Below are 57,671 nucleotides of genomic sequence, written 5' to 3' on the forward strand. Positions count from 1 at the left end.
TTGATCCCCAAGGGCAGAGTTTTTCGATGGGCCAGCCCGCGTCATACGCCCTGGCCCTGTGCTGCTAGCGCTAGTCCCTATTGATGTAAGACAGCAGGCGCAGGATCTCGGTGTAGAGCCAGACCAGGGTCACGGCCAAGCCGAGGGCCACGCCCCAGGCCATCTTGGACGGCGCACCGGCGCGGACGAGGCGGTCGGCGGCGTCGAAGTCCTGCAGGAAGCTCAGCGCTGCCAGGCCGATGCACAGCAGGGAGAAGATCCAGGACAGCGGGGAGCCGTCGCGCAGCGGGCCAGCGCCACCGGTGAACAGGCCGATGAGCATGCTGCCCAGCGCCAGCACCAGTACACCGATCAGTGCGGCGACCATGAACTTCGTGAACTTCGGGGTCACGCGGATCGCACCCGTCTTGTAGACGAAGAGCATGCCCGCGAACACGCCGATGGTGCCCAGGATCGCCTGGCTAATCATGGCGCCAGCGTTGGTGTCCCCCACCGCCATGCCGGTGAGCATGTAGCTAAAGCCACCGACGAACAGTCCCTCGAAGCCTGCGTAAAGCAGGGTGACGACCGGGGAGCCGTACTTCTTCGCGAAGGCGGAGACCAGCACGGTGATGAGGCCACCGATAGCGCCAACCACGGTGAGGATCGAGCCCATTGCCGGATTCGTGCCGAAGATAAAGTAGTTCGCCGCAGCCAGTACGACGATGACGGCCAGCGTGATGCCGGTCTTAGCCACCACGTCGTCCACGGTAATCGGGCGGTCGGCCGGGCCGGCCTGGCCGTAATTCGCGGCGTCCTGCAGCCCGTCCTGGTAGGTCGCGGTGGCAGCGGCACCACGGGCGCTGGTGGCGAACTGGCCGTAGCCGCTGCCCTGCTGTCCGTAACCGGGCTGACCATAGCCCTGGGCCTGCTGGCCCTGGCGGTTCTGGCCGGTCAGCTCAGCCATAAATGGATTAGATTTCTTCACCTGAAAGCCTCAACTTTCGATTCTTCGTCAAAACTCGTTCTTGCTGCCATGCACACACCCAAGCGGTGCGTCTACACGACCCGATCGGAGACCGGGATTCATGTCGGGCGATGTCCCGGCACTGCTGGGGGGCGCCACGACGCTGGTAGTCGGTTAAAAATTCCTACTTCACAATGTACCAACGCAGGTGACGCATTTTTAGTTCCCGACGCTGCGGATTTTCTTTCTCAACCCCCCGCATAGGTTCCTCGACAAAGGTATATTTCCACCCATGACTGCTTTGCGATTCCCCAAGCGACTGTCCCTCGGCGCACTCCCGACAGACTTTCAGGAGGCGCTGCGCGGGCTGTCCGCCAATAAGCTGCCCGCCGATGGCTCCAAGCCCGAGAAGACGATCGACGTCGAGGTTTCCTTTACCGCGGAGCACCTCGGCTGGGTCGGTTCCGGCGATGAGGAGGACGTCCACCGTGCCGTGGGCGCCGCCCGTCAGGCACAGCGTTCCTGGGCTCACGTCCCCTTCTCCGAGCGCAAGGCCATCCTCCTGCGTTTCCACGACGCCGTCCTGAAGAACCGCGAGCTGCTGATGGACATGGTGCAGCTGGAGACCGGCAAGAACCGCGCCTCCGCCTTCGACGAGGTCATGGACGTCGCGAATAATTCCCGTTACTACGCCAATAACGCGGAGAAGATCCTGAGCCCGAAGCGCCGCCGCTCCGCGGTTCCGGTGCTCGCCAAGTCCCGCCAGCACTTCCAGCCGGTGGGCGTGGTCGGCCAGATTTCGCCATGGAACTACCCACTGACCCTGGGCATCTCCGACGCCCTTCCTGCGCTCATCGCAGGCAATGCGGTGGTCGCGAAACCGGACTCCGCGACCCCGTTTACCTCCCTGCTGGTGTTCGGCCTGCTCTTCGAGGCCGGCCTGCCACGCGATCTCGTCCAGTTGGTCACCGGCTCCGGCCGGGTCGTAGGCAGCGAGATCGCCAATACCTGCGACTTCCTGATGTTCACCGGGTCTACCGCCACCGGCAAGATTCTTGGGGCTACCGCGGGCTCCCGCCTGATCGGTTTCTCCGCGGAGCTGGGTGGCAAGAACCCTCTGATCGTCGCGGCGGATGCGAAAATGGATTACACGGTCCGAGGCGTCGTCGATGCCTGCTACTCCAACTCGGGCCAGCTGTGCGTGTCCATTGAGCGGGTGTACGTTGAGCGACCTGTCTACGAGGAGTTCAGCACCAAGTTCGCCGACGCCGTGCGCGCCATGACGCTCGGCCCCGGCTTCGACTGGGAGGTGGCGATGGGTTCGCTGGCCTCCCAACAGCAGCTGGATACGGTCACCAGCTACGTGGATGACGCTGTCGCCAAGGGCGCGCGAGTTCTCGCGGGCGGCAAGGCTCGCCCGGACCTGGGCCCCTACTTCTACGAGCCCACCGTTCTCGCGGATGTCCCTGCCGACGCGAAGCTGCGCACCGAGGAGGTCTTCGGTCCAGTCGTCTTCGTCGAAGTCGTCGACGACCTGGTGGCTGCGGTCAATGCCGCCAACGACACCGTCTATGGTCTCAACGCCTCCGTCTTCGCCAGCCCCGAAACCGGGCACCGCATCGCCCCGCAGATCCGAGCAGGTTCCGTCTCCATCAACGACGGCTACACGGCCGCATGGTCGGCCATCGACAACACCAGTGGCGGCATGAAGGACTCCGGCATGGGCGGCCGCCACGGCGCGGCCGGGCTGCTGAAGTACACCGATAGCCAGAACATCACCGAACAGCGGTGGATGTCGATGCGTGGCCCGGAGAGCCTGGGCGCGAAGGCCTACGCGCGCATCATGAGCAGCGCACTGCTGGCCGGCAAGAAGCTGCGCATGCTGCCCTAATTTCGCCGCACACACGCGCGCCGACCCTCCCCGACGGGATTCTTTCCCCGGGGAGGGTTTCTTGATGGAGCACCAGCTCCCCAAGAAGCATTCGCGGCGTTATCAGCAGCGGTTCCACACCCTTACTTGACGACCGGGCGCACGCTCACGGTCTCCAGGCAGGCCTCAGGTCCCATCTCCGCGGCCAGCCGCACCGCGGCGGCGATGTCCTCCGCGCGGACATAGACACCCGGGTCATAGTTGGCGTTCCCCGCTTGGGCCTGCAGCTCGCGCTGCATATCCGAGTCCACCTTCCCGGGGTGGACGGAGCTCACCCGCACCTTCCCCCGCTCCTCCTCACGCAGGGCGTCCGTGATCGCCTTGAGCGCGAACTTCGAGGCCGCATAGGGCCCGTAGCCAGGGCCGGAATTGTGCCCCGCCCCGGAGTTGATGGCGATCACCATGCCTTGTGCCTCACGCAGCGCCGGCAGGAGCAACCGCGTGAGCTCGGCGACGGCGATGACGTTGACGTCGAGCACCTCCCGCCACATCTGAAACGGTGCCTCGGCGATGGGTGCATGCCCCGTCACGCCCGCGGAGTGCACCAGCAGGTCGAGACGCTGCGGGGCGACGTCGGAAGAAAAGACCTCCCCCAACGCCGCCGGATCGGACAGGTCCGCGGCGATCACCTGGGCGTCCGGGAAAGCCTCCCGCAGGTTTCGCGCGGAAGTCTCCGACGAGCAGCACAGAATGAGCCGGTGATCGCGGGAAAGGTCATCGGCGATCGCCCGGCCAATGCCGCGGGACGCTCCGGTAATCAGCGCCAGCGGCCAGTTGCTCCTGCCGGTCGTGGAATGGTCCTGGTCCAAAGCTGCGTTATCCATGCTCACCATGCTAATAAGCAGCCTGCGAGCTGCACCATCCCCGTCAAGCTGAGCAAAGCCACCGGAGCCGCTAAACTTGGGGTTATGAGCTTTGGAATGAACAACGCTCTCGGGCTGCGCGCGCCCAAGGGCAACATCGACCTCAAGTCATTCAACCCTCGCGAAACCCCGGGGGTGAGGGGCAAAGGCGAGAAGTTCGAGAAGCGGGTCAACAAGGCCTATAAGAAGATCGCCGAAGAGCTGCGCGCCGAGCAGGCCAAGCTCTACGCGAACGGTGCCAGCGACGAGCAGGTCGGCAGCATCCTCATCATCCTGCAGGGCGTGGACGCCTCCGGTAAGAGCGGTGCCACCAACGCCATCTTGCAGGCCGTGTCCCCGCAGGGCGTGAACGTCGCCACCTTCGCCGAACCAGTCGAGTCGATCGACGACACCGACAACCGCGACTTCCTTGCCCGCATCCGCCGCGAGTTGCCAGGTAACGGCGAGATCGCGATCTTCGACCGCTCCTACTACGAGGATGTTCTGGTCTCCCGCGTGGAGGGGCTCAGCGACGTCGAGGAAATCGACCGCCGCTACGACGCCATCCGTCGCTTCGAGAAGCAGCTCGAGGCCGACGGCACCCGCGTCATCAAAATCTTGCTGCACATCTCCCCGCAGTTCCAGACCAAAAACTTCCTCTCCCGCCTGCGCAACCCGGCGCAGCGCTGGCGCTACTCCCCCAGCGATCTCAGCGTGCAGAAGAAGTGGGATGAATACCACGAGGCCTACGCCCGGGCCATCGAGAAGACCAACGACGTCGCCCCGTGGTACATCATCCCTAGTGATAAGCAGGACTACGCCCGCCTGGTCGTGCGCTACCTGCTGCTCAACGAGCTGCGGAACATGAAGCTGGAGTGGCCAGAGGTGGACTTCAACCTCGAGAAGCAGCTGAAGAAGGTCGAGAAGGCCGCCGTCAAGGCCGAAGAAAAGGCTGCCAAGGAAGACGAGAAGGCAGCAAAGAACGACTAGTGGCGGCGGCGCATAGCCACCGGCACCAATAACGAAGCCAGGCGGGAGAAATGCTCTCCGGCCTGGCTTTTGTTTTGTGCCCCCAGTCGGACTCGAACCGACACTGCGCGGATTTTAAGTCCGCTGCCTCTGCCAATTGGGCTATAGGGGCTAGTGCCCGCGCGCACTACCGCGCGCGGATTTTAGGCACCGTTGCGGCGCATAACTTTTGCCAACATACCATCGAGGATGTCTTTCTCACTGATCGTGATCTCCTCGACGCCGAGGGCCATGAAGCGGCTGGCTACCGCGTCGATGACCACCGCGCCACCGCCAACGACGTCCGCGCGGCCGGGGTGCATGGGACCGCACTCGAGTCGCTGGTCGACGGTCTTATCCCGCAGGTCGATGGCAGTATTCCGGAACGTGCGCAGCGGCAGTCGGCTCAAGTGGATCTTCTCCGGCTGGTAGCTATCCAGCCCCTGGGTGATCGCGCTGAGGGTGGTCATGGTCCCGGCCACGCCCACCAGGCGAGTCACGCCAGTGAGGTCAACGTGCTCCTCCACCTCTCGGAGCTGCTCGGCGACGAAGTCCTCCGCCGCGGCGATTTCCTCCGCGGTCGGCGGATTGCTGTGCAGGTAGCGCTCAGTGAGCCGCACGCAGCCCATGTTCGCGGAGTAGGCCTCGACGGTCCCGGTGTCCGCGACGGCGCCGTCGGCGTCGACGTCGTGGACGACGAACTCGGTGGAGCCGCCGCCCAAGTCGATGACGCAGATGCGCTCCGAGGTTCCGGACGGCAGGTCGGCCACTGCCCCGGCGAAGCTCAGCTCGGCCTCCTGTTCGCCGCTGATGACCTCAGCCTGCCGGCCATCGACGATGCGGCCCAGGTGGCGGGCGGTGATGGCGAAAAACTCATCGCGGTTCTTCGCATCACGGGTAGCGCTCGTCGCCCCCATCATTACGTCCTCGACGTGGTGCTCCACCATGCGCTGGGCGTAGGTGGCCAGGGCGTCGTCGACGCGTTGGAGGGCCTCTGGCGCGAAGCCCCCGGTAGCGTCCACCCCCTGGCCGAGCCGGACGATGATGTTATCCCGGTTAAGCTCTGTCAGGGTGCCGTCCGCCGCCCGCTCGGAGATGAGCAGGCGGATGGAATTCGTTCCGCAGTCGATCGCGGCGAAGCGGCGTGGGGCGTCGGGCTGAGCCATGCGTCTAGCTCCTCTGGTCTCGTTCGCGCTCGGGCAGGAACATACCGGTGTTCTCCGCACCCTCCACGGTCGTGGCCTGGACGAGGGAGATGCCCAGTTCCTCGGAGGTCGGCCAATCGGCCGGGATCGCGGTGCCGGACAAGCTCGGATCGTGTTCCACGGCCAGAGCCACGGTCTCGGTCCCGAGCCGCAGGCGTTCCGGCCCCTCGGCCAGCGCATAGGCCATGAGAACGTGCAGGCACTTCACCCGATCGGGCATGCCGCCGCCCGAGAACTCGGTGCCGAGGTCCTCCATTGCGTTGCGAGTGGCCAGGTAGTGTTCGTGGGCAGCCTGATAGTCCCGCTGCAGGCCCTCATCAGTGCTGAGACGTTCCTGCATTGTCTTCATGACGCCGGCGACCTCCAAGCGGCTGGCCTCTGCGGTCAGGCGGGGGTCGGTGAGGTAGTACAGCGTCGGGAACGGGGTGCCGTCCGGCAGCCTGGGGTGGGTCTTCACGACGGCGGGCTGGCCGTCCGGGGTTCGGTAGCTGACCTCCACCGCGCCGCGCGGCTCTCGGCCGAGCTGGGCGGCCATGATATCCAGGTCTTCACGACTGACCGTCATTCATTCTCCTCTTGAAAAAGCCCGGGGCCTGGGTTTTCCCAAGCTCTTCCGCGGGGTGTGCCGTCTCCGGCGATTATGGCTGGTTGTCGGGCAGAATCGGAAGTTTCATATCGCCGCTTGGCTGCACGCCACCCTCGGGGCTGCCGCCGGAGTCCTGCTCCTCGCTCTGCCCGGCAGGAGCGCTGCCAGCATCGCCCGGCGCTGCCTCGCCAGGTTCGACCGCCACGGAATCCCACAGCTTCTTAAACCACGGGCTGTTCTCGTATTCCTGCTCCGACGGGCTCTTTCCTGCCCCGGGGGCGTCCTCCCCTGCAGCGCCGGTGATTTTCGGCGAGATGATGCGGTAGGCGGACTCGCCGGGCTCGATGACGCCGAGTCGGATGCGCGCCTGTTCCTTGAGGTAGTCCTCGTTCTCGAAACGGTTGAGTTCCGCCTGGAGCTCTGCCTTGTGGCGTTCCTGCTCTTGAATAGTGCTCTGCAGCTGGGCAAGCTCCGTGCGCTGCTCGTAGTAGTTACGCAGCGGGGTGGCCAGGGACAGGGCCATGAGACCGACCACCAGGATCACGACGATCGCGGCACCGGGGCTCATTCGGGACGGCAGGGCGACGAATCGGCGAGCCACGCGTTGAGGTGCTTGCCGCATCCGACGACGCCGGGCCTGATTGCGCTCCATAGAGCGGGCCTGTGGCAGGCGCTGGCCCGCAGAATCCGCGTTCGCCCCACCACGCTGGTCACTGCCAGCGGGGAGGGGCGAGTTATCGCGGGAGGGGTGGGTCATAACGGGCTATTCTAGTCCGCTCGTCCTAGTTCTTGAAGCGCGGGAAAGCGGAGCGGCCGGCGTAGACTGCTGCGCCCTCCAGGTAGCGCTCGATGCGGAGCAGCTGGTTGTACTTCGCCACGCGCTCGGAGCGGGCCGGGGCACCGGTCTTGATCTGGCCGCAGTTCAGAGCGACCGCCAGGTCGGCGATGGTGGTGTCCTCGGTCTCGCCGGAGCGGTGGGACATCATGGTGCGGTAGCCGTTGCGGTGTGCCAGTTCCACGGCGTCGAAGGTCTCGGAAAGGGTACCGATCTGGTTCACCTTGACCAGCAGGGCGTTGGCCGCGCCACGGTCGATGCCCTCCTGCAGGCGGGACGGGTTAGTGACGAAGAGGTCGTCGCCAACGATCTGGATCTTGTCGCCGAGCTTCTCGGTGAGGGTGACATAGCCCTCCCAGTCGTCCTCGTCCAGCGGATCCTCGATGGAGACAATCGGGTACTGCTCGACCAGGTCAGCGTAAACCTCAACCATCTCGGCGGAGCTGTGCTTACCGCCCTCGAAGTTGTACACACCGTCCTCGTAGAACTCAGAGGAGGCGACGTCCAGCGCCAGGGCGACGTCCTCGCCCAGGGTGTAGCCAGCCTTCTCGATGGCCTCGACGATGAGGTCCAGGGCCGCCTTGGTGGACTCGACGGACGGAGCGAAGCCGCCCTCGTCACCCAGGCCAGTGGACAGGCCCTTGGCCTTAATGACGGCCTTGAGGCTGTGGTAAACCTCGGCACCGACCTGCAGCGCCTCGGCGAAGGTCTCCGCGCCGATCGGTGCGATCATGAACTCCTGGACGTCCACGCCGGAGTCCGCGTGTGCGCCACCGTTCAGGATGTTCATCATCGGAACCGGCAGGACGTGGCCGTTCGGACCACCGACGTAGCGGAAGAGCTCCAGGCCAGCAGAGTCAGCGGCCGCGTGGGCTACGGCCATGGAGACGCCGAGCAGGGCGTTGGCGCCCAGACGGGACTTGTTCTCGGTGCCATCGAGCTCCAGCAGGGTCTGGTCGATGAGGCGCTGGTCGTCAGCCTCCAGGCCAGCCAGGGCGTCATCGATCTCGGTGTTGACGAAATCGACAGCCTTGGCAACGCCCTTGCCCAGGTAGCGATCTCCGCCGTCGCGCAGCTCGTGCGCCTCGTGCACGCCGGTGGACGCGCCCGAAGGCACGGCGGCACGGCCCATCGAACCGTCGTCGAGGATGACCTCGACCTCGACGGTGGGGTTACCGCGGGAGTCCATGATCTCCAGCGCGCTGACGTTAAGGATTCCGGCCATCTGTGTCTGCCTCCTAGGCACATTCGACGTTGCTTTGACCACTGGCGTGGACGGGCTGAGCCGGGCACCTTCGCACCGGCCCCGGACCCGAAAGCCAGGAACTATTCTAGCCGCCTCTATTTTGCCATGCGCCCGCCACCGGACCGCCGATCGACCCACACGGTCGCCCCCGAGCCGGGTTCTGCCACAATGGGGCCATGAATCAGATCGTAGATGCTGTGAATAAAGTGTCCCCCACCACCGAGAAGGTCATGAACGATTCGGTGACCTTCTCCCCTCGTCGCTGGAAGTCCGGCTGGCCGTTCCACCTGCGCCACGTCCCGCCCTTCCGGGATGACGCCACCGCCTCCATCACGCGTGCGGAAGTGTTTCGCTTCGCGGAGGGCGCTGTCGCCTCCGGCTACGCCCGGGAGCGGGTCATCGACTTCATCGGTGCTGCCTTCGCCTACGGGGCGGGCCAGTCCCAGGCGGTGCTGCCGCTGCAGCAGTTCCTGCGCAACAAGGCCAAGGCCGCCAGCCTGCTCAAGACGATCCCGGCCCTGGAGTCCAAGGAACCGGCAGCGCAGTACGAGGCGCTGACGAGCATCGGCCTGCCGGCGAAGTTCGCCTCCTACGTCGCCTACTTCCTGGCCGGCCCGCAGGCGGCTGGCGAGGATAAGCCGCTCGTGATCTGCTCCAATCGCGCGAAGATCGCAGGCCTGGAGAAGGATTCCGACTGGTCCGCCGCGGACTACGGCACCTACCTCGCCGCGATCCGCGAGGCTCGCGACAGCGTCGACCCGGAGCTGCCGCTCGACGCCGTCGAATGGGCTATGCGCGAGTCGGTGCGCTAAACCGCGCCCTTAGGCCAGCCCCTAACAGCGCGCTAAATGACGCTGGCGGACTGGCCCAGCGCGTAATTCGCCGCGGCGTCACGGACGTCGCGGACGTACTGATCCGACTGGTTATAGGAGCGGATCGCCTGCGTCCACCCCTCCGGGGTGCTCAGGTCACGGCCGAAGTCACACAACAGGCGGGCGGCAGCGGCGGCTGCATCATCGATGTTCTGCGGATCCGCCACCCCATCGCCGTTGGCGTCCACGCCGTAATGCTTCCAGGTCTCGGGGATGAACTGCATCGGCCCCATCGCGCGGTCGAATTCCTTATCCCCGTCAAGCTCGCCGCCGTCCGTGTCCTCGATGCGGGCGAACTTCTCCCCGTTGAGCTGGGGGCCGAAGATCTTCGGATCCGCGGTTCCCTGATCATTGAGCTTCGTGCCACGCAGGGTCCAGCCGGCATAGGAGCCGTGCTTGGTTTCCACAAAGCCCAGGCCAGCGAGGGTATTCCAGCTCAGCTTGCACTCCGGTTTGGTTTGGCGAGCGATGTTCTCTGCATTCCCGTAGGCAATCAGCGCTTGGTAGGGAATGTTCGTCTCCGACACCTGACCCCGCGCCCAGCGGGCCAGCTGGTTCGCGGTGCGCCCCGGCTGATGAATATCAATGGTCGGTGCAGGTGCCGCGGCGGCGGGCGGGACGTCGTCCGGAATGGGAAGGCGATTGGCCTTGATCGGTGAGTTTCCGGTGAAGGCAGCCACCAGAAAGCCGACCAGGGCGATGATGCTCAGCAGGGCGACCACGACGACGCCGCAGCCCATCACAGCGCACCCGGAGCGGCGACGGCGTGGGACCGAGGCCGCGGGCTCGTAGCGGTTGTGATTCACAGGACTTCCTTCCCGCTGGCGCGCTGAAAAGCGCCCTTGCGGCGTGCGTTGGGCATGGGCAAAGAATGATACCGGCGGTGGCGGGCTACGCGGGCCGGATACACCGAACCGCGGATAACTGCGCGGCGGGCAGGGACACCACCGAACCGGATCGCGTACCGGACACGATACTGAATTCAGCGAGCGCTTCGAAAGGCCGGGGGTCGACGCGGATGTGAACCCCCGGGGTCACGCCACTGCCCTCCAGGTGACGGAGCAGGTCAGGGTCAGAGTCGGAGACCCGCTCGACGCACAGCACATCGCCGACTGCCGCCTCGGAGAGGGGGAAAGATTCGGTTTCGGGGAGCTGACCCGCCGCGTTCGGGATCGGGTCACCGTGTGGGTCCCGGTCTGGGTAGCCCATCAGCTCGTCGATGCGGGCGAGGAATTTCTCGCTGACGGCGTGCTCGAGTTCTTCGGCCTCATCGTGGACCTCGTCGAGGGAATAGCCCAGCTCGCGGCAGAGGTAGGTTTCGATCAGCCGGTGACGGCGCACCATCTGAATCGCGAGCTCATGACCCAAATCCGTCAGGGAAATGGGCGCGTAGGGGCGGTGGTTGACCAGCCCCTGGGCGGCCAACCGCTTCACAGCCTCGGAAGCGGTGGAGTTCTGTTGGCCGACCTTGGCAGCAAGCTGGGTCAGCCCCACCCCGGTGCCGCTCCACTCCTGAACGTCAAAGATCGCCTTGAGATAGTCCTGCGAGCGGGAAGGGAGATCGGAAAGGCGCACGGCGAAGGCTCTAGCGTCCCATGCGGTCGAGCTGCTGGCGGAAGTTCTGAACCGCCTTGAGCAGGCGGTCCTCTGCCCCGCCTGGCTCGTCGAGTTCGAGGCCGACCATCGGGTAACGGATATCCGTCGGAATGTCTGCGTCTCGCAGGCCACGCTCGCGGGCCTCGCGGATGATCTCATCGGCTGCGGACAACGCAGAGGTATGGCGCGGTTGAGCAGGCTGGGCGGTTGCGGCCCGCTGGGCGACTGGGGCTGGCTGACCCGCCCGCTGCGGCTGTGCCTGAGCCTCCTGCGTCGGCTGCGCCTTGGCGCCCTGCGTGGCCTGGGCCCTATGAGCGGCCGGGCTGCCCTGCTTCGCCGAAGCCCCCTGGCCAGCGTTGCCGGCCTGCTCAGTGGTTTGCGCACCCAGCGGGCCACGCTGCGACTGACCAGCCTGCTGCTTCAGCTCGGCCTTCCGATCCAGGTAATCGCGGAAGGCCGGGCCATGCGCCTCGCGCTTGCGCTGCTCCTGCGCTTCCTTACCAGCACGCCACAGCTCGTTTTGCTCCTGAATACCCACCGCGCGCTCGACGTCCTCGAAGAGGTACGGTGCACGATCACGCAGCTTCGCCACGAACGAGCCAGCCACATGCCCGATGTCGAAGGCACCACGGCGGTTCGCAATCTCCGCGTGGAAGAGGACCTGCAGCAGCACGTCCGAAAGCTCCTCGCAGAGGTCCTGCTCAGCCCACTCAGGCGCCTCGCCATCACCATCGGCCTTGTCTTCGGAGCCCACGGCGGCGAGAACATCCCGCAGCTCGATGGTGCTCGCCAGCTCCTCAGTCTCCTCCCGCAAGAAGGGCACAAGGTCGGCGTGGGTCATGGACTGCTCCCACTTGCCCTGGCGCAGCGCGCGAGCCATCAGCGCCACGGCGTCCTCAATCTCGTCCATGACAGATTCAGGCACCTCGGTGCGCGCAGTGCGGCGACTACCCGCCACGGCGGCCGTGTGCTCGTCGGCGGAAAGAACCTCGCCCTCAACGAAGCCCTCGCCGCTATAGGCAGCCGAGGCCGCCGCGTCGGCGGCGTAGTCTTCATCCCCCTGCTGGGCGCTCGGCTGGTGGTACAGATGCGCAGACTGCTGATATGCGTCGTCCACGGCATCGGCGTACTGCTGATAAGACTCCAGCGCCTCCGCCGGGTCCTGCTCCCCCATCCCAGACATCGCCTGGCCAATTGCCTCTGCGGAGGGCAGCGCGGGTGTGTGCGCCGGGGCGAGCTCGCCGGAATCCCGCGGCCCGATCTCCCGATCTGGGGAGAGGTGCACCAGCAGGCTCGGAGCAGCCAATAGCTCGTCGCCCTCCTCGATCCGTTCGATGACCAGGTCGTTTCGCAGATCGGTGGTGACGAGAACGTCGGACTCGTACACCGTGTGGCCGCCGAGGTCGCCGATGACCCAGCGGATGCGGATCGGCACCTCCTCCGTATAGGAAACCTTGCCACTGAGCAGGGTCACGGCGTCGACGGGAATCATCGAGGGGAATCGAGGATCGAGGAGTACGACTGTCATGGGGCTAAAGTTTACGCTAGTGACTCGGAAGTTTTCGCACCGAGGGGCTAACGCGTCGGGGCGCTACCTCCGCTGATGTCCCGTTCCGGGATGCCAGCCAGCTGGGTGAGAGCATTCGCACACCACTGGGCCAACGGCACATCCCGCAGCGCGACCGCCCGCATCCCCGCACCCTCCTTCGGCGCCGGAATAACCACGACCTTAGTGGTCGCCCGGTACGTCGCCCCCGGGAATAGACGCTTCAATCGCACCTGGCCGGAGTCCTGCAAATCGATGGGGCTGAAGCTGATGCGAGAGCCCGTCGCCACGACCTCCGAGACCCCCAGGTCACGGCAAACCAACCGCAGTCGGGACAGCACCGCGAGGTTAGTCACCTGGGCCGGCGGCTCGCCGTAGCGGTCCCGGAACTCGGTGAGCACCTCCTCAATCTGGTCCTCATCCTGCGCTTCGGCAAGCTTGCGGTAGGCCTCCAGTCGGAGTCGCTCGGAGGCCACGTAGGTCACCGGGATGTGAGCATCCACCGGCAGGTCAATACGAATCTCCTTCTTCTCCTCCTCGCGCCCGTCCACCGGCTTGCCGTCCGCCATCGCACGGAAGGCCTCCACTGCCTCACCGACAAGCCGGACGTAGAGGTCGAAGCCCACCCCCGCAATGTGCCCCGACTGCTCGGCGCCCAACACGTTGCCGGCGCCACGCATCTCGAGGTCCTTCATCGCGACGGCCATACCCGCGCCGAGCTCGTTGTTCTGCGCGATGGTGGACAGTCGGTCGTAGGAGGTCTCGGTGAGAACCTCGCCCTTCGGATAGAGGAAGTAGGCATAGGCCCGCTCCCGGGACCGACCCACGCGCCCGCGCAGCTGGTGCAACTGGGATAGGCCCATGTGGTGGGCGTTCTCCACGATCAGGGTGTTGGCATTCGAGATGTCCAAGCCGGTCTCCACGATGGTGGTGCACACCAGGATGTCGAACTCCCGGTTCCAGAAGCCCTCCACGGTGGTTTCCAGCTGTTCCTCGCTCATCTGCCCGTGGGCGACCACGACCCGGGCTTCGGGCACAAGGCTGCGGATGTGCTCCGCCGCCTTCTCGATGGATTTCACCCGGTTGTGGATGTAGAACACCTGACCGTCACGCAGCAGCTCGCGGCGGATCGCGGCGGCGACGTGCTTGTCCTCCTGGGCACCGACGTAGGTCAGCACCGGATGACGGTCCTGCGGCGGGGTAAGGATGGTCGACATTTCGCGGATGCCAGCCATGGACATCTCCAGCGTGCGTGGGATCGGAGTAGCGGACATGGTCAGGACGTCCACGTGGGTGCGCAAGGACTTGATGTGCTCCTTGTGTTCCACGCCGAAGCGCTGTTCCTCGTCGACGATGATGAGGCCCAGGTTCTTCCAGGTCACGCCGGTCTGCAGCAGGCGGTGGGTGCCCACGACGATGTCGATGGTCCCCTCGGCCAGCCCCTTGAGGATCTCCTTGGACTGCGCAGGGGTGGTGAACCGGCTCAGCTCCGCGATGCGCGTCGGGAAGTCCTGCATCCGCTCCCGGAAGGTCTTCATGTGCTGCTGCGCGAGCAGCGTCGTCGGGACGAGGACGGCGACCTGCTTGCCGGATTGGACGGCCTTGAAGGCGGCACGCACCGCGACCTCCGTCTTGCCGTAGCCCACATCACCCACGATGACGCGGTCCATCGGCACCGGCTTTTCCATGTCGGACTTCACGGCCTCGATGGCGTTGAACTGGTCCTCGGTCTCGGTGAAGGGGAAAGCCTCCTCCATCTCCCGCTGCCACGGGCTATCCGGGGCGAAGGCGTAGCCCGGCGCGGCTTGGCGCTGGGCGTAGAGCTGCACGAGCTCCCCGGCGATTTCCCGGACGGCCTTGCGGGCTTTGCGCTTGGTGTTCTTCCAGTCCGCACCACCCATCTTGGATAGGGCCGGCTTCTCCCCACCGACGTAGCGGGACAGCAGGTCGAGCTGGTCCATGGGGACGTAAAGCTGGTCGCCTGGTCCACCCCGCTTGCTGGGTGCGTATTCGAGGACGAGGTATTCGCGACGGGAGGCGTCCGCACCCTTGCCGACGGTGCGCTCGGTCATCTTCACAAACTTGCCGATGCCGTGAGAATCGTGGACCACCAGGTCGCCGGGCTCCAGGGCCAGTGGATCCACGCGGTTGCGGCGCTTGGCTGGCTTGCGCTTACCGGTCGCCGCCGCCTCCACGCGGTTGCCGGTGACGTCCGTTTCGGTCAGGAACAGCAGGCTGGGGTGCTCTCCCCCCGCCATCGGGAAGACGAGGCCCTCGTGGGCGACCGCGTGGTAGATGCTGACCTTCTTCGGCGCCGGCTCCTGGTCCGGGGTCGCCTTGGATGCGGCCTGACGGCCGATGCCGCGCTGGCCGCGCAGGTCCACCCCCACGGCCTCTGCGGCGATGCCTGCCTCGTGGAAGCGGCGCAGCATGCGGGCAGCGACGGTGGGTGTTGGGGCGGCGAAGGCAACCCGACCGCCGGCCTCCACGCGGGTGCGGATATCGGCCATCATGTGCTCGATGGCCTCCATCTCGCCGCGGGGCTGGGGCGCGGCATCGTAGTCGAGAAGGAGGGCGTCGCCGTCGAAGCCCTCGTCGGAGTCAAGCATGCCGAGCGGGGACAGTGTCCACCACGGCCGGTCCAATGCCGTCTGGGCATGTCGGGCAGCGGCGACGGACACGTAGGCCACGCCGTCAGCGGGAGCGTTCGCCCCCATGGCCGCGGCCTCCCAGCCGGCCTCGAGGAATTGCTCGCCGGTCTCCTTCAGGTCTGCGGCGCGGCGCTCGACAGCGGCCGGGGCAAGCACGATGGTGTGCGTGCCCTCCGGCAGGAATTCCGGCAGGAGCTTCAGCTCACCGTCGTGGAGGCTCGGGATCAGTGTCTCCATGCCGGGCACGACGATCTTCTCGCTGATCTTGTGGTACACATCCGCCAGCTCAGCATGGCTGGCGTGTTCTTTAGCCAGCTGCCCGGCGCGGGTGGCCACGGAGTCGGTGATGAGCAGCTCGCGGGCTGGGTAGACGGTGACCTCGTCGAGCTCCACCCCGGGGATGGTGCGCTGATCGCCGACGCTGAAGGGGCGGATGTCGGAGACCTCGTCGCCCCAGAATTCCACGCGCACGGGCAGCTCTCCCGTGGCCGGGAAGACGTCGAGAATGCCACCGCGCACCGCGAAGTGCCCGCGCTTGGCGACCACGTCCACCGCGGAGTAACCGCGCTCCACCAGCTCGTGCTGGATCTGTTCGAAATCCACCTCCTGGTCGACGGCGAAGTGGACGGGAGTTACGGCACCGAGGCTGTCCTGGATGGGCTGCACCAACGTGCGCACTGGCGCGACAACCACCCGAATATGGGTATCGGACTCCCCCAGCTCGCCGGCGGTCTGCCGGTGTAGGCGGCGGAGCACCTTCATCCGCTGGGAGACGGTCTCCACGTTCGGGGAGATCCGCTCGTGCGGCAGGGTCTCCCAGGCGGGCATGAGCTCCACCTCGTCGCCCAGCATGGCCTTGAGCTGCTCGGTGAGATCCTCGGCCTGCCGGGCGGTCGCCGTGATCACCAACACCGGAGCGTGCTGGGCAATCGTACCGACGGCGAAGGGCCACACCGCGTCCGGGCCCTGGATCGCCAACTGCGCGGCACCGACATGGGTGACCAGGCCCTTGAGCTTCGAGTCGCGCGCGGCGGCCCGCAGCACACCCGACAGCGCGGGAGCCGCGTGCCCCTTATTCCCTGGTGCGGACGTATTTTGGCTTGCCGATGGGCGGACCGTGGTACTCATAGCGCCCCAGTGTAGCCGTGGGGGCAGACACCCCCGCGCCTAGCCTGCACCGTCCCGTTGCCGTGGCGCTTCGGTGATTTTCCACCCGCCGTGTGGCATGGGGTAGGGTGTTAAGCCGTTAGCGTCATCCTGCGGGATCTTCGACGACTAGCGTTTTCCCCCATGGTGTAATTGGCAACACTGCGGTTTTTGGTACCGTCATTCTAGGTTCGAGTCCTGGTGGGGGAGCATGACGAGCGAAGACCAACAAGCTCAGGCCCCTACTCACTCCGAGCAGGGGCTTTTTTCGACGCGCCTGTCCCACAAGCTGATCGGTAAGCCACCGAAGTCTGATCTCCCGAACGTGGAGCACAACGGCCTGCGCTTCTCCACGGCCTTTGGTTTCCAAAACATCGGCGACCAGATCATGAGCGCGAAAACGACGCTGCCGTGGTTGCTGCAGATGCTGGCCGCGCCCACCTGGATCGCGCCGCTATTGGTGCCGATCCGCGAGGCCGGCTCGATGTTGCCGCAGGCCGGGCTCCGCCCGTGGGTCCAGGCCCGCTCCCGTCGATTGCCGATCCTGCTGCTGGGCACGCTGGGTCAGGCGCTGGGCTGCATCATCGCGATGTGTGCAGCCCTGTTCACCTCCGGCACGACCGCTGGCCTGCTCATCCTCTTCGGCCTCGCGCTGCTCGCCGCCGCCCGTTCGCTGGTGTCGCTGACGAGTAAGGACATCCAGGGCCGCACGATGCCGAAGGGTTACCGGGGCCGGGTCACTGGTTTCGCAACGACGCTCGCAGGTGCGGTGACCATCGTGGTGGGACTGGTCATCGCCGCTCTGCGCGACAACCTGAGCCCCGGCACCTTTGGCGTGCTTTTTGCGGCCGGAGCGGGCGCGTGGGTGGTGAGTTTCCTGCTCTTCAGAAAGATCCAGGAGCCGCCAGTGGACGAGGGGGATCTCGCTGAGCCGCCGCACTCCGTTACCGAGATGAATCGCGCCATCTGGGACGACGTATGGGGCCTGATGCGTGACGACAAGCCCTTCCGAAACTTTGTGTTGGTCCGCTCCCTCATGCTGGCCTCCGCCCTCTCCCCCACCTTTCTTGTCACTCTGCAGGGACGGGCGGGCTCGAGCGTGACCGGCCTGGGCCTGTTCGTCGTCGCCGCAGGCCTTGCCTCGCTGACCGCCGGCCGGGTGTCCGGCGCCTTGTCAGATAAATCTTCGAAGAACACTCTTTCGGGCGGCGCGCTGTTCGCCGTCGTTCTGCTGCTGATCACCATCGGCCTGGCCCTGGTCTGGGAGGACGCCCTGTACTGGTGGCTGCCCGTCGCCTTCTTCGGCATTTCGGTGGCGCACGCGGCGATCCGGGTCTCCCGGTCGACCTATGTGGTGGACATGGCTGAGGGCGATCAGCGCACCCGCTATGTCTCGGTCTCCAACACGCTGATGGGCATCATCCTGCTGCTCATCGGTGCGCTGACCGCGCTGTTGAGCCTCATGGGAACCCTCTGGGCACTCGGCGCTTTGGCCGCGGTCGGCGCGCTGGGTTCCCTGCTTGCGGCGAAGCTGCCTGAGGTTTCCGCCCGCCAGGGTTAGACCCCGCCTACTCGGGACGCGACACAGCCCGTGGCCCTCAAAGCTTTGTCCGGCACGGCAGTTATGCTGGTGTACGACCAAGACCGTCCACACCCGATTTTCAAGGAGGGGCTGCCGCCGTGTCGCGCACTCCGAACAGGAACCAAGCCACCGACCAGCCAACGGAGACCCAGACCACGGGAGCTGGTGGGACTTCTGCGGGCCCGGATCTGGCCGTCGTCATCCTCGCTGCGGGCGCCGGCACGCGCATGAAGTCGGCCACGCCGAAGACCCTGCACGCCATCGGCGGACGTACGCTGCTGGCCCACAGCCTTCACGCCGCGGCGGGGGCGCAGCCAAGCAACATGGTGGCCGTGATCGGGCACGGCCGCGAGCAGGTCGGCCCGGCCTGCGAACAGGTGGCTAAAGACCTGGGCCGTGAGATCCACCTGGCCGTCCAGGAGGAGCAGAACGGCACCGGACACGCCGTGCAGTGCGCGATGAACGAACTGGCGGACTTCCACGGCACCGTCATCGTCACTAACGCCGACGTCCCGCTGCTGACGGGGGAGACGATCACCGCGCTCTACCGTTCCCACACTGAGGTGCCGACCGCGGTGACGGTGCTCTCCGTCGAGCAGGCTAACCCCACCGGTTATGGCCGCATCGTGCGTTCCGACTACGGCGACGTCATGCAGATCGTCGAGGAAAAGGACGCCACCGAGGAACAGCGCGCGATCACCGAGGTCAACTCCGGTGTCTTCGCCTTCGACGCCGAGATCCTGCGCGATGCGCTGAGCCGCCTGAACACGAATAACGCGCAGGGCGAGCTCTACCTCACCGATGTTCTCTCCATCGCACGGGCCGACGGCCACCCGGTGCGCGCGCACACCGCCAACGATCCCGCGGAGCTCGCGGGCGTGAACGACCGAGTCCAGCTGGCCCGCGCCGGCGAGGAGCTCAACCGCCGCGTGCTGGAGCGCACGATGCGCGGCGGGGCGACGATCGTGGACCCGCACAGCACCCGCATCGACGTGGACGTCCAGGTTGGCCAGGACGTCACGATCCTGCCGGGTACCCAGCTGCTGGGTCGCACCCGGATTGCGGATAACGCCACCCTGGGCCCGGATACGACCCTGCAGGACACCACCGTTGGCGAGGGCGCATCCGTGGTGCGCACTCACGCCCTGAGCTCCTCCATCGGCGCCCGCGCCACCGTTGGCCCGTTCACCTACCTGCGCCCGGGCACGGAACTCGGTGAGGAGGGCAAGCTGGGTGGCTTCGTCGAAACCAAGAACGCGACCATCGGGCGTGGCTCGAAGGTGCCGCACCTGACCTATGTGGGTGATGCCACCATCGGCGAGTACAGCAACATCGGGGCATCCAGCGTCTTCGTCAACTACGACGGGGTGAATAAGCACCACACCACGATCGGCTCGCACGTGCGCACCGGCTCGGACACGATGTTCATCGCGCCGGTCACCGTCGGCGATGGCGCCTATTCCGGGGCTGGCACGGTCATCAAGGAGGACGTCCCCGCCGGCGCCCTGGCCGTCTCCGGTGGTCAGCAGCGAAACATTGAGGGCTGGGTGGTCAAGCGCCGCCCCGGCACCCCGGCGGCGGAGGCCGCGCAACGCGCCGCTAGCGACGCTGCTACCCCGCAGCCCGAAGGTGAGACCCCGGAGCAGGGGCAGTAGACCTAGCCCTCGTTGGTTCTTTAAACCCAGGGCAATTATCATCAGTTCATGTAAAGCTGGTCACTGCGGCGAGCGGGTGGCGTCCTCAAAGATCCTGCGCAAGGGTCGACGGGCGGCAACGTACCGGCGAACACAAGAAAACAAATCCTCGGGAAGGCTGATCTGTGTCCACCACTCACTGGATCGACAACCAAAAGAACCTCATGCTGTTTTCGGGTCGTGCGCACCCGGAGCTGGGTGAGGCAGTAGCCCGCGAGCTTGGTGTCGAGCTGACTCCCACCACGGCGCGCAACTTCGCCAACGGCGAGATCTTCGTGCGCTTCGAGGAGTCCGTCCGTGGCTCCGACGCTTTCGTCCTGCAGTCCCACCCACAGCCGCTGAACGACTGGCTGATGGAGCAGCTGCTGATGATCGACGCCCTGAAGCGCGGCTCGGCGAAGCGGATCACGGCGATCCTCCCGTTCTACCCTTACGCCCGCCAGGACAAGAAGCACCGCGGCCGCGAGCCAATCTCCGCCCGCCTGGTCGCTGACCTGTTCAAGGCCGCCGGCGCGGATCGCCTGGTCTCCGTGGACCTGCACACCGACCAGATCCAGGGCTTCTTCGATGGTCCGGTCGACCACATGCACGCGCTGCCGATCCTGACCAAGCACATCAAGGAGAACTACAACCTGGACAACATCGTGGTTGTCTCCCCGGACGCCGGCCGCGTGAAGGAGTCCGAGAAGTGGGCCAACCAGCTGGGCGGCGCCCCGCTGGCCTTCATCCACAAGACCCGCGACATCGACGTGGCCAATAAGGTCACCTCCAACCGCGTGGTCGGCGACGTCGAGGGCCGCACCTGCGTGCTGCTGGACGACATGATCGACACCGGCGGCACCATCGCTGGCGCTGTCCAGGTGCTGAAGAACGCCGGCGCGGGCGACGTCATCATCGCCACGACCCACGGTGTCTTCTCCGGCCCGGCCCGCGAGCGCCTCAGCGAGTGCGGTGCCCGTGAGATCATCACCACCGACACCCTGCCGCAGAGCATCGAAGGCTGGGATAACCTCACGGTTCTCTCCGTGGCCCCGCTGGTGGCAAAGACGATCCACGAGATCTTCGAGAACGGCTCGGTGACCACTCTCTTCGAGTAGTCCCCTGCGCCTGCCTGCGCGCTCCACCCCCGTTTCCGCCCGCCTGTGGGCGGAACCGGGGGTGTTTTGCTGTTGCAGGGCGGGTTTAGCAGGACCCCGAGCGACCTCTCAGCTAATCTTTAGCTTCGATCACGTTCCTTATGCCGGGCGGCCCCTGCCCCTCCCGGCATGCAGTGGAGGTTTCTATGCGTCGCTCCGCCATCCCCGCCGTTCTAGTCGTCGGTCTGCTCGCCCTGAGCAGTTGCTCCAGCCTCCAGTCCGATGACGACGCCTCCGGCCCGCCGACGGTGACGGTGACCACCACGAAGCCGGGCAAGGCCCCGAAGCCGACGGGAGGCAAGGGCTCCGGGAAGTCCGCGGATCACGAGGAGGACGAGGACTCCGGCGGGGAGGCTCCTGAGCCACGCGGCAAGGGAGTCAGGGACGTGCCCGCCTCCGAGTTCCGCTACGGCTCCGATTACACGAAGATCTTCACCGTGGAGCACCTGGACATCCACTGCATCTCCAAGCCCGGGAACAACGGATTTGGGACTTTCAACTGCTCCAACGTGGAGAGTCGTCTGCCGGGACTGTACTCCTCCCCCGCTTCTGGTGTGGAGGCCCAGCCCGATAACATCATCACGCTGACGCCTGCCACGTCGGGCATGTTCTGGTTCACCCGACACTCCATGGACCCGAGTGGCGGCGGGTGGCTCCACGGCGAGCCCCGCGCGCTCAAGCCCGGGGAACGCGTCACCTTCGGCAAGGTCACCTGCACCGCAGGATCCAAGGATCTCGAGTGCCACGCAACCAAGGGGGCGGGTCGCAAGCCGAATAGCTCCGAGCCACACAGCATGCGGATCACCTCGAAGCACATCTACATCGATGGCAGCGCCGAACCCTTGGGCGGAACCTGTGCCCCAGTCCGAGGCAAGGGTGGCGAGAAGCTCACCCCACGGCTGTCTCGCGGCGATGGCGACTGCAACACGATGCGCGCCACGTTGAAGGAATACCTGAGCAAGGAATCCGGCAGCGGGCCGGCAGAGATCAGTACCGGTTTTAACTGCCACCGAAACGCTATCGCTCAGTCCGGCAAGGTTGCGGGGGCCTGCGCCGAGCGCGATGGCGGGCAATACCGCGAGTTCACCTTCGACGCCTAGGCCAGCGCGCGGCCGCAGCCATTCGGAAACCACGCCGCGACCTGCCCCGAATCCCTCCCCGGAGGGGTTTGCGCCCACCACCTTCCAGCTTGTAAGATTGGTGCCGATCTCGGCGAGGGCTGGCTCTTAAACAAGCTGGCCGTTATCGGCGCGATGAACTACCCGGCCATGCGGCTTCCTTGTATTCGAGGGGCTTCACGTGGGCGGGGTGGACACCCGCCGCGAGAAACCGCGGCTTTTTTCTTTTCCGGTTAACGATCCCGGGCGAAGAGAAAAGCAGTGGCAACCGCAATATTTACACTTCAACTTCTTAACTCTAAGGAGCACTCATGGCTGAATTGACTCGTATCGAAGGCGTTCTGCGCACCGAGTTCGGTAAGGGCGCATCCCGTCGCCTGCGTCGCGACGGCCGGATCCCACTGGTTGTCTACGGCAACGAGCTGGACCCGGTTCACGTCCACGTCGACACCCTGGACCTGCACGCACTGGTCCGCAACGAGGGTGTTAACGCCGTGTTCGAGCTGAACATCGACGGCGAGGACAACCTGGTAATGGTCAAGGCCATCGACCAGAACGTCCTGACCCTGGACATCGACCACGCTGACCTGCTGAACGTCAAGCGCGGCGAGCGCGTCGAGGTCGAGGTTCCGGTCATCCACGAGGGCCTCCCGGCACCGGGTGCAATGGTTGTTCAGGACGTCGACGTCCTGCTGCTCGAGGTGGACGTCCTCGACATTCCGGAAGAGATCGTCCTGGACATCAACGGCCTGGAGATCGGCGAGCAGATCCTGGCGAAGGACGTCAAGATGCCGTCCAACGCTGTCCTGGTTTCCGACGCCGAGGAGCTCGTCATCAACATCGTCGAGCCGGAGGAGGAAGAGCTGCCTGAGGACGACGAGGCTGCTGCCGAGGGCGAGGACGCTGCTGCCGGCGAAGAGGCCGAGGCACCGGCAGAGTCCGAGGACTAATCCCCTCCCCTGCACGCCGACCGCTGAGCGCGAGCTCACCGCCGGGGGTCGCAACTCTCACCCGCTGCGCCGGGCACGAGGTATGAACCATACCTTGCACCCCAGCGCGGCGGGTCTTTCTATGGAAGGATTCCAACTGTGTGTGGAAAGCTGAAGAACTCCTCCCCCAAGTCCCCGAAAGCTGCTGGCAGCGCGGATGCCCCGTGGCTCGTCGTTGGGCTCGGTAACCCGGGCGCCCAGTACGAGACCACGCGCCACAACATCGGCTACCTGGCGGTGGACGAGCTGCTGGATGATCTCACGCCCATGCCGGGCACGCTGAGTGCCCACAAGCGCACCAACTCGCTGATCTGCCAGACGAAGATCGACGGGCGGTCCGTCATCATCGCCCGGGCCCGCAGCTACATGAACCTCTCCGGTGGGGCGATCGGGGCGTTGGCGAAGTTCTTCAAGATCCCGGCCGAGCACGTGATCGTGATCCACGATGAGTTGGACCTCGACCCAGCGGCCGTGCGTATCAAGGTCGGCGGCGGGGAGAACGGCCACAATGGGCTGAAGTCCACCACCCAGGCGCTGGGCACCCGGGACTATGTGCGCATCCGGATGGGGATCGGCCGGCCCCCGGGGCGCATGGACCCGGCGAGTTTCGTGCTCAAACCCTTCAGCAAACAAGAGCTCGAATGGCTGCCACTATCCCTGGGGGACGCGGCGGACGCGGTGCGGCTCATCGTGAGCCGTGGGGTGGCGATCGCCCAGAATGAGATCCACGGGCGTAGCCGCTAGCAGGCAGACGTGAAAGGGCCCGCGACCACTATTCGGTCGCGGGCCCTCAGCTCGCTATGGGGCCTAGCACGGCCCCGGGAGTGCTCCTTAGTCCAGGGCGTCCAGTGCGGTGCGGGCAGGCACCACGATGTGCTGGGCGCCGGCCAGCTGCTCGATGATGCGGACCACCTGGCAGGAGTAACCGAACTCATTGTCGTACCAGACGTAGAGCACCAGGTTCTTGCCAGCAGCGATCGTCGCGCGACCGTCGACGACACCAGCGTGGGTGGAGCCGACGAAGTCGGTGGAGACGACCTCCGGGGAGTCGATGTAGTCCACCTGTGGGCGCAGCTCGGAGACGAGCGAGACGTCGCGCAGGTAGTTGTTGACCTCGTCCTTGGTGACCTCGCGGGACATGCTGAGGTTCAGCACGGCCATGGAGACATCCGGGGTGGGGACGCGGATGGCGTTACCGGTCAGCTTGCCCTCGAACTCCGGCAGGGCCTTGGAGACGGCCTTGGCAGCGCCGGTCTCGGTGAGCACCATGTTCAGGGTTGCGGCACGGCCGCGGCGCTCGCCCTTGTGGAAGTTGTCGATGAGGTTCTGGTCATTGGTGAAGGCGTGGACGGTCTCGACGTGGCCGTGGTCCACACCCCACTTGTCATTGACGACCTTCAGCACAGGGGTGATGCCGTTGGTGGTGCAGGACGCGGCGGAGAGGATGCGGTCGTCCTCGGAGTCCAGGTCGACGTCGGTGTGGTTGATGCCGAAGACGAGGTTCTTGATGTCGCCCTTGCCCGGTGCGGTGAGCAGCGCGCGGGCAACGCCCTTGGCCTGCAGGTGCTGGCCCAGGCCCTCGCGGTCGCGCCACACGCCGGTGTTGTCGACGACGATGGCGTTGTCGATGCCGTACTGGGTGTAGTCGATCTCGCCCGGCTTGTTGGCGTAGATGACCTGGATCGGGGTGCCGTTGGCCCAGATGACGTTGTTCTCCTCGTCGACCCAGATGGTGCCGTCGAAGCTGCCGTGGACGGAGTCGCGGCGCAGCAGGGAGGCACGCTTCTGCAGGTCGTCCTCGGAGTTCTTACGGACGACGATGGCGCGCAGGCGCGGGCCGGCCTTCTCGGAGCTCTGGGCGAGCAGGATGCGGGCCAGGAGGCGACCGATGCGGCCGAATCCGTAGAGGACGACGTCGGTGGTCGGGGTGTCACCGCGAGTACCGATGACGTCGGCGAACTGCTCCTTGAGGAACTCGTCGATGGCTGCAGTGTCCCCGAAGTCACCCCCCTTGTCCTCGAATGCGGTGGCCAGGGCGCCGAGGTCCGCAGCGACGGTGTTCAGGTCGAGCTCTGCGATGCGCTCGAGGATCGGCATGGTGTGCGCGATCGGCAGGTCGTTGTTGGTGATGCGACGTGCGAAGCGGTGCTGCTTCAGAATGTCGGTCTCAGCAACGTTGATGAGCTGGCGACCGAAGATGGACGTCACGACGTTCTTTTCGCGGCGGAGCTGCCCGAGCAGCGGGATCATCTTTTCCGCCAGGGCGACGCGCTCGTTCCAATCAGCTTGCTGCTTGTCGATGGACGCAGAAGCGGACATGAGACCTCCAAAAATTAAAGGGGCAAAGATTAACCACCCTAAACCCTAATTGTCTTGGGATTGAAAGTGGGATTCCACCCCTAGTGTTGCCCCCTTTTTTCTCTCGGCGGCGCCGCCATCCCCGGCCAGGTGGCCAGTTCCCCCGGGGCGTTAGGAGCGTTGGCTCTCCGCCGCCTTCTGGCGCAGCCTCAACAGCGTCAGCGCAGGCCAGAGGATATCCACAGTGGCCACGACGGCGACGCACACCCAACCGGCGACCCGCAGGATGCCCAGCATATCCGCGTAATCGGAGAGCGCTGGAACGACTGGTGTGATCACGCCCACGTTCACCACGATGAGGCCGATGAGCGTCAACAACGCGATCCCCCGCTGCAGCCTTGCCATGCACACAATGAGCTCCGAGCCGCGGCGCTGACCGGGAGCCGAAGGGTTGTAAAAGCTCAGCCAGTAGGAAGCGACGAAGGCCACCAGGGCCAGCAGCGCCGCGCAGAACGGGGTGCGGTAGACCTGCCACAGTTCCCGGCCGCTGTGCACGTCAGTGTTCCACCACACCACCACACCGGCGGCGACCACCACACCGTAAGCGAGGATAAACAACCAGCCCGCGGACTTCGGGTACACCAGCTGGTCAAAGGAGCGGGGCACGATGCCGGGCTGCTGCTGATAGTGGGCGTACTGCTGGCGGGCGGACTCGGAGGCCGATTCCGCGTCCGCGAAGTCCGCGTCCTCGTCGCCGATCTCCCACCATCGCGAGAGCCGGCGCTCCTGCCGGATGGCTCGGCGCCCCTTTGCCCAGAACCACAAGCCCGCGCAGATCTGGAGCACGGGCAGCACCACGCAACCCCACAGCACCAGGCGGTGCGCCTCCTGTGCCAGCGCGATCAGCACCGCGATGGCGAACAGCAGCAGCACCCGGGTGTTGGCCTTCTTGAAGTCGGACTTCGCCGCCAAGACAACAGGGTTGAGGCGTTTAATCCGGGGGATGCGCACCCCCAGCATCCGGTTCTCCGAGGAGAGCACCAGCATGGAGCGCAGGGTCGCCCAGATCAAGATCATCAGCACGATCCCAAGTACTGCGGGCACGACCGTATCGATCGCGATGTACTGGGGGTCAGTGCTGGACATGGTGTGAAAGTTTAGCCCACTGGCCCCGCCTCCTGCCCAGCGGCTGGAGGAATTCGGGCTGGGGGCTTGTGGGGCGCTACCCTGGGTACTCATGAACGCCCACGCTGCTGCTGAAGCCACCCGACGCCGTACCTTCGCCGTCATCGCCCACCCAGACGCCGGTAAGTCCACCCTCACCGAGGCGCTGGCGCTGCACGCCCACGTCATCCAGGAGGCCGGCGCGGTGCACGGCAAGGCGGGGCGCAAGTCCACCGTCTCCGACTGGATGGAGATGGAGAAGGACCGCGGCATCTCGATCGGTTCCTCGGCACTGCAGTTCGATTACGCACCGGAGGGGCACGAGGGCGAGCCCTACGTCATCAACCTGGTGGATACCCCGGGCCACGCGGACTTCTCGGAGGACACCTACCGCGTGCTCTCCGCCGTGGACGCCGCGGTGATGCTCGTCGACGGCGGTAAGGGTCTGGAGCCGCAGACGTTGAAGCTGTTCCGGGTGTGTAAGGCCCGTGGGCTGCCCATCGTCACGGTGATTAACAAGTGGGACCGGGTGGGCCGGGACGCCTTGGACCTGGTGGAGGAGATCGTCAGCGAAATCGACCTGCAGCCGACCCCGCTGTTCTGGCCGGTCGGTGAAGCCGGGGATTTCCGGGGACTCGCCCGTATCGACGAGGACGGCAACGCGGAGGAGTACATCCACTTCACCCGCACCGCCGGCGGTTCGACTATCGCGCCGGAGGAGCACTACACCCCGGATGAAGCCGCGGAGCGCGAGGGGGATGCGTGGGAGACCGCCGTCGAGGAGGCCGAGCTGCTGGCCGCCGACGGCGCACTGCACGATCAGGAGCTCTTCCTGCAGTGCGTGACTTCCCCGGTGATCTTCGCCTCCGCGATGCTGAACTTCGGCGTGCACCAGATCCTGGACACCCTGTGCGCGCTGGCCCCCTCCCCCGCCGGCCGAGCATCCGACGAGAAGGCGCTGGCCGCCCAGTCCGGCGCCTCGGCCGCGGTGCAGGAGTTCCGCGATACCGGGGATGACTTCTCCGGCGTGGTGTTCAAGGTGCAGGCCGGCATGGACGCCCACCACCGCGACCGCCTGGCGTTCATGAGGATCATCTCCGGCGAGTTTGAGCGCGGTATGCAGGTCACCCACGCCCAGTCGGGCCGCAGCTTCTCTTCCAAGCACGCGCTGACGATGTTCGGCCGGACCCGCGAGACGGTGGAGACCGCCTATCCGGGCGACATCATCGGCCTGGTCAACGCAGGTGCGCTGGCACCGGGCGATACGATCTACACCAGCAAGAAGGTGCAGTTCCCGCCGATGCCGCAGTTCGCCCCGGAGCACTTCCAAACGCTGCGCGCGAAGTCCCTGGGCAAGTACAAGCAGTTCCGCAAGGCTCTGGAGCAGCTGGAGTCCGAGGGCGTTGTTCAGATCTTGCGCAACGACCTGCGCGGCGACGCCGCCCCGGTGATGGCCGCGGTCGGTCCGATGCAGTTCGAAGTGATGCAGGGGCGCATGGCCGCGGAGTACAACGTGGAGACCGTCACCGAGCCGGTGCCGTATTCGGTGGCCCGCCGCACCGACGAGGCCTCTGCCCCACAGCTGGGACGCCAGCGCGGCGTGGAGATCTTCACCCGCGGCGACGGCGAGCTCATTGCCCTGTTCGGCGATAAGTGGAAGCTGGCCTTCATCGAGAAGGAATTCCCGGACCTGACCCTGGAGACGCTGGTCGCAGACTAGCCACCCCTGGTGAGGCATGGGCGCGACAGCAAGACTGCTGCCCAGCCGGAACCACGAACGGCCCCGCTGCTTTGCTGCAGCGGGGCCGTTGACGTCCTCAAAAAAAATTTAGAGCAACAGCGAGGCGCCGAAAAGAATGAGGACGGCGGCGACCAAGTAGCCGGCAGCCTTGGCCATCGTAGCCTTGCGCTCGCGCATGGCTGCCATCGCCGAGCCGAATGCACCGTTCGGGTAAGCACGCACGAGGCCCACGAACACGGCGCTCACAGCGGGCAGGCTGAGCGCCAGGCTGGCGTAGAAAATCAGCCCGACGTAGCGCAAGACTGCGGAATAATCCCCGGCCGAAAGATAGGCCAGGCCCGTAAAGAAGGGCGCTGAGGTTGCGGATTGGATCACGCCGAGCAGAAAGCCCAGGCCGAAGGTCGCGGCGGACGGGGTAGTCAGCGGTCCTACCATCCGGTTGAGCAGCTGGGACTGCTCGGCGCCTGGTTTGCTGCGCAGCGTCAGCACAAGGGTGAGAACACCGATAGCGATGAGCACGATGGCGAAGACCGGGGACTCCAGCGCGCGGGTCACCGCGTCGCCGAGCCCGTCGAACGCCAGCATGGTCACCACAGACAGAACAAGCACGCCGAGCCAGTCCCCGCCCACCACAAGCGCGGCGATGCGCCGATAGGGCGCGGCGGGCGGCAGCATCACGCCGAGGGCGACGATGACTCCGATGAGCAGCGCGTTGAGCGAATCAACCAGCGCGAAGGAAACGGCATGCAGCATGACGCCCTAGGCTACTAGCACAACGCGCCCACTACCCCATCGGCGGAATTTAGGACTTCTTGGAGTCCTTGCCCTTGGGCTCTTCATCGACCTCGAGCTTGGCGGCGTAATCCGGCACGTAGCGGAACTCCTCGCGCGGCGGGCGCTGGTAGTTGGACTCGGAGACCGGTCGCTCCGGGATCTCCGGCAGCTCGCGCTCGATGCGGTGATAAGGGATGGAATCCAGCAGGTGGGCAATGACGTTCACGCGGGAACGCTTCTTGTCCTCGCTCTCCACCGTGTGCCACGGGGCGGAGGGGATATCCGTGTGGACGAACATGGCGTCCTTGGCGCGGGAGTAATCCTCCCAACGGGTGATGGACTGCAGGTCCATCGGGGAGAGCTTCCAGCGGCGCAGCGGATCCTCGAGGCGAGAGGTGAAGCGCGCGTACTGCTCCTCGTCGGAGACAGAGAACCAGTACTTACGCAGGATGATGCCGTCCTCGACGAGCAGACGCTCGAAGATCGGGGCCTGGTGCAGGAAGCGGCGGTACTCGTCGGTGGTGCAGAAGCCCATGACGCGTTCCACGCCAGCGCGGTTGTACCAGGAGCGGTCGAAGATCACGATCTCACCGGCGGTGGGGAGCTTCTCAACGTAGCGCTGGAAGTACCACTGGCCCTTCTCGCGCTCGGTCGGCGCCGGCAGCGCCTCGACGCGGCAGGAGCGCGGGTTAAGGTACTGGGTGATGCGCTTGATAGCCGATCCCTTACCAGCGGCATCGCGCCCCTCCATGACGATGACGACACGGGCTCCGGTCTCGACGACCCACTGCTGCATCTCGACGAGCTCAGCCTGCAGGCGCTTGAGCTCCTTTTCATAAGCCTTCTTCTTCAGCTTCTTCGGATGGGGGTTGTGCGGTCCCTGAAAGGCGATGGCATTATTCATAGTTAATAGAATACTGGGAACAAGCTGACAACGCGCATTCTCGGGTGCCCGCAGTTCGTGATTTTGAACACCCTTTAGAACCCCTATGGCCGAACTTCCCTGACGGCTGTGTTCCCCGCCCTAACACTCGTAGTCACCGCCCCCGCAGCCCTATGAGCTACCCCCGTTACCGAACAGCAATCAATGAAAGTTTCCTTACTCCATAGGGCAGCTACATATTCGGCTATCATTGATGAACAGAATTTCACGTAGTTTTGCACCAGACAGGGAAAATCCCGATAAGGTTTGCCCCGCACATAAGGGCAAGAAGCTAGTCATTTAGGTGGTTCGAGTTGAGCACAGTACAGAACAGCTCACGCTCTCCCCTCGGCGGGGGCTCGGAGGGCCAGCGGCCATTGGTCGTCGATGGCGCTGCGAAGAAGCTACGCACCCTGCGGGACCGGAAGAAGGCGGATACCCGTGACGCCCTCGCCCGTGCGGCGGCCGAGCTCATGCTCGAAGAGGGCTCCGACGGCGCCAGCATCCGGGCGATCACCCGGCGCGCCCGGGTGTCCTCCCGCACCTTCCACAACTACTTCCCCAACCGTGACGCGGCGTTCTTGTACTTCATCGAGACCTACGTGCACCAGATCGCCGAGTGGATCGATCGGACCGAGCCAGGGCTAACCCCGGTGCAGCTGCTCCGCCAAATCACCCACGAGATCATGACCTCGGGCGACAACCCGCTGCCCGCGATTAACCTCGCGTCCTCCCTGGGTGAGCACATGACGGTGCAGATGGATCGCGAGGGTACGGGCGTGCTGCTCGAGCTTTTCGGCAGCCTGACCCACGCGGTGCACCGCTACTGCGATGGCGCGCTCAGCCTCGTGGAGATCCACCTGCTGATCAACTCGGTGACGGCGATGGTCAACGCGGCCACCGAGATCGCCAATAACCCTGGCTACGCCGGTGAAGAGGTGCTCGAGGACATCCTCGACACCGGCTTCGACCGCCTGGAGCGTGGTTTCGGCGCCAACTAAGCCGGGTTAAGACTCCAGCATCTCCCGCCACACGGCTGGGTCCACGTCGGCGGCAGCCGCGGGCTCGAAGTGGGGAGACTGATCCTTATCCACCAGCACTGCCCGGATACCCTCCGGGAAATTGGGCTCGCGCCGCAGGGCAGCTCCCACCGCAAACTCGTTGCGCAGCGCGGTGGCCAGATCCGTGTGGCGAGCGTGCCGCATGATCTCGGTGATCGCCACCAGGCTGGTCGGGTTGGCGTTCTTCACCGCCGCGCGAACATCTGCGAGGAACTTCTCCCCCGCCTCGTCCGGGGCGCTGGCTGCAGCGAGCGCCTGTTCGATCTCCAGCCAGGACTCCCCACCGAAGATTTCGCTGATCAGCTGCGCATTCGCGATGAGCGTAGATGGCTCACCCGCCACGCTGTCGGCGAGCGCCGTGGCCGGTTCCTGAGCATCCTCCCGCAGCGCGCGGGCCAGCCCCTTCGCCCCCACCGCATCGCCAAAGGCCTGCGGATCGGGCGCGAAGTGCGTTGCCAGCCCAGTGGCCAGCAGGTCGGCGCTATTCATCCGCCACCCGGTGGTTCCGAGGAACACGGCCAGCGCCCCGGCCTCCGGGAGCTGCTCCGCGTAGCCCTCCGGGGGCGTGAGGTTGTTCAGGCGGTGGGTCATGCCGACGTCCGGAACGAAAGCGATGGCCGCCTCCGGCATCGCAGCCAGCACCTTGGGCCCGGCGACGCGGTGGGAGCCGTGGGCGGAGATCCCGAAGCCGCCACCCATCACCACGCCCTGCCAGATGGCGACGATGGGCTTCGGGTAGGTGGCCAGGCGGCGATTCAGCCCGTACTCCTCCTCGAAGAACTCGTCACCGGACTGGTGGAAACCGGCGGCGTCGTCTTCAGCCACGGACCGGACGTCGCCCCCGGCACAGAACGCCCGCTCGCTGCTGGAACGGATGAGGATCTGCTCGACGGCGGCGTCGTCCAACCAACCGTCCACGGCCTCGCGGATCCCCGTGATCATCTCCTGATTGAGGGAGTTCAGCGCCTTCGGACGGTCGAGTTCGATGATTCCCGTCCGGCCTTCAACCACTGTGGAAATAAACTGCGTCACGATACCCACCCTTTATTGATCTTTTCTTCGCTAGATATACCTGTGGCGACGGGCCGGGGTGCCCGGCGCGCCGCCACAGAAATTGTTAGTCGACCTGGAACTCCGCCATGCGGTCCCACTCGGTCTTCCCCGGGATCAGCGTGTTGATGATCTGCGGGGTCTCCTTGAGGATCGTCGGGAAGAGCTCCGTGGCCTTCTTAAAGTGCTCGGAGTTCACGTGTGCCTCCGCAGCGTCGTCCTCGAAGGCCTCGATGAGGATGTACTCGCTCGGGTCGTCCGTGTTGCGGAACCAGTCGAACCACAGGCAACCCGGCTCCTTGCGGGTGGCCTCGGTGAACTCCGCGACGTGCTCGCGGAAGTTCTCGACGTGCTCGTCCAGGGGCTTGAATCGAACGTTAATGAGAATCATGCTCCCATGCTAGCCATGCAGCCGCGACCCTCGCCAGGTTTTTATTTTCCGCACCCGGCTAGGCGTTTTCGCGGCGCTCCGCGGCCTCCAGCCACTCCATCTCGAGCTCCTCGTGCTCGTCCTTGGCCGCCTGCAGCGTCTCGTTGAGCTCGGCGAGTTTCTCGTGGTCCATGGCCTCGGCGGCCGCGGCCATCTCCTCCTCGAGCCCCGCGATCTTCTCGGCCAGCTTCGCCATCTTCCGCTCCGCGGCGTTCATCTGCTTGCGCAGCTCGCGGTCCTCCTGCGCGCTCAGGCCGCTGGTTTCCTTCTTTTCTGTCTTCTCGACGTCGCCGCCCTGGACTCCCAGGTTCATGGAGTTTTCATCCGTGCCTAAAGCCTTGGCCTGCTCGGCGCGCAGCGTGAGGTACTGCTCGATCCCGCCGGGGAGGTTTGTCAGCTCCCCGTCGCCGAAGAGCGCCCAGGTGGAGTCGCAGAGCCTTTCGATGAGGTAGCGGTCGTGGGAGATGACCACGAGGGTGCCGGCCCAGTTGTCCAGCAGCGTCTCCAGTTCCTGGAGGGTGTCGATGTCCAGGTCGTTGGTGGGCTCGTCGAGCAGCAGCACGTTGGGTTCGCTCATGAGCACGCGGGTCAGCTGCAGGCGGCGGCGCTCGCCACCCGAGAGGTCCTTGACCGGGGTGCGCTGCCGCTTCGGGCTGAAGCCCAGCCGCTCGGCCAGCTGGGAGGCGGAGATCTCCTTGTCCCCGATCGTCACGTAGCTGGCCACGTCCGTGACGGTGTCCAGCAGTCGGCGCTCCGGGTCCAGGTCGTCGAGCTCCTGGCGGAGCCAACCGATGCGCACGGTCTTGCCCTCGATGCGCTTGCCTGAGTCCAGCGGGTAGTCGCCTGCCAGGGTGCGCAGCAGGGTGGTCTTGCCGGAGCCGTTGACGCCCACCAGACCGATGCGCTCGCCGGGCCCCAGACGCCAGGTGAGGTGTTCGATGAGGCGCCGGCCGTCCGGCGTGCTGATGCTGGCGTCCTCCAGGTCGATGACCTTTTTGCCCTGGCGGCGGACGGCGAAGCTCATCAGCTCCACGCTGTCGCGCAGCGGCGGGACGTCCGCGATGATGGCCTCGGCGGCCTCGATGCGGTAGCGCGGCTTGGAGGTGCGGGCGGGTGCCCCGCGGCGCAGCCAGGCGAGCTCGCGGCGGGCGAGGTTCTGGCGGCGCTGTTCGGCGGCGTTGGCCTGGCGGGTGCGCTCGGCGCGGGCGAATGTCCAGTCGTTGTAGCCGCCCTCGTAGACGTCCACCTTCCCGTCGTGGACCTCCCAGGTGTAGGTGGCGACTGTGTCGAGGAACCAACGGTCGTGGGTGACGACGAGCAGCGCGGTGTTGCGGGCCAGAATGTGCTCGGCCAGCCACTGCACGCCCTCGACGTCGAGGTGGTTGGTGGGCTCGTCAAGGATGAGCAGGTCGAGGTCTTGAATCAGTGCGGCGGCCAGTCCGGTGCGGCGGCGCTCACCGCCGGAGAGCTGCGACACCGGGGTGTCGAGGCCGAGTTCCACGATGCCCAGGCCGTGCAGCACGCGGCGCACCTTCGACTGGGAGGCCCACTCGTAGGTCTCCATGCCCAGCGGGTCGAGGACAGCCTGCCCGACCGTGAGTTCCTTCTTCTCCGGGTCGGTGAGGCATTCCCGGAGGACGTCCTGGGTGACCATCGCCAGGCGGAGATCGTTGTTATGGGACACCCGCCCCGCGTCGGCAGGCACTTGCTTGGAAATCACCTTCAGGAGGGTGGACTTGCCGCCACCGTTGAGGCCCACGACGCCGATGCGGTCGCCCTCGTTGACTCCGAGGCTGACCTTGTCCAGCAGGGTTTTCAGGCCATAGGACTTCTCGACGTTTTCCAGGTTGATGAGGTTCACCACGGTGGGTTTTCGCTCTCCTTTAATTTCTTTTGTGCTGTTTTTCTTGTGTTTTCCAGGCTAGCTGCGGACTACGCGCGCCCCCGGCGCGGGCGAACTAGTCACGACCGTGGCGCTGGCCTTGCCCGCCACGGATACGGCGGTGGCGACCTCCACGGCGCTGGCCTCGTCCTCGCACAGCATGGCGATGGATGGCCCGGAGCCGGAGACGATGGCAGCGAGCGCGCCGGCCTCCTTGGCCACCGCCAGCGTTTGCCGCAGGCTCGGCAGTAGGCTGATCGCGGGCGCCTGCAGGTCGTTGACCAGCAGCGGAGCGAGCTGATGGGGGTCGCCGGTCACCAGCGCGCGCATCAACTCCTCGGTGCCTTGGGCGCGGACATCCGGCCGGTTGCCGGTGCGCGCGGCCTCCCGCTGGCGGTCCAGCTGCGCGAAGACCTCCGGGGTGGACAGCCCGCGCTTATCGGTGGCAATCGCCCAGTGGTAGGGCCCCTGAGACATGATGCTGATCAGCTCGTCCCCGCGGGCGGTGCCGAGCGCGGTGCCGCCGAGCACGCAGAAGGGCACGTCGGCGCCCAGGGTGCCGGCGAGTGCCAGCAGCTCCGCCTGGCTGGGCACCACAGCCTTGCGCGGGGTCGGATATGGCAGGGGCTGGCGGCCGAAGTAAAACTCCACGGCGGCGACGAGGGCGGCTGCGGCGTCCGCGGAGCCACCGGCCATCCCGCCGGCCACGGGCACATTCTTATCGATGTGGATGCTCACCGACGGCGCGCGGGTCGCCGGGTCGGCCGCGGGGTCTTCCAGCAGGCCTGCGCGCTCGCACCACAGGTCGCGGATGAGCTCGACGGCCCGCCAGGCGAGGTTGCTGGGGTCGCGCGGCACGAGGTGGGCATCCGGTCCCGCGACCGTGAGCTCGGGTTCCTCTCCGCGCGGAACCGCGGTGAGGGTCACGGTCTCCTTAAGGCTCACGGACTGGAAGATGGTTTCCAGCTCGTGGTAGCCGTCCGGCCGGACGTCGCCGACTGCCAGGTGAAGGTTGATCTTGCCGTGCGCGGTGGCGGCCACGCTGATGCGCGGGGTGTCTCCGTGCTCGTCACCGGGGCGCTGCGTGCTCACTGCTCCCCCTCCTTGCTTACGAGGCTGGCCAGGGCAAGCGCCACGAATTCCTCGGCGCCGAGTTTCTCCCCCCGCTGCTTCGGGTCGATGCCCGCTGCACGCAAGACGTCCTCGGCCTGCTGTCCACCACCGAAGTGCCCGGAGAGGGCGGCGCGCAGGGTCTTGCGCCGCTGCAGGAAGGCCGCGTCGGCCAGGGCGAAGGTCTCCCGGCGCACGGCCTCTTCCGCGAATCCCGAGGCAGCGACGGCTTCGGCCCACGGGGCGGCCGGCTTGTCCCCCACACCCCAGCGGTCGATGCGCACCAACCCGGAGTCCACCTTCGGGGCGGGCCAGAAGACGTTCTTGCCGATCGTCGCGGCGCGGAAGGTATCGCCGTAGTAACGGGCCTTCACGCTGGGCACCCCGTAAATCTTGCTGCCCGGCTTGGCGGCCAGCCGGTCCGCGACCTCCAGCTGCACCATCACGAGCACCCGACTGATCGTGGGGAACTGCTCCAGCAGGTGAAGCAGCACCGGGACGGAGACGTTATAGGGCAGGTTCGCCACCAGCGCGGTGGGCGCCGCCAGCCCCTGCTCAGCCCAATCAGCGGCGGTGACCTGGAGGGCGTCGCGGAGGATGAGGTGGAGCTTATCGGCGACCGGAGCGGCCTGCTCGGCGACGGTGCGCGGCAGCCGTCCTGCCAACAGCGGGTCGATCTCGACGGCGGTGACCTCCCCCACCGCGCCCAGCAGCGCCAACGTCAGGGAGCCCAACCCGGGGCCAACCTCGATCACGTGGTCCTGCGGGCCGACATCCGCGGCGTGCAGGATCTTACGAACCGTATTTGGGTCGTGGACGAAGTTCTGGCCGAGCTTCTTGGTGGGGTTAACCCCCAGCTCCTCAGCGAGCTGGCGGATCTCCACCGGCCCGAGCAGCGATACTCCCCCGTCTAGCGCCGGGGCATCCTGGGCACGCACGTCATCATTCACGCCTTCGAATATAAACGACCGGCAGCGTAGCGGGCGAAAATGCTTCCCCGCTACGGCTGCCGGTGAGTGCTCGTGTTCTGCGAACGCTGGGCTTTAGCGCAGGCCCATCTTCGCGGTGCAGGCAGGCCAAGCGCCCCAGCCCTGCGCGGCCTGGACGCGCTCTGCCACGGCGATCTGCTGCTCGCGGGTGGCCATGTGGGCTGCCGGAGCGTACTCGGTGCCACCGAAGCCAGCCCAGGTGGACGGGGTGAACTGCAGGCCACCGGAGAATCCGTTGCCGGTATTGATGGACCAGTCGCCGGTCGCCTCACACTGCGCGAGCTCGTCCCACACGGAACCGTTCGCGACTGCGGGGGCATCCGGGCCAGCCGGCTTCTTCGGCTTGGTGCCGACCTTCACCACTGCCTCAACCGGGGCCTCGAGCTCCTCGCGCTCCAGAACCTTGCGGTCGGTGACCTTGCCGTTGTGGCGGGTGACCAGCAGCTTGACGCGCTCCTTGCCGTCCTTGCCCTCCTTGACGACCTTGCGCTCGCCCTCTGGCAGGTTGGCATCCTCGATCTCGCGCTCCGGTGCGCTCACAGCGCGCTCGAAGGTGTGATCCTTCTTGGAGACGCGGACGACGTCGATGTGCATGCCCTCACGCAGCGGAGTGTCTGCGGACGGGGTGACGATGTCGTCCTTGCCCAGCGGGGTGCCGCGCAGCTCGAAAATACCGCCGACGGTGCGGGCCGGCAGCTTCATGCGGCCCTGCTTGCCGCCGTCGTTGAGGGTGAAGTACTTGGACGTGGTGACGTCCAGATCCATGCCCTCAGCCGGGATCTTGGTGTTCATACCGGCGGAGAGGGAGCCGGTGGCGATCTCGTCGTACTTGCCGACCTGGCGCAGCATCTCCTCGACGGTGACGGAGGTGGTGTCGACGTTCTCGCGCTTACCGTCGATGATCAGAGCGACCTGCTTGGCGGAGCGCACCTTGATGGTGTCGTTGTTGGAGACGGACTCGGACGGTGCCGGGCTGACGAGGTCCTTGGCGTTGACCTCGACGCCGTTCTTCTCCAGGATGTCGCCGACGTTGCCGGTGACGGAGCTGGCCTCGATGATTTCGCCGTTGACGTCCAGCGTGATGTTCTTGTGCGCCGCCGCGGCGACGCCACCGCCAACAACCAGGGTCGCCAGCATGCCGCCGGTGGCCAGGCGCAGTGGCGTGGAGTTGGTGTTGTTGATGCGGTGCAGGCTGGACTTCTTCTTAGGAGACACTCGAAACCTCTCGATTTTCTTGTGATCGCTTCGCCCCCAGCGGGGCTGAACCTTTATCACAATACGATAACGATGAAGTTAAAGCCAGGAGAATCCAGAGACGTGGGCAAAATCACCCCAGGTCGGGGAATGCGCACTGTAACAGCAATAACAGGCCGTCACACGCGCAACGGCAGCACGCTTGCGCACCAGGACCGTAAGCGCCGGACGCGCCTGCGGTTCCCTGGGTCGCGTAGGAAGATAACGGGGTTTGACTCGCCCTGATCCGGGGAGCCCGACCTGAAGATAACGTGGCTTGGCTCGCCCTTAACCAGGGAGGCCGAAGACGCGGTTGGCATTCGCCCACGCCAGTTCCGCGAATTCGGCCGGCGACTGGCCGCGCGCCTCCGCGAGCACCCGGGCTGTGTATCCCACGAACCCGGGTTCGTTGCGCGCACCACGGAAGGGCTCGGGCGTCATATAGGGAGCGTCCGTCTCCACGAGGATCTGCTCGGCCGGGGCCAGGCGCGCAGCCTCCCGGAGCTCCTCATTGCGCTTGAAGGTCGCATTGCCCGCGAAGGAGAGAACGTAGCCGCGATCGATGGCCTCGCGGGCCACGTCCAGCGGAGAGGAGAAGCAGTGCAGGATCACGTCGGTGGGCTGCGGGGCATCCGCGAGGATGCGCATCAGATCCTCGTCCGCCTCGCGGTTGTGGATCATCAGCGGCTTGCGCGCGCTGACCGCAAGGTCGATGTGCCAGCGCAGCGCGGCTTCCTGTACCTCGAGCGAGGGCGTGGTGTCGTCGTGCTTGATCCAATACGCGTCCAGGCCGGTCTCCCCGATCGCCACACAACGCTCGTTGGCGGCCATCTCGATGAGGCTGGTTTTGGCTGCCTCATCCAGCTCGTCGGCGCGGGTGGGATGGATCGCGCAGGCGGCCCAGACGTTGTCGAACTGCTGCGCTGCTTCCAGCGCCAGCTCGGTCTCGGCCAGCCCATCACCGACGGTGCAGATCCGCTCAACCCCGGCCTGCCCGGCGCGGGCGACCAGCTCTGCGGTGGCAGCACGGCGATCCTGCCCTTCCTGCGCCCCCTTGGCGATGGTGGAGGCCAGGTGGGTGTGGGAATCGAAGAGAGCTCCGATGCTCTCCGGCAGGACAGGCGTGGGGCGTTTCTTCTTAGACATGGTCCCCACGCTACCGGGTGACTAGTCCTTGACGACCGGTGCCCACTCCGGGCCGGTCTCCGCCAGCTCCGGGTCCAGCTTCTGGAACAGCGGCTTCGGCTTGCTCAGCGCGGTGCCCGGGGCAAGCTCGGTGCGCTGCCAGATAGCCTTCTGCTCGGTGTAGTTACCCATGATGACCGGGTAGCTACTCCCCTCCTCCGGCAGGCCAACTCCGACCGGGGTGTAGGGGGACTCATCCTTGACTTCGACGATCTCCGGCTGGGCCGCCCAGATGCCCTCGCCACCGAGAGTCTCGAAGACCTTCTGGGCGGAGAAGGGCAGGTACGGGGTCATCAGGGTGTTGACGTCCGCGACAACCTGCAGGGCAACGTACAGGACGGTAGCCAGGCGCTCGCGCTGGGTCTCGTCCTTCGCCAGCTTCCACGGCTCCTGGGCTGCGATGTACTGGTTGGCCCGCGCTGCAATGCGCATGGCCTCGGTCATGCCTGCCTTGAACTTGGAGAGCTTCAGCGCGTCGCCGACGATGTCGAAGGCCTTCTTGGCCTCGTCCAGCAGCTCCTGATCCTCGGCGGTATACTCGCCCGGGGTCGGGATCTCGCCGAAGTTCTTGTGCGCCATGGACACCGTGCGGTTGACCAGGTTGCCCCACTCGTTAGCCAGCTCCGAGTTGATGCGGCGAACGAACTCATCCCAAGTGAAGTCTGTGTCCGTGTTCTCGGGGCCTGCGACGGCGATGAAGTAGCGCAGCGCGTCAGGACCGAACTCCTTGAGGAAGTCGCGGACGTAGATCACGACCCCCTTGGAGGAGGAGAACTTGGAGCCGGACATGGTCAGAAACTCGGAGGAGACAACCTCGGTCGGCAGGTTCAGCTCACCCAGCTCGCCCAGCTCACCGCCCTTGCTCCCCTTGCCGGCGTAACCGAGCATCTCGCCTGGCCAGATCTGGGAGTGGAAGGTGATGTTGTCCTTGCCCATGAAGTAGTAGGACACGGCCTCCGGGTCGTTCCACCACTTACGCCAGGCCTCCGGGTCGCCGGTGCGCCAAGCCCACTCGATGGATGCGGAGAGGTAGCCGACGACCGCGTCGAACCAGACGTAGAGCTTCTTGGCGTTGTTATCCTGCCAGCCCTCGATCGGGACGGGCACGCCCCAGTCGATGTCTCGGCTCATCGCGCGGGGACGGATGTCCTTCAACAGGTTCAGGGAGAACTTCAGGACGTTCGGACGCCAGTCATCGCGTCCCTTCAGCCACTCCTCCAGCGCCTCGGCCAGGGCGGGCAGGTCGAGCATGAAGTGCTCGGTGTCGACGAACTCCGGAGTCTCGCCGTTGATCTTGGAGCGCGGGTCGATCAGGTCGGCCGGGTCCAGCTGGTTGCCGCAGTTATCGCACTGGTCGCCGCGGGCGTCGGTGGCGCCACACAGCGGGCAGGTGCCCTCGATGTAGCGGTCCGGCAGGGTGCGACCAGTGGACGGGCTCACGGCACCACGGGTGGTCTGCTTGAGCATGTAGCCGTTGTCGTTGAGCCCGCGGAACAGCTCCTGGACAATCGCGTAGTGGTTGCGGGTGGTGGTGCGGGTGAAGAGGTCGTAGGACAGTCCCAGTCCCACGAGGTCCTCGACGATGATGCGGTTGTAGCGGTCCGCGAGCTCGCGGACCGTGGTGTTTTCCTTATCCGCCTGCACCAGCAGCGGGGTGCCGTGCTCATCCGTGCCGGAGACCATCAGCACGTCGTTGCCGATCATTCGCTGATAACGGGCAAAAACGTCGGACGGGACGCCGAAGCCGGCGACATGGCCGATATGACGGGGGCCGTTGGCATAGGGCCAGGCAACAGAGGTGAGTACGCGCTTTGACATGCCTTAAACCCTATTAGATCCGTGCCTGCTGCGCGAACAAAGCCCCACCTCCCGGGGCAAGTTCCGACCGGGTAGGTGGGGTTGGGTTCCGCGAAGGACCGCGTGGGGCTTAGCTGCGCCCGTCGGCGTCCTCGTCGTTGCGATTGTTGATGTAGTCGGCGACATCTTCGGCGTCGACAACCTCAACGACCTTCTCGCCGTCGTAGACGCTCATCGTCTCCAGACCGTCGAGGTCCTCGGAGGCGTAGCTCTGCGCACCTGCGGAGTCCTCGACCGCAGCTTCGGCGTCTGCCGTGGCGGCGGCGTGGGGCGCAGTGTCCGCCGTCGTGGCGGTGACGTCCTCGCGGCGGCTCTTCATGCGGCGTGCCCGCTTCACGATCTCGCGGTTTTCGCGTTCCCGGTATTCGCGGGCGACGCGCAGCACCATCCTCCGCTGATTCTTCTGATCCAGGTAGAGCGGGTCGTCGCCCAGGGCCTTCACCACGGCGAACATCAGGGCGATGATGATGAACACGAATGGGGAGGCCGCGATAATCGTGATGTTCTGCAGGTTATCCAGCGAGTCCGCATCACCCGTGGTCAGCATGATCACCGCGATGGCGCAGGTGAGAACACCCCACAGGACGGTGACGATCGGGGATGCGACGAGGCGGCCGCGCTGAGACATGCTGCCCATCACCGTGGAGGCGGAGTCCGCCGAGGTGATGAAGAAGGTGCCAAGCAGCAGCATCGCAATGATGGACACACCCGCGCCGAATGGGTACTCGTACAGCAGGTTGAACAGCATCTTGGTGGCATCACCGTCGCCCCAGATGGACTTGCCGGTCTCCTCGAGGTGGATCGCGGTGCCGCCGAAGATGGAGAACCACAGGATCGTCACGGAGGTCGGGACGAGCAGGATCACCATGATGAACTCGCGGACGGTACGGCCGCGGGAAATACGAGCCAGGAACATGCCCACGAACGGGGACCAGGAGCCCCACCATGCCCAGTAGAAAATGGTCCAGCTAGACAGCCAGTCACCGGCGTCCTCGGAGGACTGGGCGGTGCGGGAGGCCATGGCGAAGAAGTCCTGCAGGTAGTTGCCCAGCGTCGTCGGGACCATGTTCATGATGACGACGGTCGGGCCGACAATGAGGACAAACAGGGCGATGATCGATGCCAGCACCATGTTCGTATTCGAGATCCACTGAATGCCCTTGCCCACGCCGGATGCGGCGGAGATCAGGAAGGCGATGCCGAGCACGACGATGATGCCAACGATCAGGGTGTTGCCGGGGTTATCGACCCAGTCGACGATTTCCATGCCCGAGGCGATCTGGCGAGCACCAATACCCAGGGAGGCGGCGGTGCCGAAGACGGTGGCGAAAATAGCCAGGATGTCGATGAGCTTACCGAGCCAGCCCTCGGCCAGGCGGTGGCCGATCAGCGGGATGAACGCGGAGCTCAGCAGCTGCTTGCGGCCCAGACGGAACGTGCCGTAGGCGATGGCCAGGCCGACGATGGCGTACAGCGACCATGGGTGCAGACCCCAGTGGAAGAGCGTGGAGGCGAAGGCCTCGCCCACGTTGCCCTCCGGGCGGCCCGGTACGCCGGTGCGGAAGTGGGTCAGCGGCTCGGTGGTGCCGTAGAACATCAGGCCGATGCCCATGCCGGCGGCGAACATCATCGCAACCCAGGAGAATGTTGAGAACTCCGGCTGTTCATCATCCTTGCCGAGCTTGATGTGGCCGAACTTCGAGAAGGCCACGAAGAGCACGAAGAAGACGAACACGGTCGAGGCGAGGACGAACAGCCAACCCCAGTCGACGACGACGTAGTCCAGCGCCTGGCTGGCGAAGTTGGCGAAGGACTCGGAACCCACGAGCCCCCAGGCCACCACGGCGAGGACGAGCGCGGCGGCGGGGCCGGTGACGACCCAGTCGATGCCTGCGCGCTCGTCCTTGGCCGCGGCACTATCCGCGGGTTCACTCAGCCGCGCGGCGTCTTGGGCCTCTTGCGGCGAGATACTGCCTTCCTTCAGCTGGTCAAGGGTGTTCTCAGAATTGCTCATTGCCCCACTGTGCGTGGGATTTTTGCGTTTTGCTAGTTTTCGGCGCCGTTATCGAGCTCGCAACGGGCTCACAGCGGTTTTCTAGGTGGCTGCCAGAATTGTTATAGCGCTGTTCAGGGCGCTCTTCCCCACCAAGAGATAACAATCTGATAACAAATTCGCTTTGATGCGCAGGTTGTGGCCTATTTTTCCGCCCGGGCGGCCAGTACCGCCTCGTAAACATCCCGCTTTCCGAGACCGTGGGAGGCAGCCACCTCCCCGGCGGCGGCCTTCAGCCGCTGCCCCTGGGATACCAATTCCTCGACCTCGCCCACGACGTCTTCGGCCGCGACCTCCGCCGTGGCGGCGGTCGCCTCGATGACGACGGTGATCTCCCCCTTGACCCCGGCCTCCGCCCACTCGGCGAGCTGGCCGAGCGTGCCCGCCTTGACCTCCTCGAAGGTCTTGGTGAGCTCCCGGCACACAGCCGCCGAACGCTCCGGCCCCAGCACCTCGGCGGCAATCCCGAGCGTCGAGGCCAACCGGTGGGGTGATTCGAAGAAACAGACGGCCTCGTCTCCACTGCGGGCGGCGTCGAAAAACTGGCGACGCTGGCCGTCCTTCCTCGGCGCAAAACCCAGGAAGCGGAAGTGACCGACCCCGATCCCGGAGAGCGCCAGTGCCGTCGGCACAGCGGACGGACCCGGCAGGCAGGTCACCGGGACGCCGCGCCGGTGGGCTGCGACGACGGCAGGAAAACCCGGGTCCGACACGGAGGGCATGCCCGCGTCCGTGATGACCAGCACCCGCTGGCCGGTGGCCGCGGCTTCGACGAGCTCCTCGGCGCGGTGATCCTCGTTGTGGTCGAAATTGGAGAGCACCTTGCCACGGATGCTGACCCCCAGCGCGTCGGCGAGCGCCCGGCTGCGGCGGGTATCCTCCGCCGCGATCACGTCTGCGGTGGCCAGGGCGTGGAGCAACCGGATCGACGCATCCTGCGGGTTGCCCAGGGGCGTGGCCGCGAGGATGATGCCACCGTCCGGCAGCGGCGGATTGGCGCAGGCCTGTTCCCACAGGTGGCCGAAGTCCGGGGCTGGGGCGTCAATGGTGCGGGAGTGCGTCGGTGCGGAGCTCATGCCACCAGCATGGCACCGCTTAAAGCAAAATCCACATCGGATAAGCTTTCCCTGTGACAACGAAGACCTCCCCGGCGCCGGCCACCGGGCCAGCCGAGCCCCGCGTGGGCCAGCCGAAGCAGCGGATGAACCAACGCCGTTGGGCTCTCATTCAGCTTCTGCTGGCCGCCTTCGCTGCCCTCCTTCGGATGGTCAATCTGGGCTCCCCCACTGACGGCGGTACCCCGGTCTTCGACGAAAAGCACTACGTCCCCCAGGCCTGGCAGATCCTGCGCGGCTGGGACCACCTGGTGCTGGGAGGCATCGAGGATAACCCCGGCTATGGGCTGGTCGTGCACCCGCCGCTGGCCAAAGAAATCATGGCCGCCGGAATGGGGGTCTTTGGCTACACCCCCTTCGGCTGGCGGGTGTGCTCCGCGCTAGCGGGCGTGGCGGTGGTCTGCCTGATCGCGGGCATCGCCCGGCGAATATCCCGCTCGGATCTGGTCGGCTTGCTGGCCGGCGTGCTCGCCCTCTCCGATGGCATTCTGCTGCTGACCAGCCGTTCCGGAATGCTGGATCACTTCCAAACGCTCTTCCTGGTGGCCGCGGTGTACTTCCTGGTCCGCGACCACGAGGAGATGGAGCGCCGCTACCGGGCCGTGTTTCGTGAGGGCCGAATCGGGGACTTCCCGGCTGGGCCGCGGCCGGGCTTCCGCTGGTGGCGCTTCGCCGCCGGCATCGCGCTCGGTGGCACGCTGGCGATCAAGTGGTCCGGGCTCTACTACATGGCCTTCTTCGGCGTGGTCCTCGTGGCCCTGGATGCGCACCGTCGCTGGCGTTATGGCGTGCGCCGCCCGCTGCTGGGTGCGCTGCTTCGGGACGCCCCGCCGCACTTCTTCGCGGTCGTCATCATCCCGGTGTGCTGCTACCTGCTGTCCTGGCGGGCGTGGTTCGGCAGCGAGACCTCCGTGTACCGGCACGCGGTGGAATCTGGCCTCGTCGAGGACGCCACCGCGCTGGCCGAATCCCCGCTGGGATTCCTGCCGGATTCTGTCCTGAACTTCCTCTACTACCACCTGTCGGTGCTGCGCTTTCACTCGGAGCTGACCAATTCGAATGGTCACAACCACCCGTGGGAGTCGAAGCCCTGGTCCTGGCTGGCCTCCACCCGCGGGCTGATGTACTACAACCCCAGCCACGAGGACGGCACCCGCACCGTGGAGCTACTGGTTGGCACGCCGGCGATCTGGTTCCCCACCGTGCTGGTGCTGGTCTATGGTTGCTACCGCCTGGCCCGGTTCCGGGATCTGGTGTGGGTCGTGCCGGTCGTGGGTTTCGCCGCAGGATTCCTGCCGTGGCTGCTGAACACCGACCGCCAGATGTACCTCTTCTATGCGCTGAACCTCGCGCCCTTCCTCATCATCGGCCTGGCGCTGATCTGCGGCCGTGTCTTGGGGTGGCGCATGGCGCCCGGCAGCACGCACCGCCCGGTGGCATGGTTACAGGCCCACGCCGGCCTGGTACTGGTCGTGGCCTACCTGGGCTTTGCGGTGTGGAATTTCCTCTTCTTCCTGCCGCTGTACACGGCCATGCCGCTGAGCCCCGCCGAGTGGGCAGCCCGCATGTGGCTGCCTTCCTGGCACTAGGGCTTCCTGGCACTAGGGCTTCCTGGAACTAGGGCAATCGGTCGGCTAGTGGCGGCGATGATCGCCGGGATAGTAGCGAGAATGCTCCTCGGCATCCACCGCGGAAAAGTTCATCGGCTTGGCTGAGAGCACGTGCCAGGAATCACGCAGCGGCCGGATCGTATGGTGCCGGGAGAGCCAGCAGGTCACCAGCGCGATCACCGCAGCGAGGTGAATGGCGAGGTTGCCGATGAGTGCCGGATCGACCCCGGTGCCACCCGCCAGCCCCATGATGATGTCTCGGGTGGCGAAGCCCCCGCCGAAGGCCCACATCCCCAGGTAGACGGGCAGCAGCCCGCCGGCAGCGCGAGGCGCCCAGGATGCCCAAGCTAGGCCCGCGCCCAAGGCGAAGCGGCTGATGGCCGCATCAATCATGTATTTCGCGAGCTCCGGGTCCGCAGCCCCCGCCTGCGGCCCCTCCCCCGGCCGGATGGCCTCGTAGAGCTGCGCGGGATCCGCGGTACCCGCGGTCGAGCCAGCAAACAGCAGGATCGCCCAGAGGAAATAGACGACCGCAAGCACCGCCAGCGCGATGCGGGCCCCCAGCAACGGCAGCTGCCGCCGACGAATGTCGCCACCAACCTCGGGGGTTTCCTCGGCCACCTGCAGCACCTTGGCCGCGAGATCCGCACCAGCCCCCTGGGTCGGCGCGGGCGGGTTGGCCCGCAGCCGCAGGTCGCGCCCGATCGCGGTCACCTGCGCGTACCACGCCTGGCACTCCTCACACTGAGCCACGTGGGCGTCCACGATCTCTCCCGGCACCGCGGCGTCCTCGCCGTCTAGCCGCGCCGAGAGCGCTGCCCGAACTTCTGCGCATTCCACAGACCTTATGCTCCCCTAAAAGCCTCGTGCTGCCAAGCAGAGGCGGCGCTAGCCCCTTCCACCCCGCTCACCCGACGGCTCACCCGAAGCGGGAGAATGCCCGGTCCAGGCTGGCCCGCCCGGAACCGAAGACCACGATCGCCAGCAGCCCCGCGCACAGCACCAGCGGCAGCTCGATGCCGTTATCGGCGGCGAAGAGCCCCTGGGACCAGTGCACCAGGTACATCGCGGCGATCATGTGCAAGATCAGCAGGCCAGCCATCAGCGGCGCCAGTAGGCCCACGACCAGGAGGGCTCCCCCGATGAGCTCCAGCCCGGTGGCCAGCCAAGCGGAGAGCTCGGGCTGCGGGATCCCCTGGTGGGAAAACTCCGCGATCACTCCGGAGTCTCCCCCAAGCTTCTGGATGAAGAGTTTCTGCCAGCCGTGGGCGATGAAGATGGTGCCCAACACGGCGCGGATCAGCAGCAAGGCGCCGTCGCGGGCGACCTGGTGTTCCAGCATCGTTGACTATCCGCCGTGTTCTGCGCGTACGCCTTAGACCGCGCGGATGTGGGTGCGGTCGTGCGGACCGTCCCAGTAGTCCAGGTCCGCGTCCTCGCCCGGGTAGTCGTCGAAGCCGTCGTCGAAGAAGTCCCCGCCGTTGGCGTAGGCCAGGTTCTCCAGCTCCGGGTCCGCTTCGTCCGTTTCGACGACGATCGCGCCCGGCCGCAGCAGACGGTCCGGAACGCCGAGCTCGGCGTCCTCCAGGTTGCGCACACCCAGGCGAGCGCGGCGCATCCGTGCGAGACGGCGACGGCGCAGCTTGGCCTCCTCGATCGCCTGGCGGCGCAGGTTGAACAGGTACACGCCGGTGAGCGCAGCCGTCACGAGGAAAGCGATCCACAGCTTGCCACCGACGATGAGGCTGGCGATCAGGGCGATCGCGGTCAGCCCGGCGAGCACGCCGAGCACCTGCTTGCGGCGCTGCAGGCGGCGATTGTAGAGCTGCTGGGATGCGACCGGGTCGTAGACTCCACGGCCCCGGCGGGAGGCGATGAATTCCATGTCCTCCTCGGACAGCTCGAAGCTCTCCTCCTCGGCCTCGGCCAGCGGCGACTCGGCCTCGGCAGCCTCGTCCTCCTCACAGACCCCTGCGTCCACGTGCAGGTCCCCGCCGCGGAAGTAGGCGGTCGGGATGTTACGCAGCGCTGGCTGCTCCTCCAATGCGTCCTCGGTGTCCGCGTCCGCAGTGTCTGCCTGCTCCGCCTCGGCCACGCGCAGGGTCGCCGGCGTGTCCGCACCGGCGTCCTCGTGCTTCGCGTCCTCGTGAGCCATCGTGTCTGCTGCGTCGTCGGCCAGCTCCGCGTCGACCGTGACGGACTCGGTGCTCATGGCCGGCACCTCGGCCGGGACGGTGCGACGCTGGGCGTCCGCCACGTGCTCCTCGCCGTCCAGGTCCTCGGCGTCGGCGTCGACGATCTCGCCCTCCAGGGTCTCCAGGTTGGTGGTCTCGTCCGCGGCGTCCTCGGCGACGTCGGTGTGGTCCTCGTCGACCTCTGCGTCCACTGTCTCCACGCCATCGGCGATGTCGGCATGTTCGCTGGAACGCTCCTCGTCGCGGGCGTCGACGTCCTCATCGAAAAGGACGTACTCCGGTTCCGCCTCGACGAAATCGATGTCCGCGTCCACGTCCTCATCCGAGGACATGTAGTGCCCCTCAGCGGGAAGCAGACGGCGCGGACGGCGGGAACGCTTGGCACCGCCTTCGTGCAGAATTCGGGTCTCGGACATGCCCCGCGACGTGCGGCGCACCGGAGACTGCTTGCGCAGCAACAACGGCGCCATCAGCAGCAGCCATACTGCGAGGATCAACAGAAGGGAGCCGGACACTTATGCTCCTAAAAGCTAGACAGCGGTTTGGACCTCTGGGGTGTACCCAGCGGGTGAACTAGCCCTGCCGGAGGATGGCGGCAAGGCCAGCAACAATACCTTCCAAGGTATCGGCAACCTGGGTGCTTCGCTTCCTGCCACGCCGCGCGGCGAGCCAAAACGCGGAAGTTTTGCCTGAGGCCTAGTCGACCCGGAAACGTCCCTGGTTCGCGAGCCGATGGGTGATTCCGGGGCCGAGCTCCTCGACTGTCTGGGCGACCAGCAGGTGGTCCGTCCACTGCCCGTCGATGTGTAGGTTGCGCTGCAGCCGCCCCTCGACCCGGTACCCGGTGTTCTCCAGCACGCGGCGGGAGGCGGGGTTGTCCTCCATGACGGTGGCCTCCACCCGGTGCAGGCCAAGCCCCAGCATCGCCAGGTCGGTACCCAAGGCGACGGCGGCGGTAGCCACCCCACGGCCCTGCCAGCGGGAATACACCCAGTAGCCGATCCAGCAATTACCGATCGTGCCGTATTGCATGTTGCCGAGCGTGAGCTGGCCCGCAAACTCGCCGGCTACCTCGATCGCCAGCGACATCGCTACCCCCTGACGCTCCGCGAACTTGAGTCCCCGGTAGGTCCGGCGCCACATTTTCGGCGAGTGCGCCTCCTCCCAGGAGGTGGCCACGGTCGGCTCGACGGGGCGCAGGAGGTGTTCATCGGCGATGCGGAAGGCGCGCCAGGCCGCACCGTCGGAGCGGCGCAGCTCCCGCAGGCGCACCGGCAACTCCGTGGCGGAGTCAGCAACGGCGCCCGGTCGCTGGCGCGCCTGCGGCAACCACACGGTAGGCACCCGCCACCGCGCCCCGTTGCCCCTGGCCAGGCGCCTATCGAGCTCCACGTCCGCCGCTCCCCGGTGAGTTCCCCGCGGCTAGGAGCGGTTGGTCAGGAAGAGGACGTCGACGAACTGCCCCGGCGCGACGTGCGTCTCTTCCGCAGGCACGGTAATCAGGCAGTTGGCCTGGCCATAGCTGCCGAGCAGGTGGGTCGGTTCCCCGCCGCCGACCGCGCCGAGCGGGTCCACGAGAAACTCGCGGGTCTCCCGGTCGCGCATCAGCTGGCCGCGGATGAAGCCGCGGCGACGCGGCGCCGAGTCGATCGCGGCGATGGTGCGGGCCCGAACCACCCTGCGGGTGGCCTGGCGCTGGCCGCGGATGATCTGGATCAGCGGGCGGACCAGCACTTCGAAGGCCACGAGCGCTGCGGAGGGGTTGGCCGGCAGCAGGAAGGTCGGCACCTGGTCGGCGCCGAGGGTGCCGAAGCCAAGGATGGAGCCCGGGTGCATCGCAATGCGGGTGGTTTCCATCGGCCCAAGCTCGCCCAGGATCTCGCGCAGCTGGTCGCTGCCTTCCCCACCGATCGCGCCGGTGATGACGAGCACCTCGCTGCGCATCAACTGGGCTTCGAGAACCTCCTTGATGCGGCGGGGCTCGCCAGCGAGGATTCCCATGCGGTGCGCTTCAGCGCCTGCCTCCTTGGCGGCGGCAGCTAGGGCGTAGGAGTTGGCGTCGTGGATCTGCCCCAGGCCCGGGTCGCGGTCGATGTCGACGAGCTCGGGGCCGAAGGCGAGCACGCTCAGTCGCGGGCGTGGGTAGACCAGCACCTTGGAGCGGCCGATGGCTGCGAGCAAGCCCACCTGGGCCGCGCCGAGCACTGCGCCCTGCTCGACGACGACGTCGCCCGGCTGGACGTCGGAACCGAGGCGGTGGACGAACTCCCCCGAGTTCACGGTGCGTAGCGGTTCCACGTGGCGGCCGTCGACCTCCACCCAGTCAAGCGGAAGAACAGCATCGGCGAGCGTCGGGATCGGCGCCCCGGCGTGGACGCGCACGGTCTGGCGCGGCTGCAGCCGAACGGGACGGCTCGAACCTGCGGTGACCTCACCGACGACCGGGAGGGTGGGCAGCTCGCCGTCGGCGGGCTCGCGGACGTCCACGGCGCGCACCGCGTAGCCGTCGATGGCGGCCTGGTTGAAGCCGGGTACCGCCCGGTCCCCCTCGATCTGCTCCGCGCAGCGCAGACCGAGCGCCTCAGAAATGGAGATGCGCACCGGTTCCGGCGTGACCGCCGCCGCGGAGATGATCGCTAGCTGTTCCTCAACGCTGCGCATGGGGCTACTCCCCGAGTCGCTGCTCGAGCCACTGCTTCAGGGACTCCCCGTAGGTCTCATCCTCGAGAGCCATGTCCACGCACGCGCGGATGTAGCCGCCTGGGTTGCCGAGGTCGTGGCGCTTGCCCTGGTGGACGACGATGTGCACCGGGTGCCCCTCGGAGATCATCAGCTCGATGGCATCGGTGATCTGGATTTCCCCACCCTTGCCCGGCTTGGTGCGGGACAGGGCCTCGAAGACCTGCCGGTCCAGCAGGTAGCGGCCGGTGGCCGCGAAGTTCGACGGGGCGTCTTCGAGGTCCGGCTTCTCGACCATGCCGTTGACCTTCTTGACCTGCGGGTCATCGGAGTCGGCGGCGATATCGAAGACACCGTACTTGGAGACGTCCTCCTCCGGCACCTCGACTGCACACAGGACGGAGCCACCATAGCGCTGGCGCACCTCCAGCATGGTCTCCATGATCCCGTAAGGCAGGACGAGGTCATCCGGCAGCATGACGGCGAAGCACTCCTCGTCCTCAGCGAGGTGAGATTCGGCCAGGCCGATGGCATGACCAAGGCCGAGCGGCTCCGGCTGCTCGATGGCGGCCACGTCGATCAGGCCGTCGGTGGCGCGAACCTTCGCGAGCTGGTCCTCCTTACCGCGAGCTTCGAGGGTGGCCTCGAGTTCAGCATCAGTGCGGAAGTGGGCCATGATGCCCTGCTTCTTCGGGGCGGTGATGATCGCCAGGCGCTCAGCACCAGCCTGGGCGGCCTCCTTGGCGATAAGCTCGATCCCGGGAGTGTCGACCACGGGGAGCAATTCCTTGGGCACCGTCTTCGTCGCAGGCAGGAAGCGCGTCCCCAGTCCTGCGGCGGGGACCACAACTGTGCGAAGCTCATTGGAAGTCATGAGGTGCATCGTACCGCCCAGCTAGGCCAAAATGCTGGACTTACACCCGGTGCGGGCCGGAAAAGATCCGTTGAGAATTCCGCCACCGCCACCCCACCCGAATAGAGAGCAAAAAGCAGCGAAGGAGACCATGCCCCACAACCCCGAAGAAACCCGCGCTGCGAAGGCTGATCTGCGCGCCGAAATCCGATACACCCGCAAGCAGGTTCCGGCAGCGGAGCGCGCCCAGCGCGACCGCGCCATCCAACACCATCTGGTGGCAGCTCTGGAACAGCGGTTCCCCGGCTCCCGGCCGGTAGTGGCCGCGTTCAGCGCGCTGCCGGGCGAGCCCGGAGGCGCAGACCTGCCGCAAGCCCTGCGGGATGCGGGCTATGAGGTGATCCTGCCGGTCGTTAAGCACCACCCACGCCGGTTGGAATGGCGGACGTTCACTGGCGCGGCGGGCCTGGTGGCGAACTCGATGGGGATCCTGGAGCCCACGGGCGAAAACCTAGGAGAACTGGTCGATAACGCGGACGTCGCCGTCCTTCCCGCCCTCGCCCTGGGCTCTGACGGCACCCGGCTGGGCCAGGGCGGCGGATTCTACGACCGCACGCTCGCCGACTTCGTGGCGGGCGATGCCTCGCATCCGTCCGAGAATGTGGAGGTATCAAACGCCAACGCCGCCCCCACCGTGGCTCCGGCTGTGAATCCGGTCACGATCCCGGGGGTCGGCACACCGTTCCCTGCACCCCGGTTGCAAGCGATCTGGGCCGTGGTGGACGACCCGGAGCTGCGTGTTTGCGTTCCCGCAGCCCCGCACGACCTCGCGGTCGCCACCGGAATCACCCCGAACGGGGTCTATCATTTTCCCAGCTCATCGGTATAATAAATTCAGTCTTTTATACTTTTAAGAAGGGGATTTTTCATGCTGTCTGGATTCAAGGAATTCCTGATGCGCGGCAACGTGGTTGAGCTCGCAGTGGCCGTCGTTGTCGGTTCCGCGTTCACCGCTATCGTCACCGCTTTCACTGACAAGATCGTCAACCCGCTGATCGCTGCGCTGGGCGGCTCCCCGGAGTTCGGCCTGGGCTTCCACATCCGCGAGGGCAACCCGGCCACCTTCATTGACTTCGGCGCCGTCATCACCGCTGCGATCAACTTCCTGATCATCGCGGCCGTGGTCTACTTCATCCTCATCATGCCGATGAACAAGCTGGCCGAGATGAACGCTCGCCGCAAGGGCATCTCCACCGAGGAGGCAGCTGCAACCGAGACCGAGCTGCTGGCCGAGATCCGCGACCTGCTGCAGCAGCAGAACGGTGTCTCCACCAAGAAGGTCGACCCGTCCGTCGCTAACGACGACGATCCGACCGGCCGTCACGCTGAGTAAGTCCCCCTGAGCAATTCGCTCAGCCGTATTCCAGCTCTACGCTCGTCGAACTAGTTCTTCGCCCGCCCCCAGTGGGGCGGGCGTTGTTCTATCCAGAACTCTTTATCGAACCCGCCGTGCTCGGCCGGGTTCTTTTCTTTACCGACGCCCCGCCCCGCGGCCTTGGGATCTTTCACCCGCCCGGCGGCGTTCCGGGCGCTGCGGGCCTTAGCAAGGCTGGCGAGCCCGCGTGGTGCGCGGCGGGCCATTTAGACGCCGAGCTCGTCGAGCACGTGGTTGACCAGCGGGCCGAGCGTGGCCATGCCGTCGCGAATTGCGCCTCGGCTGCCGGCGATGTTCACGACCACGGTGGACCCGGAGATGCCGGCGAGGCCACGGGAGAGAGCGGCATCCTTGTTATTGGCGGCCAGCCCGGAGCTGCGGATCGCCTCCGCGATGCCCGGGATGCGGCGATCCAGCAGCTTGCGGGTGGCCTCGGGGGCGCGGTCACGGGGACCGAAGCCGGTACCGCCGATGGTGATGACGAGGTCTGCGCCGCCCACCACGCCGGTTTCGATGGCGTGGCGGATCTCGCTCTTGCGCTCGGCGACGTTGACAACCGCATCGACGATGAAGCGGTCCTCTGCGAGCAGTTCGGCAACGAGCTCGCCACTGCCGCCCTGGCCAGCGCGGTCCTCCCCGATCAGCACGACAAGCGCGTGGCGGGTGGGCACGGCCTCGGCGGCTGCGCGCTTGGCGGCGGCCTGCGCATCGAGGCTCTGGTCAAGGCTGTGGAGGAAGCTATCGTCTGGCTCCGGAATGGCGGCGTCCAGCCGGTCTAGCTGACTGTGGTCGATGTCGTCCACGATCGGGTTTCGGACACCGAGCTCGTGGGCTTCATTCCGGTTTAGCGTCAACGCTTTTACTCCTTCACGGCAGGTGGGTCGCTTTAACTTTAACGCGGGAGAGGATTTTTAAAACCCCTAATGAGGTTTTATTTTCACCCCTCCCCCGTGCGTGTCTACTCCTGGGTTTCGGGCTCGGTGCCGAGGGTGACGTCGAGCTGCTTTTCCGGTCCACGTCCCCCAGGCAGGACGGTGAGCTTCACGGTGTCCCCGACTTCGTGGGAACGGATGGCGGCGATGAGCCCCACGCCGGTGTCGATGAGTCGGTCGTCGACCTTGCGCACCACGTCCCCCTTCTTCAAACCAGCCTTTTCTGCGGGGCTGCCGGGGCTAACTTCCATGACCTCGGCTCCCACGTAGCGGCTGGCGGTGTTGATCTGCGCGCCGATCATCGGGTGGGCGGCCTTGCCGTTATCGATCAGCTGCTTGGCGATGCGCACCGCCTGGTTGGACGGGATGGCGAAGCCCAGGCCGATGGAGCCGGAGGTACCCCCTCCACCCAGGGTCGCGATGACGGTGGGGATGCCCACGAGCTCGCCCTTGAGGTTCACGAGCGCGCCGCCGGAGTTTCCGGGGTTGATGGCGGCGTCGGTCTGGATGGCGTCGATGAGGGAGCCCTCGCCGCCGTCCTCGCCGGCTGCCTGGACGGGGCGGTCCTTGGCGGAGACGATGCCGGAGGTCACGGTGGAGTTCAGGCCCAGCGGGGAGCCGATCGCGGCGACCGTCTCGCCAACATTGATGGCGTTGGAGTCCCCCATCGCCATGGGTTGCAGGTTATCGGCGCCTTCCGCCTTGATGACGGCGATATCGGTCTGCGGGTCAGCGGCGATGAACTTAGCTGGCAGCACGCGACCATCGGCGGTGATCACCTGCATCTTCGCACCACCCTTGGCGGCGGCACCGACGACGTGGTTATTGGTGAGGATCATCCCGTCGTTGGTGAAGATGGATCCGGACCCCTCCTCCCCGCCACGGGCGGTCTGCACTTGGATCTGCACCACCGAGCGGGTGACCTTATCCGCGACCTGGGCGATGGTCCCGGACTCCTCCAGTCGGCTACTGCTGGTGTCTTCGTTGCCGGTAGGCGCAGAGTCGAGGGTGTTCACGGAGCGGGTGCTGTTGGTTCCCTGCATGGAGGTCAGGGCGAAGGTCGTGCCGGAGGCGAGAACCACCGCACCCACCATGAGGGCCGCGACCGCACCGGTGGACCAGCGCTTCTTCTCCTTCGGCGGCGCGTTCAGCGGGCCCTCGCCCGGCTCGCCTGGCCCTGCCTGGGGCGGGTAGCCCGGTTCGTGCGGCAGCGCCTGCGGGCGCTGTGGAACCTGCGCGCCCTGGCTGGCCTGGGCCTGGTGAGTCTGGGTCTGATGGGTCTGGGTATAGCCGGTGTGCGACTGGCCCCACTGGGCACGCTGACTGTCCTGAGCCTCGCCCGCCCAGCCCCCGGGGCCATACTGCGCCCCAGCCTCGCCGCGGCGGGTGTTGCCATTGTGCCCGAATGGCCCAAAGTCCGACGCCTGCGGATAATGCTCTCCCCCGCCACCGCTGGCGCCATTGCCGCCGACACCGTTACCGCTATTCAGATTCTCACCATTTTTATCCATAGGAACCATCCTCCACTTCCCTTCTAAAAAATACTGGGACGCAGCCCTATTTTTCGCTGGGAGTTCCACGGCGGGCGGGCAACACAACCCGCATCAGCGCGCCACCGTCGTCAGATTCATCAGCGATGATCGCCCCGCCGTGATTCACCACAGCCTGCTTCACGATGGAAAGCCCCAGGCCAGAACCCGGCATCGAGCGAGAACTGATCGAGCGGTAGAAGCGATCGAAGACCTTTGCCCGGTCATTGGTTGGGATACCCGGCCCCGAGTCTGCGACTCGAATTTCCACAGCCTCCTCGTATCCCTCACCGCCCTGCGCCCCGGCAGGAAGACCCGAGGCCGCCGGCGGGATGGGTTGCATCCACACTCGCACGGTGCCGCCCTGCGGAGACCACTTAGCTGCGTTGTCCAGCAGGTTTAGCAGCGCCCGCTTCAGGCTGAGCGGATCCCCCTGGGCGACCCAGGGTTCGGCGCGGATCTCAAAAATGACGTCCGGGCGGCGCCGCTGCACCTTCGCCACACCAACGCGAATGCAGTCGTTGAGGTCGACCTCCTGGTCGCTGAGGACGGGACCATCCTCACGGGCGAGGTCCACCAGGTCCTTAATCAGCGCACTCATCTCGTCCAACTGGCTGAGCACATCACGTTCGATCTCCCGGCGGTCCGCCTCGGAAATACCCGGGGAGTCCTCGCGCGTCGCGAGCAGCAACAGCTCGATATTGGTCCGCAGGGAGGTCAGCGGCGTCTTCAGCTCGTGGGAGGCATCTGCCACGAGCTCCTTCTGCTTTTCTCGGGAGGTCTGCAGGGCCAGCATCATGTTGTTGAAGGACTGGGTGAGGGTGCCGACCTCGTCATTGGAGAAAACAACGAGCTGACGAAGCTCATCCGTCTCCGTCACTCGGTCCGTGGCCCGCCGGAGGCGGTCGATGGGTCGCAGTCCCGTGCTCACCACGGCGGTGACCAGCACGATCGCGCCGAGCGCCCCGCAGATACCGATCATGGTCAGGATGAGCGCCAGCGAATCCAACGCCCGCTGCGTCGACGAGGCGTCAGAAACGAGGACGACGACGCGGCCGTCGGGTGCGGCGACTGCAAAGTAACGGTCGTCGCCATCGGAGCGGTAAGAATGTGGGTGCTCGCCCCGGATGACCGAGATCTCGGCGTCCTCCAGGACGGGTTCGAACTTCGCGACGGGCGCGGCGATTCCGGTATAGGTCTCGGGCACGACAATAAAACTTAGGGTGTTCGAGATGCGCTCGAAGGCCGGCTCGTAATTCTCCTCCTGAACACCACCTGGGATCTTCTCGGGTGGCATCTCGATGATGCTCTGCGCCTGGGAGCGCAGCAGGCTATCGCTGGTGCGCCACAAAATCTGGGACACCGTGGCGTAGGCCGCGAAGGTAACGGTGGCGATCGAGAAGATGATGACCAGGGAGGCCAGGATGGTCAACCGCTGTTTGATGCTGCCCAGCGTGCCGTCCAAAAAGCGGCGCCACCGGGGGCGTTTGGTCAGCTCGGCGGCACGTTCCGGTTCGAGGAGCATGCCGTGGTCGACATTCTCGCCCGCGGTGCGCTCCCCCGTCGCCGAGCGGGAGGCACGACCCCGGGGTTCCGGGGAGAGCCGCCTCAAACTCATGGGGCAGTCTCGCGCAGGACGTAGCCCACGCCGCGAACCGTCTGGATCAGGCGTGGCTCGCCGTCGGCCTCGGTCTTGCGACGCAGGTAGCCGATGTAGACCTCCAGGGCATTGCCGGAGGTCGGGAAGTCATAGCCCCACACGTCCTCGAGGATCGTCGTGCGAGAGAGCACCTTGCGGGGGTTTCGCAGCAGCAGCTCCAGCAGCGCGAACTCGGTGCGGGTCAGGCTGATCTGGCGGCTGCCGCGCGTGACGTCGCGGGTCGCGGGATCTAGTTCGAGGTCCTCGAACTTCAGGATCTCGGTCTGCTGGGTGTCCACCGCCGCCGGGCGTGCGGCGCGACGGACGAGGGAGCGGGTGCGAGCCAGAAGCTCCTCGAGCGCAAAGGGCTTGGTGAGGTAGTCGTCCGCGCCGGCATCCAGCCCGGCGACGCGCTCCGAGACGGAGTCGCGGGCCGTGAGCAGGAGGATTGGGATGTCATCGCCCTGGGAACGCAGCTCGCGGCACACTTCGAGCCCGTCGAGCTTCGGCATCATGACGTCGAGGATCGCCATGTCGGGACGCTCGGACTGAACTTTATCCAGCGCTTCCTCCCCGTCCGCGGCGAGCACGACGGCGTACCCATTGAAAATCAGGGAACGGCGCAGCGACTCACGTACAGCCGGGTCATCGTCCACAACGAGAATCTTCATATAGCTATTGTGCCCTCTCGGCGCGGGTTTGTGTTAAAGCTCAGCACCTGTTTAGGTTGCTTGCACCCGCAGGTTAGGATTCTTCTACATCTCGAACGCAAGTTTTAGGTACTTCCCCGGTTGTGCGGCGGCAGAAAAAATGCCCGCGACCTGCGATCCAGGTGCGGGCATTGGGCCGGTAAAACCGGCTGACCGGAACTAGTCCAGGTCGATCAGGCCGAGCTGAGCAGCCTTCACCAGGCGGCGAGGGATCTGCACCTCCTGGCCGTTGATCTTCTGAGTCTGAAGATCGACGTTATCCGCCTTCCACTGGGAACGGCGGGCGCGGGTGTTGGC

49 protein-coding genes and 2 tRNA genes (1 of these 51 cut by a window edge) are annotated in these 57,671 nt (G+C 66.0%); 15 read left to right on the forward strand and 36 right to left on the reverse strand.

Annotated elements, in window-relative coordinates:
* Nucleotides 1-70 precede the first annotated feature (70 nt).
* A complete protein-coding gene (locus tag QP413_RS03675) occupies nt 71-967 on the reverse strand; it encodes a Bax inhibitor-1/YccA family protein (protein WP_284780676.1) in 897 nt (298 codons plus the stop codon).
* A 271-nt stretch (nt 968-1,238) separates the two neighbouring features.
* Here QP413_RS03675 and QP413_RS03680 point away from each other — a divergent pair, with 271 nt between their 5' ends.
* Nucleotides 1,239-2,837 (forward strand): succinic semialdehyde dehydrogenase, encoded by a 1,599-nt coding sequence (locus tag QP413_RS03680; RefSeq protein WP_148792085.1) that lies wholly within the window; start codon nt 1,239-1,241, stop codon nt 2,835-2,837.
* Between the two features lie 122 nt (nt 2,838-2,959).
* On the opposite strand, the gene QP413_RS03685 is transcribed toward QP413_RS03680, so the two are convergent.
* On the reverse strand, nt 2,960-3,709 hold the full coding sequence (locus QP413_RS03685; protein ID WP_012359845.1) for an SDR family oxidoreductase: 750 nt from the start codon (nt 3,707-3,709) through the stop codon (nt 2,960-2,962).
* Nucleotides 3,710-3,784: 75 nt separating this feature from the next.
* Between QP413_RS03685 and QP413_RS03690 the strand changes: the two genes are divergently transcribed.
* Nucleotides 3,785-4,708, forward strand: coding sequence for a PPK2 family polyphosphate kinase (locus QP413_RS03690; protein ID WP_284780679.1), 924 nt, complete (start codon nt 3,785-3,787; stop codon nt 4,706-4,708).
* 77 nt (nt 4,709-4,785) lie between these two features.
* Here the strand turns inward: QP413_RS03690 and QP413_RS03695 are convergent.
* From QP413_RS03695 to eno, 5 genes are all read right to left on the reverse strand, one after another.
* Nucleotides 4,786-4,859 (reverse strand) — tRNA-Leu (locus tag QP413_RS03695).
* Between the two features lie 31 nt (nt 4,860-4,890).
* Nucleotides 4,891-5,892, reverse strand: a complete 1,002-nt coding sequence (locus QP413_RS03700; protein ID WP_284780681.1) for a Ppx/GppA phosphatase family protein — start codon at nt 5,890-5,892, stop codon at nt 4,891-4,893.
* 4 nt (nt 5,893-5,896) lie between these two features.
* Entirely contained in the window at nt 5,897-6,496 is a 600-nt protein-coding gene (locus QP413_RS03705) for a DUF501 domain-containing protein (protein ID WP_012359843.1), read from the reverse strand.
* A 73-nt stretch (nt 6,497-6,569) separates the two neighbouring features.
* Nucleotides 6,570-7,274, reverse strand: a complete 705-nt coding sequence (locus QP413_RS03710) for a septum formation initiator family protein (RefSeq protein WP_284780683.1) — start codon at nt 7,272-7,274, stop codon at nt 6,570-6,572.
* A 25-nt stretch (nt 7,275-7,299) separates the two neighbouring features.
* Nucleotides 7,300-8,577, reverse strand: coding sequence for a phosphopyruvate hydratase (gene eno / locus QP413_RS03715; protein WP_148792083.1), 1,278 nt, complete (start codon nt 8,575-8,577; stop codon nt 7,300-7,302).
* A gap of 197 nt (nt 8,578-8,774) precedes the next feature.
* On the opposite strand from eno, the gene QP413_RS03720 reads away from it, so the two are divergent.
* On the forward strand, nt 8,775-9,410 hold the full coding sequence (locus tag QP413_RS03720) for a hypothetical protein (RefSeq protein ID WP_148820389.1): 636 nt from the start codon (nt 8,775-8,777) through the stop codon (nt 9,408-9,410).
* Between the two features lie 32 nt (nt 9,411-9,442).
* Here QP413_RS03720 and QP413_RS03725 read toward each other — a convergent pair whose 3' ends face one another.
* From QP413_RS03725 to mfd, 4 genes are all read right to left on the reverse strand, one after another.
* The gene (locus tag QP413_RS03725) at nt 9,443-10,210 is read right to left on the reverse strand and encodes a lytic transglycosylase domain-containing protein (protein WP_012359839.1); all 768 of its coding nucleotides are present in this window, start codon (nt 10,208-10,210) and stop codon (nt 9,443-9,445) included.
* A 151-nt stretch (nt 10,211-10,361) separates the two neighbouring features.
* Complete coding sequence (locus QP413_RS03730) at nt 10,362-11,045, reverse strand: metal-dependent transcriptional regulator (RefSeq protein ID WP_284780684.1); 684 nt, start codon at nt 11,043-11,045, stop codon at nt 10,362-10,364.
* Nucleotides 11,046-11,055: 10 nt separating this feature from the next.
* Nucleotides 11,056-12,594: a MazG nucleotide pyrophosphohydrolase domain-containing protein gene (locus QP413_RS03735; RefSeq protein ID WP_284780685.1), complete on the reverse strand. Its 1,539-nt coding sequence runs from the start codon at nt 12,592-12,594 to the stop codon at nt 11,056-11,058.
* A gap of 47 nt (nt 12,595-12,641) precedes the next feature.
* Nucleotides 12,642-16,391 carry a transcription-repair coupling factor gene (gene mfd / locus QP413_RS03740; RefSeq protein WP_284780686.1) on the reverse strand — a complete coding sequence of 1,250 codons (3,750 nt, stop codon included), beginning with the start codon at nt 16,389-16,391 and terminating at the stop codon, nt 12,642-12,644.
* Between the two features lie 156 nt (nt 16,392-16,547).
* Here mfd and QP413_RS03745 point away from each other — a divergent pair.
* The 7 genes from QP413_RS03745 (at nt 16,548) to pth (ending at nt 23,672) form a co-directional block, all read left to right on the forward strand.
* Nucleotides 16,548-16,619, forward strand: a tRNA-Gln gene (locus tag QP413_RS03745).
* Between the two features lies 1 nt (nt 16,620).
* The gene (locus QP413_RS03750; protein WP_284780687.1) at nt 16,621-17,970 is read left to right on the forward strand and encodes an MFS transporter; all 1,350 of its coding nucleotides are present in this window, start codon (nt 16,621-16,623) and stop codon (nt 17,968-17,970) included.
* A 119-nt stretch (nt 17,971-18,089) separates the two neighbouring features.
* Nucleotides 18,090-19,646, forward strand: coding sequence for a bifunctional UDP-N-acetylglucosamine diphosphorylase/glucosamine-1-phosphate N-acetyltransferase GlmU (glmU, locus tag QP413_RS03755; RefSeq protein WP_284780688.1), 1,557 nt, complete (start codon nt 18,090-18,092; stop codon nt 19,644-19,646).
* 164 nt (nt 19,647-19,810) lie between these two features.
* Complete coding sequence (locus QP413_RS03760) at nt 19,811-20,782, forward strand: ribose-phosphate diphosphokinase (RefSeq protein WP_284780689.1); 972 nt, start codon at nt 19,811-19,813, stop codon at nt 20,780-20,782.
* 185 nt (nt 20,783-20,967) lie between these two features.
* Nucleotides 20,968-21,921 (forward strand): hypothetical protein, encoded by a 954-nt coding sequence (locus QP413_RS03765; RefSeq protein WP_284780690.1) that lies wholly within the window; start codon nt 20,968-20,970, stop codon nt 21,919-21,921.
* A 329-nt stretch (nt 21,922-22,250) separates the two neighbouring features.
* Nucleotides 22,251-22,889, forward strand: a complete 639-nt coding sequence (locus tag QP413_RS03770; protein WP_012359831.1) for a 50S ribosomal protein L25/general stress protein Ctc — start codon at nt 22,251-22,253, stop codon at nt 22,887-22,889.
* A gap of 138 nt (nt 22,890-23,027) precedes the next feature.
* A complete protein-coding gene (gene pth, locus QP413_RS03775) occupies nt 23,028-23,672 on the forward strand; it encodes an aminoacyl-tRNA hydrolase (RefSeq protein WP_284780691.1) in 645 nt (214 codons plus the stop codon).
* An 87-nt stretch (nt 23,673-23,759) separates the two neighbouring features.
* Here the strand turns inward: pth and QP413_RS03780 are convergent, their stop codons facing one another.
* Together QP413_RS03780 and QP413_RS03785 are read right to left on the reverse strand one after the other, a co-directional pair.
* Complete coding sequence (locus QP413_RS03780) at nt 23,760-25,247, reverse strand: glyceraldehyde-3-phosphate dehydrogenase (RefSeq protein ID WP_284780692.1); 1,488 nt, start codon at nt 25,245-25,247, stop codon at nt 23,760-23,762.
* A 150-nt stretch (nt 25,248-25,397) separates the two neighbouring features.
* Nucleotides 25,398-26,372 carry a hypothetical protein gene (locus QP413_RS03785; protein WP_284780693.1) on the reverse strand — a complete coding sequence of 325 codons (975 nt, stop codon included), beginning with the start codon at nt 26,370-26,372 and terminating at the stop codon, nt 25,398-25,400.
* Nucleotides 26,373-26,463: 91 nt separating this feature from the next.
* Here QP413_RS03785 and QP413_RS03790 point away from each other — a divergent pair, with 91 nt between their 5' ends.
* A complete protein-coding gene (locus tag QP413_RS03790; protein ID WP_284780694.1) occupies nt 26,464-28,110 on the forward strand; it encodes a peptide chain release factor 3 in 1,647 nt (548 codons plus the stop codon).
* 108 nt (nt 28,111-28,218) lie between these two features.
* Here the strand turns inward: QP413_RS03790 and QP413_RS03795 are convergent, their stop codons facing one another.
* Nucleotides 28,219-28,884, reverse strand: coding sequence for a hypothetical protein (locus QP413_RS03795; protein ID WP_284780695.1), 666 nt, complete (start codon nt 28,882-28,884; stop codon nt 28,219-28,221).
* Between the two features lie 49 nt (nt 28,885-28,933).
* Nucleotides 28,934-29,809 (reverse strand): polyphosphate kinase 2, encoded by an 876-nt coding sequence (ppk2, locus tag QP413_RS03800; RefSeq protein WP_284780696.1) that lies wholly within the window; start codon nt 29,807-29,809, stop codon nt 28,934-28,936.
* A 332-nt stretch (nt 29,810-30,141) separates the two neighbouring features.
* Here ppk2 and QP413_RS03805 point away from each other — a divergent pair, with 332 nt between their 5' ends.
* The gene (locus tag QP413_RS03805; RefSeq protein ID WP_284780697.1) at nt 30,142-30,828 is read left to right on the forward strand and encodes a TetR/AcrR family transcriptional regulator; all 687 of its coding nucleotides are present in this window, start codon (nt 30,142-30,144) and stop codon (nt 30,826-30,828) included.
* A gap of 6 nt (nt 30,829-30,834) precedes the next feature.
* Here the strand turns inward: QP413_RS03805 and QP413_RS03810 are convergent, their stop codons facing one another.
* The 10 genes from QP413_RS03810 to rsmI all read right to left on the reverse strand — a co-directional run bounded on the left by QP413_RS03810 (nt 30,835) and on the right by rsmI (nt 43,813).
* The gene (locus tag QP413_RS03810; RefSeq protein ID WP_284780698.1) at nt 30,835-31,920 is read right to left on the reverse strand and encodes a 3-hydroxyisobutyryl-CoA hydrolase; all 1,086 of its coding nucleotides are present in this window, start codon (nt 31,918-31,920) and stop codon (nt 30,835-30,837) included.
* A gap of 85 nt (nt 31,921-32,005) precedes the next feature.
* The gene (locus QP413_RS03815) at nt 32,006-32,329 is read right to left on the reverse strand and encodes a putative quinol monooxygenase (RefSeq protein WP_070761819.1); all 324 of its coding nucleotides are present in this window, start codon (nt 32,327-32,329) and stop codon (nt 32,006-32,008) included.
* Nucleotides 32,330-32,387: 58 nt separating this feature from the next.
* Nucleotides 32,388-34,232, reverse strand: a complete 1,845-nt coding sequence (locus QP413_RS03820) for an ABC-F family ATP-binding cassette domain-containing protein (protein ID WP_284780699.1) — start codon at nt 34,230-34,232, stop codon at nt 32,388-32,390.
* 57 nt (nt 34,233-34,289) lie between these two features.
* Nucleotides 34,290-35,342: a 4-(cytidine 5'-diphospho)-2-C-methyl-D-erythritol kinase gene (locus tag QP413_RS03825; RefSeq protein ID WP_284780700.1), complete on the reverse strand. Its 1,053-nt coding sequence runs from the start codon at nt 35,340-35,342 to the stop codon at nt 34,290-34,292.
* Entirely contained in the window at nt 35,339-36,310 is a 972-nt protein-coding gene (gene rsmA, locus QP413_RS03830) for a 16S rRNA (adenine(1518)-N(6)/adenine(1519)-N(6))-dimethyltransferase RsmA (RefSeq protein ID WP_284780701.1), read from the reverse strand. The genes QP413_RS03825 and rsmA overlap by 4 nt, the downstream gene beginning before the upstream one ends.
* Before the next feature lie 93 nt (nt 36,311-36,403).
* A complete protein-coding gene (locus QP413_RS03835; protein ID WP_284780702.1) occupies nt 36,404-37,564 on the reverse strand; it encodes a resuscitation-promoting factor in 1,161 nt (386 codons plus the stop codon).
* A gap of 306 nt (nt 37,565-37,870) precedes the next feature.
* Nucleotides 37,871-38,728, reverse strand: coding sequence for a TatD family hydrolase (locus tag QP413_RS03840; protein WP_284780703.1), 858 nt, complete (start codon nt 38,726-38,728; stop codon nt 37,871-37,873).
* A 21-nt stretch (nt 38,729-38,749) separates the two neighbouring features.
* The gene (gene metG / locus QP413_RS03845; RefSeq protein ID WP_284780704.1) at nt 38,750-40,585 is read right to left on the reverse strand and encodes a methionine--tRNA ligase; all 1,836 of its coding nucleotides are present in this window, start codon (nt 40,583-40,585) and stop codon (nt 38,750-38,752) included.
* Nucleotides 40,586-40,694: 109 nt separating this feature from the next.
* Nucleotides 40,695-42,638 (reverse strand): BCCT family transporter, encoded by a 1,944-nt coding sequence (locus QP413_RS03850; RefSeq protein ID WP_284780705.1) that lies wholly within the window; start codon nt 42,636-42,638, stop codon nt 40,695-40,697.
* A 182-nt stretch (nt 42,639-42,820) separates the two neighbouring features.
* Complete coding sequence (gene rsmI / locus QP413_RS03855; RefSeq protein ID WP_284780706.1) at nt 42,821-43,813, reverse strand: 16S rRNA (cytidine(1402)-2'-O)-methyltransferase; 993 nt, start codon at nt 43,811-43,813, stop codon at nt 42,821-42,823.
* 65 nt (nt 43,814-43,878) lie between these two features.
* On the opposite strand from rsmI, the gene QP413_RS03860 reads away from it, so the two are divergent.
* Nucleotides 43,879-45,381 carry a phospholipid carrier-dependent glycosyltransferase gene (locus tag QP413_RS03860; RefSeq protein ID WP_284780721.1) on the forward strand — a complete coding sequence of 501 codons (1,503 nt, stop codon included), beginning with the start codon at nt 43,879-43,881 and terminating at the stop codon, nt 45,379-45,381.
* Between the two features lie 45 nt (nt 45,382-45,426).
* Here QP413_RS03860 and QP413_RS03865 read toward each other — a convergent pair whose 3' ends face one another.
* From QP413_RS03865 to QP413_RS03890, 6 genes are all read right to left on the reverse strand, one after another.
* A complete protein-coding gene (locus QP413_RS03865; protein WP_070758645.1) occupies nt 45,427-46,242 on the reverse strand; it encodes a zf-HC2 domain-containing protein in 816 nt (271 codons plus the stop codon).
* A 79-nt stretch (nt 46,243-46,321) separates the two neighbouring features.
* The gene (locus QP413_RS03870; protein ID WP_070758646.1) at nt 46,322-46,744 is read right to left on the reverse strand and encodes a DoxX family protein; all 423 of its coding nucleotides are present in this window, start codon (nt 46,742-46,744) and stop codon (nt 46,322-46,324) included.
* 33 nt (nt 46,745-46,777) lie between these two features.
* Complete coding sequence (gene glpR / locus QP413_RS03875) at nt 46,778-48,112, reverse strand: gephyrin-like molybdotransferase receptor GlpR (protein ID WP_070758647.1); 1,335 nt, start codon at nt 48,110-48,112, stop codon at nt 46,778-46,780.
* 181 nt (nt 48,113-48,293) lie between these two features.
* Complete coding sequence (locus QP413_RS03880) at nt 48,294-48,989, reverse strand: GNAT family N-acetyltransferase (RefSeq protein WP_070758648.1); 696 nt, start codon at nt 48,987-48,989, stop codon at nt 48,294-48,296.
* A gap of 30 nt (nt 48,990-49,019) precedes the next feature.
* Nucleotides 49,020-50,258, reverse strand: coding sequence for a gephyrin-like molybdotransferase Glp (gene glp / locus QP413_RS03885; RefSeq protein WP_070758649.1), 1,239 nt, complete (start codon nt 50,256-50,258; stop codon nt 49,020-49,022).
* Between the two features lie 4 nt (nt 50,259-50,262).
* A complete protein-coding gene (locus tag QP413_RS03890) occupies nt 50,263-51,150 on the reverse strand; it encodes a UTP--glucose-1-phosphate uridylyltransferase (protein WP_210398571.1) in 888 nt (295 codons plus the stop codon).
* A gap of 130 nt (nt 51,151-51,280) precedes the next feature.
* Here QP413_RS03890 and QP413_RS03895 point away from each other — a divergent pair, with 130 nt between their 5' ends.
* Both QP413_RS03895 and mscL read left to right on the forward strand, forming a co-directional pair.
* A complete protein-coding gene (locus tag QP413_RS03895) occupies nt 51,281-52,018 on the forward strand; it encodes a 5-formyltetrahydrofolate cyclo-ligase (RefSeq protein WP_070758651.1) in 738 nt (245 codons plus the stop codon).
* A 39-nt stretch (nt 52,019-52,057) separates the two neighbouring features.
* Nucleotides 52,058-52,522 (forward strand): large conductance mechanosensitive channel protein MscL, encoded by a 465-nt coding sequence (gene mscL / locus QP413_RS03900; RefSeq protein WP_070758652.1) that lies wholly within the window; start codon nt 52,058-52,060, stop codon nt 52,520-52,522.
* Between the two features lie 248 nt (nt 52,523-52,770).
* Here mscL and QP413_RS03905 read toward each other — a convergent pair whose 3' ends face one another.
* The 5 genes from QP413_RS03905 to rpmF form a co-directional block, all read right to left on the reverse strand.
* Nucleotides 52,771-53,418, reverse strand: coding sequence for a molybdenum cofactor biosynthesis protein B (locus QP413_RS03905; protein ID WP_070758653.1), 648 nt, complete (start codon nt 53,416-53,418; stop codon nt 52,771-52,773).
* Between the two features lie 104 nt (nt 53,419-53,522).
* Nucleotides 53,523-55,007: a trypsin-like peptidase domain-containing protein gene (locus QP413_RS03910; protein WP_336620842.1), complete on the reverse strand. Its 1,485-nt coding sequence runs from the start codon at nt 55,005-55,007 to the stop codon at nt 53,523-53,525.
* Between the two features lie 46 nt (nt 55,008-55,053).
* Nucleotides 55,054-56,643: a HAMP domain-containing sensor histidine kinase gene (locus tag QP413_RS03915; protein ID WP_284780708.1), complete on the reverse strand. Its 1,590-nt coding sequence runs from the start codon at nt 56,641-56,643 to the stop codon at nt 55,054-55,056.
* Nucleotides 56,640-57,335, reverse strand: coding sequence for a response regulator transcription factor (locus QP413_RS03920; RefSeq protein WP_015381370.1), 696 nt, complete (start codon nt 57,333-57,335; stop codon nt 56,640-56,642). Before QP413_RS03920 ends, QP413_RS03915 begins: the two co-directional genes overlap by 4 nt.
* Before the next feature lie 198 nt (nt 57,336-57,533).
* Nucleotides 57,534-57,671, reverse strand: the 3' portion of a protein-coding gene (gene rpmF, locus QP413_RS03925; RefSeq protein WP_015381369.1) for a 50S ribosomal protein L32. The gene runs 30 nt beyond the window's last position; 138 of the gene's 168 nt are visible here — the last part of the coding sequence; its start codon lies beyond the right edge, outside the window; the stop codon is at nt 57,534-57,536.

It is taken from the genome of Corynebacterium sp. UMB4614, assembly GCF_030217065.1.
Taxonomy (GTDB): Bacteria; Actinomycetota; Actinomycetes; order Mycobacteriales; family Mycobacteriaceae; genus Corynebacterium.

What these genes read in the sequence shown, in the direction of transcription:
- QP413_RS03680 (WP_148792085.1), top strand. Translation starts at nt 1,239, where the DNA reads ATGACTGCTTTGCGATTCCCCAAGCGACTGTCCCTCGGCGCACTCCCG.
- QP413_RS03685 (WP_012359845.1), bottom strand. Translation starts at nt 3,709, where the DNA reads ATGGTGAGCATGGATAACGCAGCTTTGGACCAGGACCATTCCACGACC.
- QP413_RS03690 (WP_284780679.1), top strand. Translation starts at nt 3,785, where the DNA reads ATGAGCTTTGGAATGAACAACGCTCTCGGGCTGCGCGCGCCCAAGGGC.
- QP413_RS03700 (WP_284780681.1), bottom strand. Translation starts at nt 5,892, where the DNA reads ATGGCTCAGCCCGACGCCCCACGCCGCTTCGCCGCGATCGACTGCGGA.
- QP413_RS03705 (WP_012359843.1), bottom strand. Translation starts at nt 6,496, where the DNA reads ATGACGGTCAGTCGTGAAGACCTGGATATCATGGCCGCCCAGCTCGGC.
- QP413_RS03710 (WP_284780683.1), bottom strand. Translation starts at nt 7,274, where the DNA reads ATGACCCACCCCTCCCGCGATAACTCGCCCCTCCCCGCTGGCAGTGAC.
- eno (WP_148792083.1), bottom strand. Translation starts at nt 8,577, where the DNA reads ATGGCCGGAATCCTTAACGTCAGCGCGCTGGAGATCATGGACTCCCGC.
- QP413_RS03720 (WP_148820389.1), top strand. Translation starts at nt 8,775, where the DNA reads ATGAATCAGATCGTAGATGCTGTGAATAAAGTGTCCCCCACCACCGAG.
- QP413_RS03725 (WP_012359839.1), bottom strand. Translation starts at nt 10,210, where the DNA reads ATGGGCTGCGGCGTCGTCGTGGTCGCCCTGCTGAGCATCATCGCCCTG.
- QP413_RS03735 (WP_284780685.1), bottom strand. Translation starts at nt 12,594, where the DNA reads ATGACAGTCGTACTCCTCGATCCTCGATTCCCCTCGATGATTCCCGTC.
- mfd (WP_284780686.1), bottom strand. Translation starts at nt 16,391, where the DNA reads ATGAGTACCACGGTCCGCCCATCGGCAAGCCAAAATACGTCCGCACCA.
- QP413_RS03750 (WP_284780687.1), top strand. Translation starts at nt 16,621, where the DNA reads ATGACGAGCGAAGACCAACAAGCTCAGGCCCCTACTCACTCCGAGCAG.
- QP413_RS03765 (WP_284780690.1), top strand. Translation starts at nt 20,968, where the DNA reads ATGCGTCGCTCCGCCATCCCCGCCGTTCTAGTCGTCGGTCTGCTCGCC.
- QP413_RS03770 (WP_012359831.1), top strand. Translation starts at nt 22,251, where the DNA reads ATGGCTGAATTGACTCGTATCGAAGGCGTTCTGCGCACCGAGTTCGGT.
- QP413_RS03780 (WP_284780692.1), bottom strand. Translation starts at nt 25,247, where the DNA reads ATGTCCGCTTCTGCGTCCATCGACAAGCAGCAAGCTGATTGGAACGAG.
- QP413_RS03785 (WP_284780693.1), bottom strand. Translation starts at nt 26,372, where the DNA reads ATGTCCAGCACTGACCCCCAGTACATCGCGATCGATACGGTCGTGCCC.
- QP413_RS03790 (WP_284780694.1), top strand. Translation starts at nt 26,464, where the DNA reads ATGAACGCCCACGCTGCTGCTGAAGCCACCCGACGCCGTACCTTCGCC.
- QP413_RS03795 (WP_284780695.1), bottom strand. Translation starts at nt 28,884, where the DNA reads ATGCTGCATGCCGTTTCCTTCGCGCTGGTTGATTCGCTCAACGCGCTG.
- ppk2 (WP_284780696.1), bottom strand. Translation starts at nt 29,809, where the DNA reads ATGAATAATGCCATCGCCTTTCAGGGACCGCACAACCCCCATCCGAAG.
- QP413_RS03815 (WP_070761819.1), bottom strand. Translation starts at nt 32,329, where the DNA reads ATGATTCTCATTAACGTTCGATTCAAGCCCCTGGACGAGCACGTCGAG.
- QP413_RS03840 (WP_284780703.1), bottom strand. Translation starts at nt 38,728, where the DNA reads ATGTCTAAGAAGAAACGCCCCACGCCTGTCCTGCCGGAGAGCATCGGA.
- metG (WP_284780704.1), bottom strand. Translation starts at nt 40,585, where the DNA reads ATGTCAAAGCGCGTACTCACCTCTGTTGCCTGGCCCTATGCCAACGGC.
- QP413_RS03850 (WP_284780705.1), bottom strand. Translation starts at nt 42,638, where the DNA reads ATGAGCAATTCTGAGAACACCCTTGACCAGCTGAAGGAAGGCAGTATC.
- QP413_RS03860 (WP_284780721.1), top strand. Translation starts at nt 43,879, where the DNA reads ATGAACCAACGCCGTTGGGCTCTCATTCAGCTTCTGCTGGCCGCCTTC.
- QP413_RS03870 (WP_070758646.1), bottom strand. Translation starts at nt 46,744, where the DNA reads ATGCTGGAACACCAGGTCGCCCGCGACGGCGCCTTGCTGCTGATCCGC.
- glp (WP_070758649.1), bottom strand. Translation starts at nt 50,258, where the DNA reads ATGCGCAGCGTTGAGGAACAGCTAGCGATCATCTCCGCGGCGGCGGTC.
- QP413_RS03890 (WP_210398571.1), bottom strand. Translation starts at nt 51,150, where the DNA reads ATGACTTCCAATGAGCTTCGCACAGTTGTGGTCCCCGCCGCAGGACTG.
- QP413_RS03895 (WP_070758651.1), top strand. Translation starts at nt 51,281, where the DNA reads ATGCCCCACAACCCCGAAGAAACCCGCGCTGCGAAGGCTGATCTGCGC.
- mscL (WP_070758652.1), top strand. Translation starts at nt 52,058, where the DNA reads ATGCTGTCTGGATTCAAGGAATTCCTGATGCGCGGCAACGTGGTTGAG.
- QP413_RS03910 (WP_336620842.1), bottom strand. Translation starts at nt 55,007, where the DNA reads ATGGATAAAAATGGTGAGAATCTGAATAGCGGTAACGGTGTCGGCGGC.
- QP413_RS03915 (WP_284780708.1), bottom strand. Translation starts at nt 56,643, where the DNA reads ATGAGTTTGAGGCGGCTCTCCCCGGAACCCCGGGGTCGTGCCTCCCGC.
- QP413_RS03920 (WP_015381370.1), bottom strand. Translation starts at nt 57,335, where the DNA reads ATGAAGATTCTCGTTGTGGACGATGACCCGGCTGTACGTGAGTCGCTG.